This window comes from Halospina sp. K52047b, from assembly GCF_008709855.1.
GTDB lineage: Bacteria > Pseudomonadota > Gammaproteobacteria > Pseudomonadales > Oleiphilaceae > Halospina > Halospina utahensis_B.
Window position 1 is genome coordinate 1 of record NZ_VYJH01000016.1, and the last position, 56681, is coordinate 56681.

Genomic DNA, 56681 nt, shown 5'->3' on the forward strand with positions numbered 1-56681 from the left:
GCGCCTCGCGCGCGGTACGATCAAATGATCGCGAGCAGGGCTCGCTTCTACGGGTCATTCTTCTCTTGTCAAACCACCTGAAATCCACCATCTTTCATTGGAGAACCTCTTTTCAGGGAAGAGCTTCAATGCGTCGACTGCCACGTCTGGTTTCACTGCTCCTGCTTTTCGCCGGTGCCCTGCTGTTGAGTGTTCAGGCTCAGGAGGCAGGGGATGATGGCCGTGCGCCGGCGGATGTCCGGGTTATGACGATCCAGGAGGCGATTGGGCCGGCGGTGTCGGATTGGTTCCTGCGCACGTTGGCGGATGCGGAGGCGCAGGGAGCGGATCTTCTCGTGGTGGAGCTGGATACGCCGGGGGGGCTGAGTAAGTCCATGCGGGACATGATCCAGGGCATCCTCTCCTCAAAGGTGCCGGTGGCAACCTACGTGACGCCCCGTGGCGCGCGGGCGGCGAGCGCCGGAACCTATCTTCTCTATGCGTCCCATGTGGCGGCCATGGCGCCGGCGACCAATCTGGGCTCGGCGACGCCGGTGCAGATCGGTGGCGGGGGTGGTCAGGATGAGGGGGGTGGTTCCCCGTTCAGCCTCCAGGCCGACGATGGCGCCGCGGCTGGTGAGACCAGCAAAGACGGTACTGCCGAGGGGGCGTCAGAGGAGGGAGATGGAGCATCAGCCGGGCAGAGTGGCGATGCCGGTAACGCCAGTGCCATAGAGAAGAAGGTGATCAATGATGCCGTGGCCTACATTCGTGGCCTGGCGGAGCTGCGTGGGCGCAATGCGGACTGGGCGGAGCAGGCAGTGCGCGAGGCGGTGAACCTCTCCTCGAGTGCGGCGCTTGAGAAGAATGTGATCGATATCCGTGCCGACAGTCTTGAGGACATGCTTGCCCAGGCGGACGCCATGGAAGTGGATGTGGATGGCGTGATGCAGACGCTGACCCTGGCCGATCACCGCATCAGTCGTATCCAGAAGGACTGGCGCACCGAGTTCCTGACGGTGATCACGGATCCGAGTGTGGCGTACATTCTGATGCTGGTGGGCATCTATGGCCTGATCCTGGAGTTCTACAACCCGGGCATGGGTGTGCCCGGCGTCGTGGGCGCCATCTGTCTGCTGGTGGGGCTGTACGCATTGCAGATGCTGCCCATCAGCTATGTGGGGCTGGCACTGATGCTGCTGGGGATCGGGCTGATGGTGGTTGAGGCGGTTTCCCCGAGTTTCGGGATCCTGGGGGTCGGTGGGGCCGTGGCCTTTGTGATCGGCTCCGTCATGCTGATGGACACGGACCTGCCGGGCTACCAGATCGCCATGCCTGTGATCGCGGCATTTTCGGTGTCGACCTTCCTGATCATGGTGCTGGTGCTGCGCATGGCACTGCAGTCAACGCGCAAAGCGGTGGTCAGCGGCTCTGAGGGTATGCAGGGCACTACGGCCGTGGCAATACGGGACTTTGACGGGGGGGTAGGTTGGGTGCGTGTGCTTGGCGAGATCTGGCAGGCGCACTCGGCGGATCCGGTTCGTGAAGGAGATGTTGTGGTTATCCAGAACGTGGAAGGACTCAAACTGACAGTCAGGTCGGAGGGCCAGTCGAATGATTGAATATTTCACCATAGCCATTGTACTGATCGTCATCAGTCTGCTGGTGAGCATGTTCCGGATCCTGCGGGAGTACGAGCGGGGTGTGATCTTCCTGCTGGGCCGGTTCCAGAAAGTGAAGGGGCCGGGGCTGATCATCGTGATCCCGTTCATTCAGCAGATGGTGCGCACGGATCTGCGGACGATTGTTCTGGATGTGCCTTCTCAGGACGTGATCTCGCGGGATAACGTCTCGGTGAAGGTCAATGCGGTGCTGTATTTCCGGGTGATGGATCCACAGAATGCGGTCATCAACGTGGAGAATTTCTATGCGGCCACCAGCCAGCTGGCTCAGACCACGCTGCGTTCGGTGCTGGGCAAGCATGAGCTGGACGACATGCTGGCCTCCCGGGACCAGCTTAATGAGGACATCCAGGAGATTCTGGATGCCCAGACCGACGCCTGGGGCATCAAGGTCGCAAACGTTGAGATCAAGCACGTGGATCTGGACGAGTCCATGATCCGCGTGATTGCGCGCCAGGCGGAGGCTGAGCGTACACGGCGGGCCAAGATCATCCATGCCGAGGGTGAGCAGCAAGCCTCCGAGCGGCTGCTGGAGGCGGCGCGGACGCTGTCGAAGCGTTCCGAGGCGTTGCAGCTGCGGTATCTGCAGACTCTCACCGATATCGCCAATGATAAGACCAATACCATTGTCTTCCCGGTGGACCTGCTGCGGGACCTGAAAAAGACCGTGGCCGGGATGGAAACGCCGGACCCGGATGATGGGGGTGAGGAGCCGGCTCATTCGTCTTCGGAGTTTCCGGATACCAGTGCGGTTCTCGGCGGAGAAGAGAGTGGTAAAGCATGACGGAAACACCAGAGAAACCCTTTGCGCCGGCCTGTGAGCGCAATCAGGAACCGATCCGGGAGGTTCTGGCAGAGGTCCTGACCCAGCCCGCGAAGGTGCTGGAGCTGGGCAGCGGGACCGGCCAGCATGCGGTCTATATGGCGCGCCACCTGCCGCACCTGGAGTGGCAGCCCACGGACATCGCCGAGAATCTTGATGGCATCCGGCAATGGCGGCGTGAGGCGAAGCTGCGCAATGTGCGTGACCCACTGGAGGTGGACGCGCTTGATGCTGGGGTCCGTCTGGGGGAAACCTTTGATGCGGTGTTCACTGCCAACACCGTGCATTTCGTGTCCTGGCGCATCGTTAACGGTCTGCTGGCAATCAGCGCTGCCCACCTGCGCCAGGGCGGTGATCTGCTGATCTATGGGCCCTTCAATGAGGATGGTGGCTACACCAGTGAGGGCAACGCGGAGCTGGATGCCTGGCTCCAGGAGCGGGATCCGTCCAGCGGCATCAAGGACCGGGCGGTCTTCAATGCGCTGGCGGCGGATTATGGTTTCGAGGCCGTGGAACGTTTCCGCATGCCGGCCAACAACCAGCTCCTGAGGTTTGTGCGCGGCAGCGCCTAGCAGCAGCTGCCGCCCGCCCCCTCCGTTCCGGACTCGGGGTCATCAAAGGGCAGTGCCGTGCCGCAGCCCTCGAAGATCCCGAAATGGGTGCTGAAATCGCCGATGAACCTGAAATGCTCGGCAAAGCGGGTATCCGCCAGCATCATCCAGGTGTTGCCGCAGACCGGGAAGACGCGGCCGCGCTCAATGTGGTGGTGTTTGTCCAGCCGGCATACCGCATCCTCACCGGGAATCGTCCCCTGATAGATCACCGCCTGGCCGTAATCCTCGCAGTGGGGCTCCAGTCCGGGCAGCTTGAACAGGCGATAGGTGGCGGAGAAGAAGCGCGCCGGGGCGAGGCGTGCCTCAATGGCTTCGTTCTCGATGGTCAGCGGCCGGTCTTCCACTAGGCGCGGGTCGGTAAAGCCGGTCTTTCGGGCCAGGTTCTCGAAATCATTCCAGTAGAAGGCGCCCGAAAGGCACTCGCCGTACAGCACCGGATCCTCTTTCAGGTGTGCCGGTATGCGACGGTCGGCGTACACATCCGAGAAGTAGAATTCACCGCCGGGCTTGAGCACGCGCTGTACTTCCGACAGCACTTTCTCCTTGTCCGGGCTCAGGTTGATCACGCAGTTGGAGATGACGATGTCGAAGTAGTCGTCCTCAAGGTCCAGCTCGTCCAGCTGCTCAATGTAGCCCTCAAGAAAGCGCACGTTGGAACGGGCGTGGCCGAAGGCCTCCCTGTGGTACTCCTGGTGGCGGCGGGCGATGGCCAGCTGTTCCGGGGTCATGTCCACACCCACGACCTCACCCTGTTCACCGACCAGCTTCGACAGCACGTAACAGTCCCGGCCGCTGCCGCTGCCCAGATCCAGAATGCGCGCGCCCTCGAGAAGCTGGGGGGCGACCAGGCCACAGCCGTAATAGTGGGACAGCACTTCGTCGTGCAGGCTGGCGAGGATGGGCTTGAGCCATTCCGGTGGCGCCTGGTCGCAACAGGCATTGGTCTGCAGGTCCTGGGTGCCCTGGAGCTGGCGGCCGTAGTAATCCTGAACGTCTTCTCTCATAATTCGCGTCGCTGTTCCGTTCTGTGACTGATCATCCGGGAGACCCATTGCAGGCGCCCATGTTACACAACGCCATACCCGATTGCCCGGTGTGTGAAAGCGGTACGACCGCGGCGTTCATGACGATTGGTGAGCGCGACTACTGGCGCTGCCATCAGTGCGAGGCCACCTTTCTTGAGCCTTCCCAGCGGCCCGAGCCGGCGGCGGAAAAAGCCGAGTATGACCAGCATGACAACGACGAAAGGGACCCGGGCTACCGGCGTTTCCTGGCGCGGCTCGCGGACGAACTGATGCCGCGCCTGACGCGGGGAGATCGGGTGCTGGATTTCGGCTGTGGCCCCGGACCCGCACTGGTGACCATGCTGCGCGAGGCGGGGTTCGCCGCCGACGGCTATGATCCCTTCTACGCGCCGGACGAGGCGCTTCTAGGGCGCTCGTACCAGGCGATCACCTGCACCGAGGTGGTTGAGCATCTGCATGACCCGGCAGCTACCTTCCGGCTGTTGGACCGGCTGCTGCTGCCTGGGGGCTGGCTGGGCGTGATGACCTGTTTCCAGACGGACGACGACCGGTTCGCCGGCTGGCACTACCGGCGGGATCCGACCCATGTGGTGTTCTACAGGGAAGCCACGCTGCACCGGGTCGCGGCGCGGTTCGGCTGGCACTGTGAGGTGCCACGCAAGGACGTGGCTCTTATGCGGAAACCGGTCTAGGCGCCGTCGCGCTCCAGGTACTGTTTCTTGCCCTTGACGCCATCCCATTGCTCGGCGTCTTCCGGCGGATCCTTCTTCTCTGTGATGTTCGGCCATTTGGCCGCCAGATCCGCGTTGATCTCCAGGAACTCCTCCTGGTCATCGGGCAGTTCGTCCTCGGAATAGATGGCCTCGGCCGGACACTCCGGTTCACAGAGAGCACAGTCAATGCACTCGTCCGGGTCGATGGCGAGGAAGTTCGGCCCCTCGTAGAAACAGTCCACGGGGCAGACTTCCACGCAGTCGGTGTACTTGCACTTGATGCAGTTTTCAGTAACGACAAACGTCATGGTTACATCCTGGCGATGGTTCAGGCGGCTATTCTAGGGTCGGGCGACGGGGTCTGCAATGACCCGGCTCAATCGCCGCCAAGGCGTTCCCGCAGACGGGCCCGCAGCTCATACAGGGTGTTGAGCGCTTCACGCGGGCTCATGCCGTCCGGGTCGATTCCTAGGATATCACGTTCCTCCGGCGAGGGTTCCAGGCTGGCGAACATGTCCGCCTGCATGGCCGAGGCCGGAGCCGGTTCGGCGCGTGTTGCGCCGGCGCTGCCCTCGAGTTCGTCCAGTTTGCGCCGGGCATTGTCGATGACGTCCACCGGTACCCCTGCAAGCCGCGCCACCTGCAGCCCGTAGCTGCGGCTGGCGGCGCCCTCATGGACACTGTGCAGAAAGACGATGCTGTCCTCGTGCTCCGTGGCGGTAAGGTGGACGTTACGGGCGCTACCGGCCTGCTCCGGCAGGCTGGTGAGCTCAAAGTAGTGGGTGGCGAACAGGGTGTAGCTGCCGACATCCCGGGCCAGACGCTCGGCCGCTGCCCAGGCCAGCGACAGGCCGTCGAAGGTGCTGGTGCCGCGACCCACCTCGTCCATCAGTACCAGGCTCTCGGGCGTGGCGTTGTGCAGGATGTTGGCGGTTTCGGTCATTTCCACCATAAAGGTGGAGCGGCCGCTGGCGATGTCGTCCGAGGCGCCCATGCGGGTGAAGATGCGGTCCACCGGGCCCAGGGTGGCGCTTTCGGCCGGTACATGGCTGCCGCAGTAGGCGAGCAGGGTGATCAGCGCGGTCTGGCGCATGTAGGTGGATTTACCGCCCATGTTGGGGCCTGTGATCACCAGCATGCGGTTGCGGTCGTCCAGGTGCAGGTCGTTGGGCACGAAGGGGGCATCCTGGAGGTATTCCACCACCGGGTGACGGCCTTGGCTGATGGCGATGCCGGGTTCGTCACTGAATGCCGGGGCATTGAAGCGCAGGCTCTGGGCCCTTTCGGCGAAATTGGTCAGCACATCCAGCTCGCAGAGGGCACCTGCGGTTTCCTGGAGGTCCGAGAGATGTTCGCCCAGATGCTTCACGAGCTCGTCATAGAGATACTTCTCCCGCGCCAGGGCGCGGCTCTTCGCACTCAGGGCGCGGTCCTCGAACTCCTTGAGTTCGGGGGTGATGAACCGTTCGGCGTTCTTCAGCGTCTGCCGGCGGATGTATTCCGTGGGCGCATTGTGGGACTGGGTCCGGCTGATCTCGATGTAGTAGCCGTGAACCCGGTTGTAGCCCACCTTGAGAGTATTGATTCCGGTGCGCTCCCGTTCGCGCTCTTCTACCTGCATCAGGTAGTCGCCGGCGTTCTCGCTGAGGCTGGTGAGTTCGTCCAGTTCCCCGTCGTAGCCGGCACGCAGCACGCCACCGTCGCGTACTACCACCGGTGGGTTGTCCACAATCGCCCGTTCCAGCGTTTCCGCCAACACCGGGTAGGTTGCTATGCGTTCGGCGATTGCCTGCAGGTGGGGCAGCTCCAGGCGCGCCATGTCCTGTTGGAGTTCGGGCAGGGTGATCAGGGCATCGCGCAGCCGCGCCAGGTCCCTGGGCCGGGCGGAACCCAGACCGACCCGGGAGAGAATGCGCTCAATATCACCGATCCCGCGCAGGCGTTCGTGGATGGCCTCATGCTGATGATCGGTCAGCAGGGCGCTGACGCTGTCGCGGCGCTGGCGCACAGTCCCGGCATCGCGCAGGGGGCGATTGAGCCAGCGCCGCAGCAGCCGCCCGCCCATGGCGGTGGCAGTGCGGTCCATGACCGAGGCCAGCGTGTTCTGCTGGCCGCCGGCAAGGTTGGTGTCGATTTCCAGGTTGCGGCGGCTGGCCGCGTCCATGGAGACGCTCTCCTCACGCCGTTCGCGGCTGAGCCTGCGGATGTGCGGCAGGTTGTTGCGCTGGGTGTCACGAGCGTACTGCAGCAGGCAGCCGGCGGCCTGTATGGCCAGGGTCAGATCCTCGCAGCCGAAACCACGCAGGTCACGCACCTGCAGCTGGCGCGTCAGCAGCCGGTGAGCGGATTCCATCTCGAACAGCCAGGGACCCTGGCGGCGGATACCGCTGAAGCCTTCCAGCAGTTCCGGGCTGGGGAAGTCCTCGCTGATCAGGATCTCGGCGGGCTGCAGACGTTCCAGTTCGGCGCTCAGGGCCTCTTCCGAATCCAGCTCCTCAACGACGAACTGGCCGGAGGAGATCTCAAGGGTGGCGATGCCGAAGGCCCCCTTGTGGGAATGTATCGCCATGAGCAGGTTGTCCCGGCGTTCCTCCAGCAGCGCCTCGTCGCTCAGGGTGCCCGGGGTGACGATGCGCACCACCTCGCGGTCCACCGGCCCCTTGCTGGTTTCCGGGTCACCGGTCTGTTCACAGATGGCGATGGCGTGGCCGCCGCGGACCAGGCGCGCGATGTAGTTTTCCGCCGAATGGTAGGGCACACCGGCCATGGGCACCGGCTGACCGGCGGACTGGCCGCGTGCGGTCAGGGTGATGTCCAGCATCTCGGCGGCGCGGCGTGCGTCCTCGTAGAACAGTTCGTAGAAGTCGCCCATGCGGTAGAACAGCAGCTCATTCGGGTGCTGGGCCTTGAGCTGCAGGTACTGGCGCATCATCGGCGTGTGGCTGTTGAGATCGGGTTCCGCTGCGGACATGCTGTTATTGAGCCTGCTGATCTGGTGGAATGCACGATTCTAGTCCCATGAACCCGCGAACGAAACGGAGAGCCGTATGGGAGAGCCATCGGACGCCACCCTGGCGCGCAAGGCCGCCTCACTGGGCGAATGCCTGCGTGGCCAGGGGCGCGTGATCGCGACCGCCGAATCCTGCACCGGCGGCTGGGTCGCCAAATGCCTGACGGATACATCGGGCAGTTCCGATTACTTTGAGACCGGGCTGGTCACCTACAGCAACGAGGCCAAGGAAAAGCTTCTGGGCGTGCCCGCGGGCATTCTTGCCGGGCACGGAGCGGTGTCCTCCGCCGTGGCCTCGGCCATGGTCTCCGGCACACTCGAGAAAACCGGGGCGGATGTGGCTTTGGCCGTCAGCGGTATTGCCGGGCCTGGCGGCGGCAGCGCGGAAAAACCCGTGGGCACTGTCTGGTTCGGCTGGGGGGTGGCGGGCAGCACCCCCGTTACCACCTGCAAACAGTTTGAAGGAGACCGTGATCAGGTCCGGCGCGAGGCGGTTGAGTTCGCCCTGAAGCGCCTCAAGCGCTGGCTGCAGGGATGACCGTTGAATCACTGATCAGGTCTGTGCATAATACTGTCCATACATACAGTTCAGGGTTCCTGGACAACGTCGTGACTACGGCAGGCACCAACCGACCAGAAGGCAGAAACAATGGATGACAACCGCAAAAAGGCACTGAATTCCGCGCTTTCCCAGATTGAACGCCAGTTCGGCAAGGGGGCGGTCATGAAGATGGGCGACCAGCCGCGGGAGGCCATGCCGGCGGTGTCCACCGGCTCCCTGGGGCTGGATGTCGCCCTGGGGATCGGTGGCCTGCCCCTGGGGCGGGTGGTCGAGATCTTTGGGCCGGAGTCCTCCGGCAAGACTACGCTTACGCTCCAGGTGATTGCGGAAGCCCAGCGCGAGGGCAAGACCTGCGCCTTTGTGGATGCCGAGCATGCCCTGGACCCGATCTATGCTGAAAAACTGGGCGTGGATATCAATGAGTTGCTGGTGTCCCAGCCGGATACAGGTGAGCAGGCGCTTGAGATCTGCGACATGCTGGTGCGCTCCGGCGCAGTCGATGCGGTTGTGGTGGACTCTGTGGCGGCTCTGACACCCAAGGCCGAAATTGAGGGCGAGATGGGCGACTCCCACGTCGGTCTGCAGGCGCGGCTGATGTCCCAGGCGCTGCGTAAGCTCACCGCCAGCGTGAAGACGTCAGGCACCATGCTGGTGTTCATCAACCAGATCCGGATGAAAATCGGCGTGATGTTCGGCTCGCCCGAGACCACAACGGGCGGTAACGCCCTCAAGTTCTACTCCTCGGTCCGCCTGGACATCCGGCGCACGGGATCGGTCAAGGAAGGCGAGGAAGTGGTCGGTAATGAGACCCGGGTGAAGGTCGTCAAGAACAAGGTGGCGCCTCCCTTCCGACAGGCCGAGTTCCAGATCATGTACGGCACCGGCATCAACCGCATGGCCGAAATCGTTGATATGGGGGTCAAGGAAGGCCTGGTTGAGAAGTCCGGTGCCTGGTACAGCTACAAAGGCGACAAGATCGGCCAGGGTAAGGCGAACGCCAGCAAGTTCCTGAGTGACAATCCCGGAATCGCCAACGAGATCGAAACCCAGATCCGCGAGCGGCTGATGCCCAAACCCAATGAAGCCGATGGCAAGAAAGACGAGGCATCCGGAGACGATGCGCTGGCCGAGGACGCCAGTGAGGATCTGCTCTGAGACATGGTGATCCCATCGGATCAGCTTTCAGGTGAGGCGCTCGAGGCATTGATCGAGGAGTATTGCCTCCGGGAAGCCGGGGGAGCGGATGTCGAGGATCCTCTTTCTGACTGCCGCGAGCAGGTGGCGCGGGCCGTGGCCCGTGGCCAGCTGGTCGTTCTGTATACCCCCTATAACCCCAACCAGGTAGCCACGCTGGTGCCGGCTGATCAACTGGACGACAATGAGGTTCCGGACGAACAGCAGGGGGAATCGGCACCGTGAATAAGTGGTCCACACTCGGGATAGAGCAGACCCATGATCCAGAGGCCATTGAGGCCGCTTTCGAGCATCAACTGAGGTTCGTGGATCCGGATTCCACTCCGGAGCGCTATCAGACACTGGTGCAGGCCTACGAGGCGGCCATGCGGGAGGCGGGAGCAGCACCGCAGGCCCGGGATTTCGGAGTTGATGTCGGGAATGACGGGGCGGCTTCGGGGAAGGGCGTTGAATCTGTCCAGATGCCGGAGCCCGCGAGTCAGGAGGCTGAGATCCAGGCGGGCCGGGTGATGACGGAGTTGGAAACCGTGTTCTCAAATCCCGGCTGGCGGGACGATCTGCGCCGCTGGCGGGCCCAGCTTGAGAGCGAACGGGCCCACAAGCCCGGTGTGACTGAGGTACTGCGCTTCAGCCTGTTTGACTTCCTGTCCCGTCAGGCCAGGCCGGGTGAGCCACCTGTGACCGAGGAGGTCCTGGCCTATCTGGATGAGCGCCTTGGCTGGCACCAGCATCGGGCCCAGCTGGAACAAGCCTTTCCGCAGGAGCGGGTCAGGCTGCTTCTCGGTGGTGGCCCTCACAGCGCCGAGTCCCCCCTGGATATGGAAGGGCCTTTTCCCGAAGCGGGGGAGACGGAGGGCACCGGGAATCCCATGCCGAACGGCTTCGGGTTTGCGCTGATCGGCTGGATCATTGTGATGATCGTACTGACCATGCTGTTCAGCGGAATGCGCTGAACCGCCAATTCAGCGCCGGTAACGGGCCATCTGGCGGCGGCAGAACGCCTCGATCTGGGAGAGGGCGTTGTCGATGGCGCGGGAGTAATGGCCCCGCATTGAGCAGTAGGTGAACTGGATGCCGAGTCGGTAATGCCCATCCGCTTCCCGGACACAGCTCTTGACCCGGCCGTTCACATCCGACTGCGTGATGTACTCGCCGCGGAAATCCATGCGCATGGAAGTGCCTTCCCGGAAGGCCTCCTCCGCCATAATGGCGACGCCGTAGCGGTTGATGTCCAGGCATTCCACGGGCCGGCTCTGGCGTTCCCAGTGCAGCAGGCGCCGTGCCCGCACGCGCACGCTGAGCCCGGGGGCGGCAAACCGGGGCTGGATCCGCTGCTCGCTTGCACTGCACTGACCGGACCAGGAGGTGGTCAGTGATGGGTCACCGCGACCCTGATTACGGCGTTTGTGATCCCTGCGCAGTGCAAGGGGCACGTCCGCGAGATGCATTGTGATCCCGGAGGAGTCACTCTGGGTACTCATGGGCGGTTGCTGCCTCTTGAATCGGATCGAGGTTTCTGCTTATTGCTAACATTGGATTGTCGCTCAATCGGTAACCGAGTCAAACCGGGGTCCGGGTGGCCTGTGACGCAGGTCACATTACAGGAGGTGCTTTGTGAATCCTGTTGAGGCCTGTAAAGTGCGATCTCTGACCGTTCCCCACAGATGACGGATTGATTGAGTTGAAGCCACTTCCCCAGAAACAGCTGTACAGGACCTGTGTCCTGAAGGATCTGCCGTTCCGTAACACGGATGCGCTGGATCCCCTGAATGAGATCGTTGGTCAGGACCGTGCCCGGGAGGCGGTCCGATTCGCCCTCGCCATGCCCCACAACGGCTACAACGTCTACGCGCTGGGCCGATCCGGACTGGGTAAGCGCACCATGATGCTGCGTTACCTGGCGCATCGGGATGAGACCCACGCACCGGCCAGCGACTGGTGCTACGTGGCGAATTATGACGACCCGCGCAATCCCAGGGTCCTGAAGCTGCCGGCCGGCGTCGGTGAACGGCTGCGCCATGATGTGGATCGGCTGGTTTCGCGCCTGGTCAAGGTCATCCCCCAGGCCTTCGACAGCGATACCTTCCAGAGCCGCTACGAGGATCTCAAGCAGAGCTATGCCGCGCGCCAGGAAGAGGCACTGAATGCCCTGGCACGCGAGGCGCGTGAGCAGGGCGTGGACCTGTCCATGACGACGCCCGGGGGATACCGGCTGACGGCACTCAACGGCAGTGAGCCGCATACCAACGAGTCCTTCAATGCGCTTTCCGAGGAGGAGAGGCGGGCGTTCGAGGAAATCATCCGTGAGCTTGAGAAGAAGCTGCGGCGTGTCATGCGCCAGATCGCGGAATGGGAAGAGGAACACGCCGAGCAGCAGCAGAAGCTGAACGAGGAAACGGTCGAGCATGTCGGGGCCCATCTGATTGATGAGCTGTCCGAGCGCTACAGTGACTATGAAGGGGTGCCCGACCACTTCCGGGCCATGAAGAAGGATATCGCGAATAATCTCGACATCTTTCTGGAGGATAGCGAAGATAAGGCCGCCTTTGCCTATGCCTCCATGGAGCAGCGCCTGCCCCGGCGCTATCGCATCAACCTGCTTGTATCCCGCCAGGATGAGTCCGTGCCGGTGGTTGTGGAGGACAATCCCACCTACCACAACCTGTTCGGGTTCATCGAGACCGTGACCTACAAGGGCACGGTCTACACGGATTTCTCGCTGATCCGGCCGGGCAGCCTGCACCGGGCCAATGGCGGCTACCTGCTCATGGACGCCACCAAGGTGCTTGAGCACGGCTTCGTGTGGGACGCGCTCAAGCGCGCCATCCGTTCCCGGGAAATCAGCATCCACTCCCTGGAACGTGAGCTGACCCTGTCCGGAACCATTTCGCTGGAGCCGGAGGCGGTACCGCTGGACGTCAAGCTGGTGCTCTTCGGGGATCGCGAAACCTGGCTGCTGCTCCAGGAATATGATCCTGAGTTCGCGGAGCTGTTCCGGGTGACGGCGGATTTCGAGAATGAGATGCCGCGCACCACCGAGAGCCAGATGCTCTACGCCAAGTTCATAGCCAGTCTGTGCCAGGACAAGGGCCTGCTGCCGTGCAGCAAACAGGCTGTGGCACGGGTGATCGAATACAGCTCACGGCTGGCGGAGCACCAGAACCGGCTGTCGCTGCATGCTGTGGATATCGCCAATGTGCTGCGCGAGGCGGACTTCCACGCCCGGAGCGGAGGCGAGGACGGCATTGATCCCGAGCATGTGGACCAGGCCCTGGTCAGCGCGGACTACCGCAGCGGGCGTATCCGGGACGAGTTCCTGCAGGGCTTTGCCGACGGTTCCATGCTGCTGTCGTTCAGTGGCCGTGCCGTGGGACAGGTCAACGGGCTTTCCGTACTCTCCACTGGCGGCTACGAATTCGGGCTGCCCAACCGGATCAGCGGGACCTGCCAGTACGGGGACGGGGATGTCATCCACATTGAGCGGGATGTGAAGCTCAGTGGCTCCATCCATTCCAAGGGTGTGATGATCCTTTCCGCATGGCTGTCGGCGCATTTTGCCCGTGAACAGCCCATGCCGCTTACCGCGACGCTCACCTTCGAGCAGTCCTACGCTGAGATCGATGGGGACAGTGCGTCCCTCGGCGAGCTCTGCGCCATTGTTTCGGCTCTTGCCGAGCAGCCGGTACGCCAGGACATGGCGGTTACGGGCTCGGTCAACCAGCATGGGGATGTGCAGCCGGTCGGGGGGCTCAACGAGAAAGTCGAAGGCTTCCTGGATGCCTGTGTGGCTCGGGGGGATGCGCAGGACAAGGCGGTCATCCTGCCCGCTTCGAACGTGCAGAACCTGATGCTGGCCAGGCGCGTGCGGGACGCTGTGAAGACGAGCGGCTTCCGGGTTTACGCCGTGTCGCGGGTGGAGGAAGTGCTGGCGCTGATGCTGGAGCTGCCGGTCGGTGAGCCGGATCGCAATGGCCATTATCCGGCTGACAGCCTCTATGGGCGCATTGAGCAGCGTCTGGCCGATCTCAGGCGTCGACAAGACGACGAAAAGTCAGATTGATCCGCGGAGACACCGGTTTCCGGGTCTTCGGCAGGGCGTGGTGCCAGTGGGACTGGACGCCTGCCGGCATTACCAGGAGGCTGTTGTGGGGCAGGTCGATGCCCAGAGTATGGCCATGATCCTCTCGGTGCCGGAAACGGAAGCGCCGGGTGCCGCCCAGGCTGAGTGAAGCGATTACCGGGGCGGGTCCCAGTTCGGGTTCGTCGTCACTGTGCCAGCCCATGCTGTCATTGCCATCGCGATAATGGTTGGCCAGCACACTGTTGAAATGCTCTCCGGCGATGTCACCCACCTGGCGCGCGAGCGGCCTGAGCCAGTCCGGCCACTGGGCTGGCTCCAGTGTCTGGCCCGAGTAGCGGTAGGTCAGGCCGTCCTCGGCGATCCAGCACTGCTCTCTCGGGATCAGGTGTTCGCGGCCGAAAAGGGTGATGCGGTCCTGCTTCCAGGGAATGCGCTCAAGCAGCAGCGCCAGCAGTTCATCCGCCTCTTCCGGCGCCAGGAAGGGGTGATGGAAGGGCAGCTGGAAGGGGGGCAGTTCGTACACCGGCACGGCTCCGCGGTTGCAGTTGTTCATCAGGTTCGCTAACAATAACGGGCGTCTGCCCGCTCTCAAACCCGGAGGTTCCGCGTGTCGCGCCACCGGTTGATGGGGCACGACCATGCCCGGTGCGGGCGACAGTAATCAGTAAAGGAGTATGCCAATGGCGGAGACCGAGCAGACGGTCTATATCGTAGAGGATGACGAGGCGGTCCGGGATTCCCTGTCCATGCTGCTGCGCTCGGAAGGGCTGGCGGTTGCGGGATACGAGCGCGCCACCCGCTTTCTGGAAGACTGGCATGGCGGTATGCAGGGCTGCATTGTGCTGGATATCCGCATGCCCGAGATGGATGGCATGGAGCTGCAGGAGGAACTCATTGAGCGGGGCTCCCACCTGCCGATCATCTTCGTAACCGGCCACGGTGACGTGCCCCTGGCCGTGGAGGCGATGCGCAAGGGCGCCGTTGACTTCATCGAGAAGCCCTACCGTGAAGACCAGCTTCTGGAGAAGATCCGGGCTGCCCTGGCCACGGATGCGGAGCAGCATCAGGGCCGGGAGGAGAAACGGCTGATCGAGGAGCAGCTGGCCCAGCTCACGCCGCGTGAGCGTGAGATCATGGATCGCATGGTCGCCGGCCAGGCCAACAAGGTCATCGCCATTGAGCTCGACATCAGCCAGCGCACCGTCGAAATCCACCGCTCCCGGGTGATGCACAAGATGGGAACCCATTCACTCGCCCAGCTGGTGCGCATGGTCATGAGCGTGCGGGACGGGGACCCGGAATGAGCACGGTCAGCGAAACGCCCACCGACCCGGAGCAGGCCTGTGTCCTGCTGGTGGACGACAATCCCCAGAACCTCAAGGTGCTCTACGAAACCCTGAGGGACAAGGGCTACCAGCTTCTGATCGCCAACGACGGCGAAAAGGCACTGCAGCTGGCGCGCCGGCATCACCCTGAGGTGATCCTGCTCGACATCATGATGCCGGGCATGGATGGTTTCGAGGTCTGCAAGCATCTGCGCGCGGACACTGACACGGCCCTGAGTGCCATCATCTTCCTGTCCGCCCTCAACGACATTGATGCCAAGGTCCGGGGCTTCAACATGGGCGGTGCGGACTACATCGCCAAGCCCTTCCAGGCCCAGGAGGTCATGGCGCGGGTGGATACCCAGATCCGGGTGATCCAGCTGGAGCGCGTCATGCAGGCGCGCAATCGCCAGCTTGAAAGCGAACAGGCCAGCCTGCTCAACGCCATCTTCGAGGGCATCTATGGGCTCGACCCCCAGGGTGTGATCACCTTCGCCAACCCGGCGGCGGCGGAAATCGCAGGGGCGGAACAGGACGCGCTGGTGGGGCGTCGTATCGGGGATCTGCATTTCACCCATGACTCCGGCGAGGAGGCTTCCCACGCCGGGCGGGTACTGTGCCAGGACGGCGCAGCGGTACTGCGGCGGGGCGTGACCATGACCCGTGCGGATGGCACCAGCTTCCAGGCAGAGTACCGGGCGGCGCCCCGCTTCGAGAACGGTGAACTGACCGGGAGCGTCCTGGTGTTCCGGGACATTACCGAGGAACTGGCCCAGGAGCGGGCGCTGGAGGAGACACGGGACCTGGTTGCGGAACAGCGTGAACAGCTGGCGCATGCCTCGCGTCTGTCAGTGATGGGCGAGATGGCAGCCGGCGTGGCCCATGAGGTGAACCAGCCGCTGACCGCCATCGCCAATTACGTCAGCCTGGTCTCTCGAATGATGGAGAAGGATACCCTGGACCAGGACGCGCTCGCGGAGGTGCTGGAGAAGATCACGGCCCAGTCCCACCGCGCCAGTGAGGTTATCCGCCGCATCCGGCAGTTCGTGCACCAGCCCGCTACCGGCAAGGAGACCGTGGATGTGGCCCGACTGCTTGTGGAGAGCCGCGAGTTCGCCGAGGTGGATTCGCGCAACAACGCGATCGAGGTCAGTCTGTCGATCCCGCAGCACCTGCCCTATGCGGTCGCGGACCCCGTGCAGGTGCAGCAGGTGGTACTCAACCTGATCCGCAACGCGCTTGAAGCCTCACGCAACTGCGGCAGCGAGGAGCCCGTTGAAGTCAGTGCGGAGGCGCTGGAGGATGCGGTGTGCGTGCGCGTGGCGGACCGCGGCTGCGGGCTGCCGGAAGACGCGGAGGAGCGCCTTTTTCAGCCGTTCTATTCCAACAAGGATGAGGGCATGGGGATCGGGCTGTCGCTTTGCCGCAGCCTGATCACTGGCCAGAACGGTGAGATCGGGTTTGAGCGCCGCGAGGGCGGGGGCACCGTGTTCTGGTTCTCCCTGCCGCTGGCGGACGGCACCGTGCCCGATCCCGAATGACCCTCAACCGCGGCTGAGGCTTCCCTCCAGATGGGGCGCGGAGGCGTCCTTGTTCAGAAGACGGAAGGCTGTTTCGGTGCTGTTGCGCTCCCAGGTGAGGATGCCGGTTCCGGGAATGAAGAACGGCTTCTTGAACTGGGTGTCCACCGTTACCGCCTCCAGTGGCCCCTCGGCCTTCTCCATCAGCGCCAGGCAGTGTGCCTTGCTCCACATGCCATGGGCGATATTACGCGGGAAGCCGAAGGCCTTGGCCGATAGCGGGTGCAGGTGGATCGGGTTCATATCCCCGGAGACCCGGCCGTAGCGGTAACCAATGTTGCCGGGGGCCTGGACCGTGGCCTGGCCGGAGAGCATCTGTGGCGCTTCAGGGGGCTGCTTTTTCCCGTCTTTTCCGTTGTTCCCGGTAGGCTGACGGTAGAGCAGGGTGCTGTATTCCTTCCAGATGACATGCCCCGAGGAGCTTGCCTCGGTCAGGATGTCGAATTCCAGTCCGCGATCGGTGTCCCTGGCGTTGGCGATCCGCGCCCGGAGCTCGAGAATCTCCCCCTGGCGTATCGCCCGCTGCTGTTCGATCCGGTTGCCGATGTGCACCAGCCCCATCAGAGGCAGGGGGAAAGCGGCATCAGTCATCAGGCGGATGTGCAGCGGAAAGGCCAGGATATGCGGCCAGGTGACCGGGCACAGGCTGCTGGTCATGAAGCCGCAGACCTCCCGGTAACGGCGCAGCTCAGCGGTGTCGGTGCGTACGCCTTCAATGTCGGCGCTGAGTTCGGGCATGTCCGCTGCGGCGTGGCGGCCGCCCTTGCTGCTGGCGAGCAGGGCTTTGCCGTACATGGGCAGCAGCGCGGGGCCACTGAAACGGTAATGGGCTGTCTGGTTCATAAGCGTCCGGTTTGTGTCTAGACTGAGAGATGTGTCACAGGTGGATGTCATTTGGGCCAACCGCCCTGTATGATGCCACGAAGAATGCACACGGGCTGTGACAGCGTCAATTGCGCAAGTTCCGGCGCTGCACGGCACTCAGGTCAAAACAACAACAGGCCGGGAAACGACAGTATGCAGGAACAGAGGGATTCAGGGGTCCTGTTTCGTCTGGTCTACCAGGCGATGCAGCGGGCCGGAGTCGACACCGACGCCATATTCCGGCGGCTGGGGGTGGACGAGAATTACCTTCAGCGGGAAAACCTGAGGACGCCGCACGCGGCTCAGGTACTGTTCTGGCAGGTGGTGGAGGATGTCACCGGGGATCCGGATATCGGCCTGCACCTGGGTCTGCATGTGCCCACCTACAAGGGGCAGGTTCTGGAATACCTGTTCCTGTCCAGCCCAAATTTCGGCGATGGGCTGAGGCGGGCCAAGAACTACCAGCGCCTGCTTACCGACGCCGCGGACCTGGAACTCCATGAAGACGGAAGCGAGGAGTGCTACCTGGTGCTCAACGCCGCCGCCGAAGAGATCCGGCGGATCGGGCATTTCTCGGAATGCTTCGTCCAGGGTGTGCTGACCTTCTTTGATTCCGTTACGGACGGGGAGTTCCGGCCCACAGCGGTTCATTTCGAGCACGAACGGGCCCAGGGCCAGGACAGGGTTGCCGAGATTCTGGGCTGTCCGGTGAGTTTCGGGCAGGAGGATACCCGGCTGTACTTTCCGGCGAGTCTTCTCGAGCACCCCTCGCCGCACCACGAGCCGGGACTCCTGGCGCTGCACGAGCGCTTTGCCAGTGAGCAGGTCGCCGAGCTTGAGAAGCAGGATATTGTCGGGGATGTGGAACGGCTGGTAGCCGAGCAGCTGGATTCCGGCGAGGTCACCCTGGACGCGGTGGCGACGCGCCTCAACATGAAGCCACGCACCCTGCGCACACGCCTGACCGAGGCCAACACCTCCTTCAACCAGGTGGTCTCCCAGTTCCGTTACCGGCTGGCGTGCCGGCTTCTCGCCGCCACGGACGAGTCCATTGACGAGATCGTCTATCTCACCGGCTTTTCCGAGCCCAGCACCTTCTACCGGGCGTTCAAGCGCTGGTCCGGCATGACGCCTATTGAGTACCGGCGGCGTTCCGCGGAACACGATGAGGAAATGGCCAGCTGATCCGCGCGCTCATGGGAGGTGTCACAATGCTGTCACCTCCCGCTGGCACGCTGACCGGGAAACTGAACGGTAACCGGGAGGTTGTCATGCGCGAATACGAAGAAGAACTGCTGGAGCTGGGCCTTCAGGACGATGACGCGGAGGACGCCGAATGCGACGACGGCATCGACCTCTGACTCAGCGCGCCATTCCATACCGGCGCCGGTACCGCCCGGGGCTGCACCCGTACCACCGCCGGAATGCTCCGTGGAAGGCACTGGGGTTTGCAAACCCGACCAGTGACGCGATATCCGAGAACGACAGCGGCGTGCCACGCACGTAGTCCTCGGCCAGTTCCCGCCGGGTACGATCGAGCAGGGAACGGTAGGTCATGCCTTCCTGCTCCAGAGCCCGCCTCAGTCCCCATTCCGTGGTCCCCAGAGCGAGTGCCACAGCGTGCATGCTGGGCGGCGTTGAGCCCATGCGCCGGGCAATGGCCTCACGCACCCTTTCGGTGGTGCTCTGCCCCCAGATCAGCCTCTGACGTTCCGTTTCGCAGTGCTGGCACAGCTCCTGGAACAGGGCGTTCTGGGCCAGCCGGTTACGTTGTGCGGCTGTTTCCGGGTGCAGCTCAATACGGTTCTGTGGCGCATCAAACTGAACCGGGCATTGGAACCACTCGGCATGAGGCTCGCTGTTGGCTGGCCCGGCGTATTCAATGGTGACCGCGGAAGGCTGTGTTGCCGGCCCGCCGAGCTCCCGCAGCAGCGCCACCCAGCCGGCCAGGATCGAATCCACCACAAAGCAGTTGTAGCGGTTATAGGGGCTGATGGAGTAGAACACGGCATGGAGCCCGCCATCGGCCGTGTGCGTGGTGTGTGACTGGCCGCGGCTGTTGGTGCTCATCAGCCGCTCATAGCGCACCAGGGTTTCCAGGGCCTCTCCCAGCGAGGGCGCACTCGCGGCCGCCATGCCGGCCAGTCCCAGGTCCGTCATGCGGGTATGGCGCCCGAAGTCGATCCCCAGTGCCGGGTCCTCCGTCATCTGGATGGCGGCATGGCCCATACGCATGAACCGGGGGATGCTGATACGGGCTCCGGGGGTATTCAACAGGCGTCGGGAAACCCGGTAACGGGCCAGCCATGGTCCGGGGTCGTGGCCGCGACTGCGCAGGGTGCGGGCCATGACCGCCACATGGTTGACGCTGATATCGCCCAGCCGATTGGGGCGGCTACTGACCATAAAACCAACCTGAAAATAATCCAAACCAATGTGGCCGTATTGTAGCATCCGGGCCAGGCGGGTAATTTGACCGCATTCAGAACAAGGAGATCGCCATGACCCGCACCCCATCCGACAGCAACGCCTACCCCCATCTCATGGAGCCGCTGGATCTGGGCTTCACCCAGCTGCGCAACCGCGCGCTGATGGGCTCCATGCATACCGGTCTGGAGGAAGCGCCCAATGGCTTCGAGCGCCTGGGGGCGTTCTACGCGGAACGGGCGCGTAGTGTAGGGCTCATCGTCACCGGTGGTATCGGGCCCAACCCGGAAGGGGCGGTGATGAAGGGGGCTGCCAAGATGGATACCGATGAGGAAGCCCGTGAGCATCGCGTCGTGACTGATCACGTCCACCGGGCCGGCGGCAAGATCTGCATGCAGATTCTGCACACGGGCCGCTACGCTTACTCGCCGGACCTTGTGGCGCCCTCGGCCATCCAGGCACCGATCAACCCATTTACGCCCAGGGCACTGGAAACCGACGAGGTCGAGAAGCAGATCGACGATTACGCCAACTGCGCACGCCTCGCCCGCGAGGCCGGCTACGATGGCGTGGAGATCATGGGCTCCGAGGGCTACTTCATCAACCAGTTCATCGCCCGGCGCACCAACCACCGCACTGACAAGTGGGGCGGCTCCTTCGAGAACCGTATCCGGCTGCCTCTGGAGATTATCCGCCGTGTGCGTGAAGTCGTGGGCGAGGACTTCATCATCATCTACCGGCTCTCGATGATCGATCTGGTGGACGAGGGCAGCACCTGGGAAGAGGTGGTGCATCTGGCGAAGGAAGTTGAAAAGGCCGGTGCCAACATCATTAATTCCGGCATTGGCTGGCACGAATCGCGGGTGCCCACCATCGCGACCATGGTGCCGCGTGGCGCCTTCAGCAAGGTGACGGCGCGTCTCAAGGGCGAGGTCAGTATCCCGCTGGTGACCACCAACCGGATCAACATGCCGGATCTGGCCGAGAAAGTGATCGCCGAGGGAGATGCCGACATGGTTTCCATGGCGCGGCCCTTCCTGGCGGACGCGGACCTGATCGCCAAAGCGGCGGAGGACCGGGCGGACGAGATCAACACCTGCATCGCCTGCAACCAGGCCTGCCTGGACCACACCTTCCAGGGCAAGCTCACTTCCTGCCTGGTGAACCCGCGGGCCTGCCATGAGACGGAGCTGGTCTATGAGCCGGTCACCCAGGCAAGGCGCATCGCGGTTGTCGGCGCCGGTCCCGCGGGCCTGGCGGCTGCCACCGTGGCGGCCGAGCGCGGCCACCAGGTGGACCTGTTCGATTCCGCCAGCGAGATCGGTGGGCAGTTCAACATGGCCAAGAAGATCCCCGGCAAGGAGGAATTCCACGAGACGCTGCGCTACTACCGGCGAATGATTGAGAAGTACGGGGTAAACCTGCACCTGAACACCAGGGCGACGAAGGAAACGCTGGCCGGTCAGGGCTATGACGAGATCCTGATGGCGACGGGCGTCTATCCGCGCACGCCGGAGATTCCGGGCATCGATCATCCCTCCGTGCTGGGTTACATCGATGTGCTGAAAAAGGAAGCCCCTGTGGGGCGCCGTGTGGCGGTCATGGGCGCTGGCGGCATCGGCTTCGATGTGTCCGAGTTCCTGACCCATGAAGGGCCGTCGCCCTCGCTGGACCCGGACCACTTCATGAAGGAGTGGGGCGTTGACGTCAGCGTCGAGACCCCGGGTGGTGTGGAAGGCCTGCAGCCGAATCCGCCGCAGCCGCCGCGTGAGGTGGCGCTGCTCCAGCGCAAGACGTCCAAGCCCGGCAAGGGCCTGGGCAAGACCACGGGCTGGATCCATCGCAGCTCGCTGAAAATGCGCAACGTGCGCATGGTGCCCGGGGTGGAATACCACCACATCGATGACGAGGGGCTGCATGTGAGCATCAACGGGGAGCCACAGGTGCTGGCCGTGGACAACATCATCGTGTGCACCGGTCAGGAACCGCTGCGCGAACTGCAGGCGGATCTTGAGAACGCTGGCGAGACAGTGACCCTGATCGGCGGTGCCGATGTGGCCGCCGAGCTCGATGCCAAGCGAGCCATTGACCAGGGCAGCCGTGTGGCCGCCGCGCTGTAATCGGTGATTCCCGTGGTCGGGCGTGATCCGGTAGACTGTGGGTCTGTTACCCACGGGCTACCGGCGGATTAAGGCGGTTCATGGAGACCTTCAAGAACATCGGCGTGATCGGGCGCATGGGCAGTGTCAAGGTTGTCGAGACACTGCGCCGGCTCAAAACCTACCTCATCGAGAACGACTACCAGGTGGTGCTTGAGGCCGATACCGCCTCCATGCTGCCCGGGCACGGTCTGCAGGTGGCCAGCAAGAAGCTGATCGGTGAGATCTGTGATCTGGCCATCGTCGTGGGCGGAGACGGCAGCCTTCTGGGCGCTGTGCGGGACCTCGCCAAGTCGAGCATTCCCATCCTGGGGGTCAACCGGGGGCGTCTCGGCTTTCTCACCGATATCTCTCCGGATGAACTCGAAACCCGGCTGAATGCCGTCCTGGAAGGGGACTACATCCAGGAGCGGCGCTTCATGCTCGACACCGAGATCAAGCGCAACGGTGAGCCTACCGGCTTCGGCACGGCGCTCAACGATGTGGTGCTGCATCCGGGCCGTTCCACCCGCATGATCGGCTTCGATCTCTATATCGAGGGTCAGTTCGTCTACAGTCAGCGTTCCGATGGGCTCATCGTCTCAACGCCCACGGGATCCACGGCCTACGCGCTGTCCGGAGGCGGGCCTATCATGCATCCGAAGCTGGATGCCATCGTGCTGGTGCCGATGTTCCCGCATACCCTGAGCAGCCGGCCGATCGTCGTGGATGGCAACAGCGAGATCAAGCTGATCATCGACGAGGCCAACGAGTCCTGGCCCCAGGTCAGCTGTGATGGCCAGAAGGAACTCTCCTGCGGTCCCGGTGATGCGATCTCCATCGCCAAACGCCCCTTCCGCCTGAACCTGATCCACCCCAGCGACCACAACTTCTACGCGACCTGCCGCGAGAAGCTGGGCTGGGCAAGCACCATCGCGGCAAGCTGAATGGGGCAGTCATGAAGCGCTCGCAGGGCTACGACATCATCGGCGATATCCATGGCTGTGCGCTGACGCTGGAGCGGCTTCTGGAGCAGATGGGCTACCGCCAGCGTCAGGGCGTTTACGAGCATCCCTCGCGCATGGCGATCTTCCTGGGCGATATCATCGACCGAGGCCCGCGCATACGGGAGGCGCTGCACCTGGTGCGGGACATGGTGGATCGTGGGTCCGCACTGATCGTGATGGGGAACCATGAGTACAACGCCCTGGGTTATTGCACCCTGGCGCGTCCGGGCAGTGGTCGCCGGCACGTGCGTGAGCACAACGAGCGGCACAACCGCCTGATCCGCGCAACACTGGAACAGTTCGAGCACTACGATAACGAGTGGCATGATTTCCTGAACTGGTTCTACGAGCTGCCCCTGTTCCTGGAGCGGGACGGCTTCCGGGTGGTGCACGCCTGCTGGGATGAACACCTGATCCGCCAGTTTGAGCGGATGCACCCGGATGCCTGCATCAACGAGGAGTTCCTGCATGCCTCGATGGCGCCGCATTCCTTCGCCGGCAGGGTGATGGACCGGCTGCTGCGGGGGACTGCCATGAAGCTGCCGGATGACCGTGTCATGACCGGTCGCGACGGCTTCCAGCGCCAGTTCTTCCGCACCAAGTTCTGGGCGGAGCAGGCCGAGACCTATGGCGACATCGTCTTCCAGCCCGATCCGCTGCCGGAGGACGTGGCCAATCGGCCACTGCATCCTGAAGACCGGGAACGGCTGCTCACCTACGACCGTAACGAACCGCCGGTCTTCGTGGGCCACTACTGGCTGGAGGGCGTGCCCGAACCGATCACGCCCAACGTTGCCTGCCTGGACTACAGCGCGGTGAAATACGGCCGCATGGTGGCCTACCGGCTGGATGATGAGCATACCCTGGACCCGGACCATTTTGTCTGGGTTGAGGTGAACCGTTCGGAGCAGGGCGCATGATTCGCATCGCAGCGATTCCGGAACGGGTGGATCTGGCGCCTTTCAGCCGCTGGCTGGATTCCCAGGGTGTGACCCATGTAATCGAGCATGACGAGGGGCACCAGGTGCTGTTCATCGAGGGCGAACAGCTGCGCCAGCCGGTTACCGAGGCGCTTACGCGCTACCTTGAGGATCCCCGCCACTCCGGCGCGCCCGAGGGGTTCACGAGGCCACGCACGCGCCGTGTCGTGGCTGGGCACTGGCAGGCCGGCCCCAGGGATGCTCCCTTTACCTTCGCGTTGATCGTGGCCGCTGCCCTGATCGCCTGGATGACCGCCTTCGGGGCCCGAGAGCAGCTGATGGTGCTGCTGACCATCGTGAATCCCTACGAGTGGCCTGTCTCCAGTTTTGAATACCGCCTGGAGGCTCTGACCCAGACGGTGGCGAGCCTGCAGCTCTGGCGGCTGGTAACGCCGGATCTGCTGCATTTCAGCCTGATGCACCTGATCTTCAACGGCGTCATGCTCTGGTTCCTTGGCAGCCAGATCGAGGCCATCGATGGCCGGGGCCACATGGTGGCACTGGTGCTCGTAACCTCACTGGGCGGCAATATCCCCCAGTTCCTGTTTTCCGGACCACTGTTCGGTGGTCTTTCCGGGGTGGTGTACGGCGTGCTCGGGTACGTCTGGCTCTGTAACCAGGGGCGTCCGCGCTTCCAGTTCCCCCCGGCACTGATGACAGTGGCGGTGGTATGGTTGCTGATCGGTTTCACACCGCTGACCGAAGCCCTTCTGGGGGCCAGCATGGCGAACGCGGCCCATCTGGGCGGACTGCTCAGCGGGCTCGCCTATGCCATGGTGCGGTCGGCCAATGACATGAGGAGAGGGCAATGACCTACGAGGAGCTGATCCGACAGCTTGATCCGCGCATCTATCAGCGTCTGCGCGAATCCCTGCAGCTGGGCAAGTGGCCGGACGGCACGTCCCTGAGCGAGGAGCAGAAGCGCATCTGCATGGAAGCCATCATCTGGTATGAGAACGAGCACGGCATTCCCCAGGAGGAACGGACCGGCACCATCGAGCGGCCGGAATCCGGCAATGGCAATGGTGGCGTGCAGGTGCACGATACCCGCCACTGATCCGCGCTGCAGCGACAGAACCCACCAACAACAAGAGTGTCCGTCATGAGAGCAGAGCAACCCCAGGCCGTTCACCTGGCGGATTACCGGGTGCCCGCCTTCCTCATTGATCATGTTGATCTGCGTATCGAGCTGTTTGAGGACTGTGCCCTGGTGCATTCGCGCCTGAATATCCGCCGCAATCCGGCGGACGAGTCGCAGGCGCGGGATCTGGTCCTGAACGGCGAGGAACTCGGGCTGGAATCGCTGATGCTCGACGGCCGCCCGGTTGAGAACCATCGTGTGGACGAGGGCTTCCTGACGGTGCCCAGTGTGCCGGAGCATTTCCATCTGGATGTGACCACACGCATCCATCCCCGGGACAATACGCGGCTGGAAGGTCTCTATCAGTCCTCCGGGATGTTCTGCACCCAATGTGAAGCGGAGGGATTCCGCCGCATCACGTACTTCCTGGACCGGCCGGACGTCATGGCCTGCTACCGCACCCGCATTGAGGCGGATCGGGAGGCCTATCCGGTCCTGCTCGCCAACGGCAATCCGGTTGACTGGGGGGAGCTGGAAGACGGCAGGCACCAGGTGACCTGGGAGGACCCCTATCCCAAGCCGAGCTATCTGTTCGCCATGGTGGCCGGCGATCTGGTGGAGAAACGCGACGAATTCGTGACCGGCTCCGGGCGTACCATTGATCTTCGCATGTACGTGGAGGCACGCAACGAGGCCAAGTGCGAACACGCCCTGGCGTCGCTGAAGAAGGCCATGGCCTGGGACGAGGAGGTCTATGGCCGGGAATACGACCTGGACATCTTCATGGTCGTGGCCGTGGATGATTTCAACATGGGCGCCATGGAGAACAAAGGGCTCAACATCTTCAATTCCTCCTGCGTGCTGGCCAGCCCCGAGACGGCGACCGATGCGGCCTATGACCGCATTGAGAGCATCGTTGCCCATGAGTACTTCCACAACTGGTCGGGCAACCGGGTGACCTGCCGCGACTGGTTCCAGCTCAGCCTCAAGGAAGGCTTCACCGTCTTCCGGGACAACCAGTTCTCCGCGGACATGGGGTCGCCCACGGTCCAGCGCATCGATCATGTGAACATGCTGCGCACGGCTCAGTTCGCCGAGGATGCCGGGCCCATGGCGCATCCGGTACGCCCGGATTCCTACATTGAGATCGCCAACTTCTACACTCTGACGGTGTACGAGAAGGGGGCCGAAGTGGTGCGGATGATCCATACCCTGCTGGGGCCGGACATGTTCCGCGAGGGCAGTGACCTCTACTTTGCTCGCCATGACGGCCAGGCCGTCACCACCGATGATTTCGTCAGCGCCATGGAGGATGCCAGCAGCCGTGACCTCACCCAGTTCCGGCGCTGGTATGGGCAGGCGGGGACGCCTGAGCTGCGCGTTACGGATACGTTCGACGCCGAATCCGGAACCTACACGCTGACTATCCGCCAGTCATGCCCTGCAACCCCTGGGCAGAGCCACAAGGAACCGTTCCACATCCCGGTGCGCATGGGGCTTATCGCCAGTGACGGGGAAGCCCTGCCACTGGATGCTGAGCAGAATACGGAAACAGTGCTCGAGCTGACTGGTGATGAGCACAGCTTCCAGTTCAGCGGGCTGGCAGAGCGCCCTGTGCCCTCGCTGTTGCGCGGGTTCTCGGCGCCGGTGAAGCTTGACTACCCCTGGACGCGGGATCAGCTCATGTTCCTGATGAGCCGTGATCCGGACGGATTCAATCGCTGGGATGCCGGGCAGAAGCTGGCGGTGGATGTGATCCTGTCAATCCAGCAGGGGCGTGACACGGAAGTGGATCCGCGACCGGTCGAGGCCTACCGGACACTGCTGACCACACCGGGGCTGGATCGCGCCATGGTGGCCCGCATGCTGGCGCTGCCTTCAACGGCCTGGCTCATTGAGCTGACCGACGAGGCGGATGTGGCAGCCATTGATGGGGCCCGCCACCAGGTGGAGCAGACCGTTGCCAGAGCCTTGCGGGATGAGCTGGTGCAGGTGAGGGCGGACCATCATCCGGGCGGCAGCTATGCATTTGAGCCCGGGCAGGTGGCCGCCCGCTCCCTGAGCAACAGCGCGCTGACGCTGCTGACCCGTATCGGTGATGAGCAGGGCCGCGAGCAGGCGCTTGCCCAGTTTGAGCAGGCCACCAACATGACGGACCGTCTGGCGGCCCTCAAGGCGCTGGTTGACTCGCCCTTCAGTCAGGAGCGCGAGGACGCGCTTGCGCGGTTCCATGCGGACTGGCACCACGACCCCCAGGTGGTCGAGCAGTGGTTTGCGGTCCAGTCCGGAAGCCCCTGGATAGGGAATGTGAACTGTGTCACAGAACTGCTGGCGCATCCCGCCTTCGATTGGAAAAACCCCAACAAGGTTCGTATGGTTATCGGCGTCTTCGCGGGCCGCAATCTGACGCACTTCCACAGCCCGGATGGCAGTGGGCACCGCTTCCTGGGTGAGCAGATCCGCAGACTGGATGCCTTCAATCCACAGATCTCGGCACAGCTGGCTCAGCCACTGACACGGTGGCGCCAGTACGCACCGCACCTGCGTGATTCCATGGCAGGCATCCTGCGGGAGCTGCGGGATCTGCCGGACCTTTCCCGGGATCTCTACGAGGTTGTTACCAAGAGCCTGGGGGAATCCGGCTGATGCGCCGGTGAATGGACAAAGCGGTGCAATCGTCTACGCTTTCGGAGAGTCGTGTCTGCAACCAGCGCCGTTTCCACGGTCGGGTGCACAACAACAACAGGATCCCAACGATGCGAATGAAAGCACCACGCCTGAACATTACCCTGATTGCCGCTGTTACCGGTGGTTTGATGCTGGGCTCGGGCAGCCTGACAGCGGAAGTTTCCCAGTCCGAGGCGCAGCGACTGGGTGGCGGAGAGATCACCCGTTTCGGTGCCCTGCGAGCGGGCAGCGATGATGGCGTGATTCCGGCCTATGACGGCGGGCTGCCGGAGCCGCCGGACAACGTGGATTACGGCGAATCGGGGGACTTCCACCCCAACCCCTTCCCGGACGATGAGATCCGTCACACGGTCACGGCGGATAACATGGAGCAGTACGATGAGTATCTGACCAAGGGGACCAAGGCCCTCCTGCAGGCCTATCCGGATACCTACGAGATCAATGTCTACCCCTCACGCCGGACCATGGCCTGGCCGGAGTGGATTCTGGACAACATCGAGGATAACGCCACGGACGCGGAGCTTGTGGGGGGTGGCAACGGGATTGACGGCGCCTACGGGGGCATTCCGTTCCCGATTCTGCATGGCAGCAACGAGGAGCAGGCGCAGCAGGCCATGTGGAACCACCTCACAAGCTGGCGTGGCATCTACGTCGAGCGCCGTTCCGGTGAAGTGGCGGTTGAGACGGATGGCGACTACAGCATGACCATGTCCGAGCAGGAGCTGTTCTACAACTTCTACAACCCGGAAGGCGATGAGAGCACGCTGGACAATACGCTGTTCTACTATCTGTCGCGGACCACATCCCCCGCCCGTCTGGCCGGAGGGGCGGTTCTGATCCACGAGACCCTGAACCAGGTCAAGGAGCCGCGCCGCGCCTGGGGTTACAACGCCGGCCAGCGGCGGGTGCGCCGTGCGCCGAACCTGGCTTACGACTCTCCGATTGCGGCGGCAGACAATCTCCGAACCGCGGACGAAACTGACCTGTTCAATGGCGCGCTGGACAAATACAACTGGGAATATCGGGGCGTTCAGCAGTATTACATCCCGTATAACAACTATGAGATTGCACAGGACGGACTTGAGTACGAAAAGATCCTCGGTACCAAGCATCTGAATCCGGATCTCCAGCGCTGGGAGCGGCACCGCGTGCATGTTGTTGAGGCGAATCTCAAGGACGATGAGCGTCATATCTTCTCGCGCCGCGTGTTCTACATCGATGCGGACAGCTGGAAGGTGGTGAGTGTCGACCAGTATGACGGTCGGGGCGAGCTCTGGCGTGTAAGCCAGGCCATGGAAAAGAGCTATTACGAGGTTCCGACGGTCTGGACGGCGCTTGACATGTTCCATGATCTCCAGTCCAAGCGTTACCACGTGCAGGGGCTTGATACTGAAGAGGGGGAAACCCTGGTGTTCACGGATCGCGTCCCGAACAAGCGCTATTTCTCACCCCAGGCGCTCCGGCGCAGGGGACGTCGCTGACCCGATGCGAACAGACCCGGCACAGTCCGGGTCTGTTGGTGTCAGGGTTCCTGTTAAATCAGTTCAATCAGAAAGGCAGTCTGAATGTTCTCTCGAACCAGGAAACGTATTATCGGCATTGGTGTGACAGTGGCCATTGCTGTCGGGGGTGCCGGATCGGCGCATGGTGTGGGCGACGTCCTTGAGGTCCCTGCACTGGAGACTGATCTTGCGGCCGAGTCCCTGTTGCTGGATGTGGAGTACGCCGGTGAGCGGCTGGTGGCCGTGGGTGAGCGTGGCCATATCGTCTACTCCGATAATGGCGGCGAAAGCTGGACCCAAGCCGAGGTGCCTGTTTCAACAACTCTGACTGGCGTTGATTTTCCGGAGGGGAACACCGAAGAGGGTTGGGCCGTTGGTCACAGTGGTGTGATCCTGCACACCAGTGACGGTGGCGAGACCTGGAATCACCAGTTTGACGGGCGTGATGGCATCCCGATGCTGGTGTCCCAGTATGAGGAGCGGATCGAGTCCAAGGAGGCGGAGATTAAGGCCGCCGAGGATGAGGACCGGATCTCGGATCTGGAGTGGGAGCTGGATGACCTGGTCTATACGCGCGACATCCTCCAGGAGGATCTGGACCGGTTCGGTCCCTGGCAGCCGATGCTGGACGTCTGGTTCCGGGACGCTGAGTATGGTATCGCCATTGGCGCCTATAACCTCATCTATCGGACCCAGGACGGCGGTGAGACCTGGCAGCCCCTTTCCGGGCGTATTGATAACCCAAGCCGCTTCCACCTCAACGAGATTACACAGGTTGAGGGCGATGACCTCTATATTGCCGGCGAATCCGGCTTTGTCTATCGATCAACCGATGATGGCAGCAGCTGGGAAACCATTGAACCCGGTTATCCCGGCTCCTTCTTCGGTGTTGTCGGCACCGGTGATGGTGGCGTGCTCGCCTATGGCCTCCGCGGCAACATCTACCGTTCCGAGAACGGCGAGGAGTGGACGTCCGTGGATTCAGACAGTGACCGCACGCTCAATGCCGGTGATGTGAATGACAGTGGCGAAGTGGTCATTGTGGCCAACGACGGCGCTGTCGTTTACAGCGATGACGGGGGGAAGAGCTTTTCCGAGTACGTCCGTCCGGCCCGGCACTCCTATGTGGGCGTGACACTGATTCCCGATGACGGCCTGGTGCTGGTGGGTGAGCGCGGCGCGGTCCGTACGGACCGCCGCGGCAAGGGTCAGGAAACGGACCCGCCGACGCCCGAACGCAACTGAACCGCAGCAGTACCCCAGCAAAACGGTTTGAGGATTTACTGAATGTCTAACTGGAACTCCGACGGCGAGCGACGCGCTCCGTCCGCGGGCGCTGAGCCCATGATTGAGCGGCTGATTTTCAATAGCAGGCCGATCATCCTGATCGTCTTTCTCGCGCTGACCCTGTTTCTCGGCTACAACGCGGTGAAGATCCAGCCCGATGCCAGCTTCGAGCGGCTCATACCGCTGGAGCATCCCTACATCGTCAATATGATGGAGCACCGGGAGGATCTCTCGAATCTCGGTAACTTCGTGCGGATTGCCGTTGAGAACGAGGATGGCACCATTTTCGAAAAGGAGTACATGGAGACCCTGGAGAAGATCACGGACGAGGTCTTCTATCTCAATGGCGTCAATCGCTCCGGCCTGAAATCGCTCTGGACGCCCAACGTCCGGTGGCAGGAGGTGACCGAGGAGGGGTTCCAGGGCGGTACCGTCATACCGGACGACTATAACGGCTCCGAGGAGTCGCTGGACCAACTGCGGGACAACGTCCTGCGCTCCAGCACCATCGGGTCACTGGTAGCGGATGATTTCGAGTCCTCGATCATCTACGCGCCACTGCTTGAGCGCAACCCGGAAACGGGCGAACCCATCGATTACCGGAATTTCTCACGCCAGCTGGAGGAGAAGATCCGCCAGCAGTTTGAGGAACAGAACCCCAGCGTCGACATCCACATTGTCGGCTTCGCCAAACTGGTTGGCGACCTGATTGAGGGTATCGAGTCCGTCGCGCTGTTCGCGCTGATCACCATTGTGCTGACGACGGTGTTCCTGTTCTGGTATTCGCGCTGCATCGCCGGAACCGTGGTGCCGGTGATCGTCTCCATCATCGCGGTTTTCTGGCAGATGGGCATTCTGCGCCTGCTCGGCTATGGCCTGGATCCCTACTCGGTCCTGGTGCCATTCCTGGTGTTTGCCATCGGGATCAGTCACGGGGTGCAGGTGGTCAATGCCATGGCGCTGGAGGCGGCCAAGGGTTTTGACCCGCTGACCAGCGCCCGTCTGGCATTCCGATCCCTTTACATCCCGGGGATCGTGGCACTGGTGAGCGACGCCTTCGGTTTCCTGACGCTGCTGTTCATCGAGATCGACGTGATCCGGGATCTGGCTGTGGCGGCCGGCATTGGGGTGGCGGTGATCATCATCACCAACCTGGTCCTGCATCCGGTGATCATGTCCTACATCGGGATCACCAAGGGTGGCGTCAAGCATGTGCAGAACCACGAGGGTGGGGCGGACCGCAAGTGGCGTCTCATGTCCTACTTCGCCCATCCGGGCGTGGCGCCGGTTTCACTGCTGATCGCAGTGGTGGGCTTTGGAGTCGCCATGTACTACAAGCAGGATCTCAAGGTCGGGGACCTGGACCAGGGCGCCCCCGAACTGCGGCCTGACAGCCAGTACAACCAGGACAACCGCTTCATTGTGGACAATTACAGCCAGTCCGCGGACGTGCTGGTGGTCATGGTTGAGACACCCAGCGAGACCTGTACCGAGTATCCGGTGCTACGTTCCCTGGACCGGCTCCAGTGGCGGCTGGCGAACACCGAAGGGGTGGAGTCGACCGGCTCGCTGGCGGATGTTTCCAAGATCGTGACCCGGGCGCTCAATGAGGGCAACTGGAACTGGTACGAGATATCCCGGAACCAGACCATCATCAATGCCTCCATCCGGCAGGCGCCGAGTGGCATGATCAACACCGATTGCAGCCTGACGCCGCTGGTGGCCTATCTCGACGATCACAAGGCGGAGACCCTGCGCCGCGTGACCGACGAGGTGGAGGACTTTGCGGATGAGTACAACAACGAACGGCACCGTTTCCTGCTGGGTGCGGGCAATGCTGGTGTTGAGGCTGCCACCAACGAGGTGATTGCCAGTGCCAAGAACAAGATGCTTCTGGCCGTCTACGGTGTGGTCTCGCTGCTTTGCCTGATCAGCTTCCGCTCCGTGCGGGCCGTGCTCTGTGTCATCCTGCCGCTGGGCCTGACCTCGATCATCGCCGAAGCCCTCATGGCCCAGGCCGGCATTGGCATCAAGGTCGCCACGCTGCCGGTCATCGCGCTGGGCGTGGGCATTGGTGTGGACTACGGTATCTATATGTTCAGCAAGCTGGAGCGCTTCCTGAAAGCAGGCTATCCGCTGCAGGAGGCCTACTTCGAGACGCTGCGCAGCACCGGCAAGGCCGTAGCCTTCACGGGCATCACACTGGCGCTGGGCGTGTTCACCTGGATGCTGTCGCCGATCAAGTTCCAGGCGGACATGGGCCTGCTGCTGACCTTCATGTTCCTCTGGAATATGGTCGGCGCCATCTGGCTGATGCCGGCTCTGGCGCGGTTCCTGCTCAAGCCGGAAAAGATTGCGGCGAAAGCAGGCAACGGCCCGCAATAGAACGGTTCTACGCAGGCAAGGGCCGCACGTGCCGCCGGATTCGTGGTGAATCCGGATGGCCGTGCGGCTTTTCCGTTGTTAGAATTCTCCGTTTACCAACATTCATGTGATCTTTCGTGGGGATCACCACTGACAGGAGCCTGTTTATGCCCGTGATTACCCTGCCGGACGGCAGTCAGCGCACTTTCGACCACCCCGTTACCGTCGAGGAAGTGGCCCGCAGCATCGGTACTGGTCTGGCCAAAGCCGCCGTGGTAGGCAAGGTTGATGGCCGGCTGGTGGATACCGGCTATACCATCGACGATGATGCGGAAGTGGCGATTGTGACGGACCGTGACCAGGAGGGCATTGAGGTGATCCGCCACTCCACGGCTCACCTGATGGCGCAGGCGGTTAAGGAACTCTTCCCGGACGCCCAGGTAACCATCGGTCCCGTGGTGGAAAACGGCTTCTACTACGACTTCAGGTATGACCGCCCCTTCACGCCGGACGATCTCGAAAAGATCGAAAAGCGGATGGAGGAGCTCGCGAAGCAGGACTTCCCCATTGAGCTGTCGTTCATGGACCGGGAAAGCGCGAAGGAGCTCTTTGACCGCATGGGAGAGGAGTACAAGGTCCGGATCATCGACGACATTCCGGGCGAGGAGCAGCTCTCCTTCTACAAGCAGGGCGAGTTCATCGACCTGTGCCGTGGTCCGCACGTGCCCAGCACAGGCCGTCTCGGAGCGTTCAAGCTGACCCGGGTTGCCGGAGCCTACTGGCGGGGTGATACTGACAATGAGCAGTTGCAGCGGATCTACGGCACCGCCTGGCCGGACAAGAAGCAGCTCAAGGCCTACCTCAAGCGTGTGGAGGAAGCGGAAAAGCGCGATCACCGCAAGGTGGGCAAGAAGCTGTCCCTCTTCCATATGCAGGAAGAGGCACCTGGTATGGTGTTCTGGCACCCCAAGGGGTGGACGGTCTATCAGCAGATTGAGCAGTACCTTCGGGCCAAGCTGCGGAAGCACGGTTACCAGGAAATCCGTACGCCGCAGATCGTATCGCGCACGCTCTGGGAGCAGTCCGGTCACTGGGAGAAGTTCCAGGACGACATGTTCACCACCGAGTCCGAGAAGTACGACTACGCGATCAAGCCCATGAACTGCCCCTGCCATGTGCAGGTGTTCAATCAGGGCCTGAAGAGCTACAAGGACCTGCCGCTTCGGCTGTCCGAGTTCGGGTCCTGTCACCGCAACGAGGCATCCGGCGCGCTTCATGGCCTGATGCGGGTGCGTGGTTTCACCCAGGATGACGCCCACATCTTCTGTGAGGAATCCCAGATCCAGGGCGAGGTGGCCGCGTTCATGGACCTGCTGCACGAGGTCTATAAGGACTTCGGTTTCCAGGAGATTCAGTATAAGCTCTCCACCCGCCCGGAAAAGCGGGTCGGTTCGGATGAAATCTGGGACAAGTCCGAGAAAGCGCTGGAGGAAGCGCTCAACAATGAAGGCGTTGAGTGGGAGCTGCTCCCCGGCGAGGGCGCCTTCTACGGGCCCAAGATCGAATTCTCACTGAAGGACTGTCTGGAGCGCGTCTGGCAGTGCGGCACCATTCAGGTGGACTTTGCCATGCCGGGCCGTCTGGGTGCCGAGTACGTGCCCAGGGACCAGGAGCAGGGGCGTCAGACGCCGGTGATGCTCCATCGAGCCATCCTCGGGTCATTCGAGCGTTTCATCGGGATCCTGATCGAGGAATATGAGGGGGCATTCCCGCTCTGGCTGGCTCCGCTGCAGGTGGCGGTTCTGAATATCACGGACAATCAGGCCGATTACGCCAGCAATCTGGCGCTGAAGCTTGAGGAATCGGGCTTTCGCGCCCATGCTGACTTGAGAAACGAGAAAATCGGCTTTAAAATTCGCGAGCACACGATTGACAAGGTACCCTACCTGGTCGTGGTTGGCGATCAGGAAGTCGAGAAAGGCGAGGTGGCTGTCCGGACCCGCACTGGCGAGGATCTGGGTACCATGACTCTGGAGGAGCTCCAGGGCCGTCTGGAGACGGAATCCAAACGCAAGGGCAGAGTCGAAACGGAGACCTAACTATCAAAAAGTCGAACCCGCGTGGTGGGCGCAACCAGCGTCCACCGATCAACGAGAACATCGATGCATCCGAAGTTCGCCTGATCGATTCAGAAGGCAATCAAGTGGGTATCGTGCCTCTTGAAGAGGCGCTCGAAAAAGCCGCGGAGGTGGAGCTGGATCTGGTCCAGATGGCCTCAGACGCGGACCCCGTGGTCTGCAGGATCATGGATTATGGCAAGAAGCTGTTCGAGGAGAAGAAAGCCCGGGCAGCCGCCAAGAAGAAGCAGAAACAGATCCAGATCAAGGAAGTCAAATTCCGGCCTGGAACTGAAGAAGGGGATTATCAGGTCAAACTGCGCAACCTGATACGTTTCCTTGAGCAGGGGGACAAAGGCAAGGTCACCATCCGCTTCCGCGGACGTGAGATGGCCCACCAGGAAATCGGCATGCAGCTTATGCAGCGTGTGGAATCCGACATCGAGGAGCTGGCTCAGGTTGAGCAGCGGCCCAAGATGGAAGGTCGTCAGATGACCATGGTGGTTGCCCCCCGGAAGAAGAAATGACGGCCTCTCTGCGAGCCGTCATCCATCATTATCTGATACCGAATGCGGAGTAGTTGAAATGCCCAAGATGAAAACCAACAGCGGGGCGGCCAAGCGCTTCAAGAAGACGGCCAACGGCTTCAAGCGCAAGCAGTCGCATACCAGTCATATCCTGACCAAGAAGAGTCCCAAGCGGAAGCGTCAGCTTCGTGGTACGACTCAGGTGAACAAGAGCGACGAGGTTCATATCCGTCGCATGCTTCGTCAGTAAACCGTTTCAGGTCAGTAGATAAAAGGATTGGATTATGCCTCGCGTTAAACGTGGTGTGGTGGCGCGCCGTCGTCACAAAAAGGTTATGAAGCAGGCTAAGGGCTACTACGGTGCCCGGAGCCGTGTCTATCGTGTTGCGAAACAGGCGGTCATCAAGGCGAAGCAGTACGCCTATCGCGACCGCAAACAGCGCAAGCGTCAGTTCCGTGCGCTGTGGATCGCCCGTATCAATGCCGGCGCGCGCGCCAACGGTCTGTCCTACAGCCGCCTGATCGCGGGCCTCAAGAAGGCCAACGTCGAGATTGATCGCAAGGTTCTGGCGGATCTGGCGATGAATGAAAAGCAGGCGTTTTCGGCAGTGGTGGAAAAGGCCAAGACCGCACTGGCGGCCTGAGCTCTTCATCGTCCGCTGAAAACCGGCCCGTCAGGGCCCAACCTGGATCAGTAGGGGAAGAGCACGCTCTTCCCCTATTTTTTTGGAGTCCGTTGCATGGAGAACCTGGAATCCCTGCTCAAGCAGGGGCTGAACGCGGTTGAGGCGAGTACGGACCTGAAGCAGCTTGAACAGGTCCGCGTTGACTACCTGGGCAAGAAGGGGCATCTCACGGCCCTGCTCAAGACACTGGGCCAGCTCAGCGCCGAGGAGCGCCCGGCGGCGGGTCAGCGCATCAACCAGGCCAAGGAGCAGGTCCAGAACGCTATTGCCGAAAAGAAGGAACGGCTCGAAGCGGAGGCCATGGAGGCCCGGCTTGCTTCCGAATCCATCGACGTGACCCTGCCGGGGCGCGGGCGTGATGCGGGTGGTCTGCATCCGGTGACGCGCACGCTGCGCCGTATAGAGGCCATTTTCGGTGGTGCCGGTTATGAGGTGGCGGAAGGTCCTGAGATCGAGGACGACCACCATAACTTCGAGGCTCTGAACATTCCCGAGCACCACCCGGCCAGAGCCATGCACGACACCTTCTACTTCAATCCGGGCACGGTGCTGAGAACCCATACGTCGCCGGTACAGATCCGTACCATGGAGAATGGCGAGCCGCCGTTCCGTATGATCTGCCCGGGGCGTGTCTACCGCTGTGACTCGGATCTCACCCACACGCCCATGTTCCATCAGGTGGAAGGGCTTCTGGTGGATCGCCACGCCAGTTTCGCGGATCTCAAGAGCACCATCGAGGCGTTCCTGCGGGCGTTCTTTGAAGAGGACCTGGCGGTGCGTTTCCGTCCCTCCTATTTCCCCTTCACGGAACCTTCCGCCGAGGTGGACATTGAATGGGGCCGGGAAGCGGACGGCAGCACCAAGTGGCTGGAGGTCATGGGCTGCGGTGTGGTGCATCCCAGGGTATTCGAGAACTGTGGCGTGGACCCGGAACAGTGGGCCGGATTTGCCTTTGGCCTGGGCGTGGAGCGCCTGGCGATGCTGCGCTATGGCGTGACCGATCTGCGCCAGTTCTTTGAGAACGATCTGCGCTTCCTGCGCCAGTTCCGTTGAAGCCCGATTGGAATAAACAGGATTCAGACCGATGAAGTTCAGCGAACAGTGGTTGCGGGAATGGGTCAATCCCCGCATGAGCAGCAACGAACTGGTTGAGGCCATCACCATGGCCGGCCTGGAAGTGGATGAGGTTGAGCCGGTTGCCGGCGCCTTCGAGGGGGTCGTTGTCGGGGAAGTGACGGCGGTTGAACCCCATCCAGAGGCGGACAAGCTGAGCCTCTGCCGGGTCTGGGATGGCCGGGAAACCCTGGATGTGGTCTGCGGGGCGCCCAACGTCCGGGGCGGCCTCAGGGTGCCGCTGGCGCGGCCAGGTGCCAGCCTGCCCGGGGGCATGTCGATCCAGCGTACCGAGGTGCGCGGGCAGACGTCCAACGGCATGCTCTGCGCCGAATCGGAGCTGGCGCTGTCTGATGCAGCAGAGGGCCTGATGGAGCTGCCCTCTGAAGCCGAACCCGGTGCGGATCTTCGCCAATGGCTGCAGTTGGACGATCAGAGCCTGGATGTGGATCTTACCCCGAACCGCAGCGACTGCCTTTCCATTCGTGGTGTGGCACGGGATCTCGGGGCATTGACCGAAGAGCCCTTTGAGGATCTGGTGCCCGACCCGGTTCCGGCCACGCATTCCGAGATTCCCTCCATCCGGGTGGACGCCGCCGCGGCCTGCCCGCGTTATGTCGGGCGCATCATCCGCAACGTGAATGTTGCCGTGGAAACGCCGGTCTGGATGAAGGAACGCCTGCGCCGCTCGGGGATCCGCAGCATCGACCCGGTTGTGGACGTTACCAATTACGTGATGCTTGAGCTGGGCCAGCCCATGCACGCGTTCGACCGCGCTCATGTGCAGGGTGGCATCGTCGTGCGCATGGCCTCGGAAGGGGAGAAGCTGACCCTCCTGGATGGCCAGGAACTGACCCTGGGAACGGATAACCTGGTGATCGCGGATCACAGCAGGCCCGTAGCGCTGGCCGGTATCATGGGCGGTGAAGGCTCCGGTGTATCGGAACACACCCGGGACATTGTGCTTGAAAGCGCGTTCTTCGATCCGGTCAGGCTGGCGGGCAAGGCGCGCGCGCACGGTCTGCACACGGATTCCTCGCACCGCTTTGAGCGTGGCGTGGACTGGCGCCTGCAGCGGGCCGCTACCGAAAGGGCCACAGCGCTGCTGCTTTCCATCGTCGGTGGTGAACCGGGAGAAGTCATTGAGGTGGTGAGCGAGCAGCACCTGCCTGCCCAGCAGACCGTCCATCTGCGGGAAGAGCGGGTCAACGCGGTGCTGGGCATGACCATCGACCGCACCACCGCCGAGGAAATCCTGGCCCGGCTGGGGCTGCGGGTGGTGCATCTTTACCGCGATGGCTGGGAGGTGGAAGTCCCCAGCTTCCGTTTCGATATTGCTCTGGAAGTGGACCTGATCGAGGAGATCGGGCGCATCTATGGCTACAACCGCATGCCGGTCACCGAGCCCGAAGGACGCCTGCGTCTGCGCGCTGAGCCGGAATCCCGCCGGCCACTGGACCGGGTCCGTGATCATCTGGTGGCCCTGGGGTATCAGGAGGCCATTACCTACAGCTTCATCTCGCCGGAGCGGCAGAAGCAGGTTACCCCGAACGCGGAAGGCATTGAGCTGGCCAACCCCATTTCCGCCGACATGGCGGTCATGCGCTCCAGCCTCTGGCCCGGGCTGCTGGAGACTCTGGCGTACAACCAGAAACGCCAGCAGCACCGGGTGCGGCTGTTTGAGACCGGGCTCCGGTTTGAGCGCCAGGGGCAGGCCATTGAACAGGAGGGGATGCTGAGCGCATTGCTCAGCGGGCCAGTCGCCAGTGAGAACTGGGTCAACGGCAACCGGGAAGTGGACTTCTATGATGCCAAGGGTGATCTGGAATCCCTGGGGGCGATGCTGGGGCAGAACTTCCGTTTCGCCCGTGAGCGCCATCCAGCGCTGCATCCGGGCCAGTCGGCGCGGGTCTACAGCGAGGGTCAGCCGGTGGGCTGGATCGGCACACTGCATCCGGGAATCCAGAAATCATTGGATCTGAATGGCAACGTCTGTCTTTATGAACTAAGCTTGGAAACAGTTCTCAACGGGCATGTCCCTCATTTCAAAGCTTTTTCAAAATTTCCTGAAGTTCGCCGTGATTTGGCTATGCTTGTGGATGAGGAAACGGAATGGGCCGCCGTTGAGAATGTAGCCCGGGAAGCGGCCGGGGAGCTGCTGACCGGGCTCAGGGTGTTCGACGTTTATCAGGGCGAACACGTGAAGGAGGGCTGCCGGAGCCTGGCACTGAGCCTGTTCTGGCAGCATCCGGAACGCACCCTGGGTGACGCTGAAGTCCAGGAACTGCTGGATGGCGTGACCAACGCACTGAGCACAAGGCTGGGCGCGCAGTTGAGGAGTTAGCGAATGGCAGCACTGACCAAGGCCGACATGGCAGAACGGCTCTATGAAGAGCTGGGACTGAATAAGCGTGAAGCCAAGGAAATGGTGGAGGCGTTCTTCGGCGAAATCAGCGAGGCGCTGGGCCATAATGAGCAGGTCAAGCTCAGTGGCTTTGGCAACTTTGATTTACGGGACAAGCGTCAGCGCCCCGGCCGGAACCCCAAGACCGGGGAAGAGATCCCGATCAGCGCCCGGCGTGTCGTGACCTTCCGGCCCGGCCAGAAGCTCAAGCAGAAAGTGGAAGCTTATGCTGGAACCCAGCCACAATAACGAACTGCCGGCCATCCCGGGCAAACGCTACTTCACCATTGGTGAAGTGGCGGAGCTGTGCTATGTGAAACCGCATGTGCTGCGCTACTGGGAACAGGAGTTCCCGCAGCTCAACCCGGTCAAGCGGCGTGGCAACCGGCGCTACTATCAGCGCGCGGACGTCCTCCTCATCCGCCAGATCCGGAGCCTTCTGTACGATCAGGGGTTCACCATCGGTGGTGCCAAGCAGAAGTTGAGCAGTGAAGACACCAAGGAAGAAGATACCCAGTACAAGCAGCTCATCCGCCAGATGATCACCGAACTGGAAGACGTGCTGAACGTTCTCAACACCTGAGATCAGCTCACCGGCTTGAATTCGCTATCCGCCTTCCCTAATATGATTCATGCAAAATGAATCATATAGTGGTTGATCCCATGGAACGTTTTCTTCTCATCGCCAACAGTGCCCTGGCTCTTTGCCTCGTCGCCATCGGCGTCTGTGTGCTCGTCGCCTATCCCTTCGCTGACTACATCAGCATGGTGGGCCAGATCGCTGCTCACGTTTCCATGCTTATCTTCGCGCTGGGCGTGAAGGTCTCCTACATTGCGCGGCTTGTGGCGCTGAAGGAATTGGGCAGAGCCCTGAACTGACCCCTTTTATTTACCGGTTCCATCCGGTATTATTTGCACCGCTGTTCTGCAGCACTATATGGGTCGGGGCGTGGCGCAGTTTGGTAGCGCGCTGCTCTGGGGGAGCAGAGGCCGCAGGTTCAAATCCTGCCGTCCCGACCAATTTCCTTCCTGAATCGTTTATTCCCCTAGTCAGAACAGATGGGGCTTCCCGTCTTCCTCCACGAAGGGATTATTGAAAGCCGATGTCTCTCTCTGGAGACGTGCTTCCGGATGCCTCTGGGTCATGAGTTCCTTCATGCGCTCCTCATCCTTTTTCCTCACATCGACCATGACCAGGTGCTGGCCATTCTCAATGGCGTCGTGGAACCGGCGTACCCGGTAATTCTCTGCACCGATGCCGCCGAAACCCGCAAGAAAGGCGCCGGCCGCCACCATGAACAGGAACAGGGCGATCCAGGCGGCTGCGGGCATGGTGAATGCCTGGGTCCACTGTGCCGTCGCAATGAAAGCCAGGGCGAACAGGCCGCCGACTATCGCGCCGCGTTCCGTGTAACGGGCCAGGTCAGTGCGGTCAAAAAGGCTGGCACTGTGCAGTTTACGGGTGAAAAGGCCTGCTTCGTCCCGGCTGAGGATATGGAACCGCCAGTCCGTTATGCCTTCCTGGTGCAGATCCTCGGAAATGGCTTCCACGCTGTCCATCTGGTCGACAAGATAGAAAAGGCGTTTCATAGGGCACCTCCTGTTCATTCAGGGTTGAACAGGCTCCGAGACCGCTGTGCTTCGGGGTCTGTTCTTACAAGGTACGACCTGATCAGAAAGTGTTCAAGCAGTATGATTGGCTGCTGTGCCAGAATGAACCCATGACAATGACTCCGCGCTTACCTGTGAACGCTCCGGCAGAGCGGTCCCGTCTCATTGGGCACGCGGCCATGCTGCTGTTGTGGGTCGCCGCGCTCTGGCTGTTCATGCTTCAGGGGCGGGTTCTGGCAACCGGCTGGGTGGTTGCGATCTGGGTGGTTGTTTCGCTCGTCATGCTCCGGGGCCTGTTCCGACGGGCACGGATCAGGCGAAGGGCCTGGCGCAGTGCCTATCTCTACCCGGAAAGCCCATGGAACCGGCGTCTGCGCGGCGGTTTGTGTCTGTTCGTCATCCAGCTGGGCAAAGCGGGCGTACTGGCCGCGATTCTGCTTCTGACAGCGGTCCGGATCGGGGAGGAGCCGGAGATCTGGCGGTTGATGCTGGTGGCGGTATTGCTGTTCGTGCTGGTGCGCGCCATCGCGGATCGGGTGTTCTGGCGAGATGCCTCACCGGTTTACCGCCCGGAGCTGTTAACGCGGGTGGGTCAGTGGGGTACTGGCGTTGTCATGGTTCTGTGTCTGATGCTATGGGCGCTGGTGCAGCCCCAGCCGGATTTCCGGGAGGCGACCCTGGAGCAGGCACTCTGGCACGTTACCGACCGTGAAGCGGCCGCGAGCGTGGTCGTGGAGAAAGGCACGCAGTGGGTTGCGGCCTGGCAGGGCGCGGAGCAGTGGGTGGCGCAGCAGGTTACGGCCCTGGATCAGCCGTACTGGTTCAGGGCAGGGGTATGGGTTTCCGTGCTGGTACGCCAGAGCCTGTTCGTAATGGCTCTGCTGGTGCTGTTCAACGGTGTCCTGGCGGGGAGGCTGCGCGATGGCGGGGCGTGAGCGCTTGAAAGGGTTGGGGCTGGTTCTCGTCGGTGCGTTGCTGGTGGCCGGCTGGTACGGCGCCGGCGCATTCCATCAGCGGGAAGCGCCCAGGGAGGCACGTCTGCATCTGGTGCTTGATGGCAGTCACTATCGGGTGCCGCAATCCCGCCTGCCGGCACTTCAGGCGCGTTCGGGGATCTGGTTCCGCCTTGGGGGTGCCCTCGCACGGGAGGGGCTGGAGGCGCGTCTCGAACGGGGTATGGTCCGGCTCTTCGAACCTGTCGAGAAGCAGGTCCCGGCGTTTCTGGACTGGTACTACAGCCTCGGGGGTGAATACACCCGCCTGAGTGGATGGGCGCTGGAGAAAATGGGCTTTGAAGGCAGGGCGCTGGTGGTCGGCAGAACCGAGGAACTGTTGTTTGAGGAGGCGGATTTCCGTTCGCGTCTGGTGGTGCTGGAGCGTGGGCTTGCAACGGATGCGGGCCGCTATGCGGAGCGGACCCGGACGGGGTGGCGCCGTATGATGAAGGCCGCCCTGTCGGACTATGAGGTGCCCCCGCCCCTCAACCACGCCAGGGAGAATGATCCCCGTGCACTGGATCTGGATGGGCTGTCGTCAGGGGTCATGGCGGATGAGCGCAGCAGGCTGGAGAACCGCCTGGCCCTGAGCGGTGCAGGGGGGATTGCGACGGGGGCGCTGGTGTGGCGGGCGGCAACACGCGCGGCGGTGGCCTCCGGAGGCCGCGCTGCAGCAGCCCGGGGTGCGGGCAGGGTCGCCTCAAGGGCCGGATCAGCGGCGCTGGCGGGACTGGGTATCTGCGGAGCGACAGGGCCGCTGGCGGTAGGCTGTGGCCTTGTTGCGGGTACCGCTGCCTGGATCAGTATCGATTGGGCCATGATCGAGGCGGACGAGTGGGCGAATCGGGACAGGCTGGAACAGCGTTTAAGGGAAGGGCTTAATGGCGTGCGTGATGATCTGAGGCGCCAGCTCTCCCGGGCGCTGTCTGAACGGTTGGAGCAGCTGAATGGCCGCCACAGGCTCCGTATCCGCAGGATGCTGACCCCACTGGATACCATTAAAAAGGCCGCCACACAGGGTGGCGGCCAAACGGAGCACGGATGATGATCCGCAGGATAACGGGTCCGGATCAGAACCCGAGCTTGGCGGTGAACTGCAGCCTGTGCAGCTCACCGTTGCTGCCACTTTCCATCTCCTTGTCCCCCCAGATTACTTCGCCACCGAGATCCAGGTTGGAGATTGGCGAATAGATGAGGTTGGCATGTGCGCTGCTGGCGCTCTTCATCACGTTGCCCATCTCATCATCGTTATCCGAGGAAACGTGTGAAACTGTAAAATTGGAGCGCCACTGGGAGGTCCAGATGTGACGATAGGAGACAAAGCCGCCCATCTGGTTGATAAGCTCGATATCACCGTTGCTTTCGACATAGCCAGGGTTAAAGGCGCCAAGAGCGATGTAGCGTCCAAGGTTGCCAGCGTTAAGCTGGGCCCGGATATCGCTGCCTTGATCACCTACTGGCATTTTGCCAGAGAGGGAAACACCATACCCATAAGCTTTTTCGCGGGTATCCTGATCCGTGGCGAAGTCACCTTCATAGGAGACTTCACGTCCCAGAACAGCGACACTCGCATGTCCTGAATCCATGGGAACGTTGTAACGGGCGACCAGGTCTGGAACGCTTGAGTTGTCAAAGTTAGTTGCTACGCCCACGTCGTCCTGAAGGTTGGATTGAGGGTTTTCGATTGCGAAATCCCAGTTACCCGGGCTGTAACGGATCTGAGCCTGACGATTGAAAATGGTGCCTACCGGGCCGACGAAATCCAGATTCTCCGGCAGAACGCTTACGTCGTGAAAGGTGGACCAGGTCTGACCAATGGTGAAGTCCTGAAACGTCATGAAGGCATGACGGAGGCGGGTCCCATAGCTGTTTGAGACATTCTCATTACCGCCAGCACCGCGGAAGTCCACTTCAATATAGGTACCTACTTCACCGATATCAGTGTCTGTTGTTGTCTTGAAGAAGATCCTGCTTTGCTTTGCGTTTGTGTTGTAGTTTGTGCTGCTGTTATCGCCCCCTGTGGGAATTGCGGAAGGAACGAGGAATTCCTCGGACGCCGAGGAGTCGCCATCTGTCGCCTGGGTAAGGTGGGAATCCAGCTTGATAAACCCACCAACATCAAAATTCGTATTCGCCAGCGGCGTGTTCTCCAGTGCGGAAACCCGCTCCTCGAGATCCTGAGCCTGGACACCGCTGGAGGCGGCGCCGATGGCAATCGCGAGGGCAGTCACTGAGAGTTTTTTGTTCATTGTGATTTCTCCTTTTAGACAGAGCTTGAGCACGGCTCATTCCGGAACGACTGCTGTCTTCCGTTAAGAATGAGCCTGCGTGGCGTACGGGGTTGCCGCAATTAGACGTTGGTCGAAATCCATTGATCCGTGGCCGCACGCCCTGCGTAGTGAATCGGTACACCCGTCTCAACGCAGGAAGCACCCATGATCACACTGCACCACCTCAACAACTCGAGGTCCCAGCGCATTCTCTGGATGCTGGAGGAGCTGGGTATGGACTACCGCATCCAGCATCACCAGCGGGACCCGAAATCCAGCCTGGCACCGGAAAGTCTCAAACGGGTCCATTCCCTTGGAAAGTCCCCGGTCATTGAGGACGAAGGGCGGGTGATTGCCGAATCCGGCGCCATCGTGGATTACCTGGCCCGCAAGGACCCGGAGCGGCGTCTGCTGGTGGAAGAAGGGGATGAGGGATTTCTGGACTGGACCTTCTGGATGCATTACGCGGAAGGGTCACTCATGCCGCCACTGGTCATGCGGCTGGTGTTCGAGAAGGTCCGCACCGGGCCCATGCCGTTCTTCGCGCGGCCCGTAGCCAAAGGCATTGCCGACAAGACCCATAAGATGTTCCTGGGTCCGCTCATCGCCTCCCACCTGGATTTTGTGGAGGACCATCTGGCGCGCGAGGACTGGTTTGTGGATGGGCGCCTTACAGCGGCGGACATCCAGATGAGCTTCCCGCTGGAAGCGGTGGTGGCTTCCGGGATGGCGGGGCGGCGTTACCCCAACATTGCCCGTTACGTGCAGAACTACCAGCAGCGCCCGGCCTACCGGCGCGCCCTGGAGGCCGGCGGCGAGTACGCCTACGCCTCCTGAACCGGCCTGCCGCCCTGTTTCAGATCCCGGGCCATGTACAGGGCGGCGATCACCCGGGCCTCGTTCATGTCCTCCCGGGCCACCAGATCGTCCAGTTGTGAGAGCTTCCAGGTGAAGACCTCCAGCGGTTCCGGTTCGTCGCCCGGGAGGCGGGACTCGCTCAGCCCCTCGGCGAGGATCACCCGGATGTGATGGCCCATGTAGCCCGGTGACAGGGTCATGTCCTTCATCCAGGCAAGGTGTTCCGCCCGGTATCCGGCTTCCTCCTGGAGCTCCCGGTTGGCGGTCTCGCGCCAGTCCTCGCCATGTTCGGTACCGCCCTTGGGCAGGGTGATGTGGTATTCCTCGGTTCCCACTCCGTATTCACGGATCAGCACCACGGTGTCGTCGTCCAGAAGCGGTACGCACATGATGCCGGCGATCGGCGGGGTGCGCAGGCGTTCGAACTCGCATTCGGTGCCGTTGGTGAAACGCAGATGCACTTCCTCGATCCCGAACAGTCGGCTGCGGGCGACCAGTCGTGTGTCCAGTATCTCGGGCTTGTTTTCCATGGTTTCAGGGCCTGTTCTGTGAGACGGTAAGGCCAACAGTCTGGCTGGAATGGCAGCAGGGCGCAAAACTATGAATGGCAACCGGTATACTCCAGAGTGGCACCTGTTCAGCGACAGGGAAGCTCAGGCCCAGGCGCTGGCGGGTCATGTGGCCAGTGCCCTGCGCCGGGTACTGGCCCGGAGCGAGGCGGTCACCCTCCTGGTCTCGGGAGGGCGTTCACCGGTCCAGTTCTTTGAATGCCTGGCTGACTGTGCCCTGGATTGGGAGCGGGTGTGGGTGATGCCGGTGGACGAACGGGTCAGTCCGCCGGAGCCGGAATCCCGCAATGAATGGCTGATCCGCCGAAGTCTCCTGACCGGCCAGGCCGCCGGTGCCCGCTTTGTGCCCCTGGATCAGCCCCTGGAGGCCCGGGCCCTGATGGACCGTGTGCCATGGCCACCGGTTGTGGCGGTTCTGGGCATGGGCGAGGATGGGCACAGTGCCTCCTGGTTCCCAGGGGATGCGGCATCACTTGAGGCCCTCCGGAACACGGCCGGGCCCGCGGTGGTGGCGACCCATGCCGCGAGCGGGCCGGTTGAACGGCTCACCCTGAACTGGCCGGCCCTGGCACAGGCCACGGAGCGGATGCTGCTGATTTCCGGGGATGCCAAGCGGGCGCTGCTGGAACGGATTGAGGCAAGCGACCTGGATTGGCAGGCATACCCTGTGGCCCGTCTGCTTTCGGCCCCTCTGAGCGTTTACTGGAGCCCCTGATATGCACAGCGACTTTGGCTGCCATCACCAGCACGATCTTGAGCACTGGCTGCGCCGTGCCCGGGTGGTGCCAATACTGACCCTGGACGAGGAAACCGACGCGGAACCGGTAGCCGACGCGCTGATCAGCGGTGGCATCCGCGTTCTGGAAGTCACACTGCGGACATCCGCCGGCCTGCCGGCGCTCCAGCGCCTGCGCAGGCGCTTCCCGAAACTGGTGCTGGCGGCTGGGACGGTGCGCTCCATCGAGGATTATCACAGCGCCATTGATGCGGGGGCCGATTTTGCCGTCTCCCCCGGAGCCTCGCACACCCTCCTGCGGTATGGTGTTACGGCCAGCATTCCGTTGCTGCCGGGTGTCGCAACCCCGACGGAACTGCTGAAAGGGTTTGAGTTCGGCTATCGCGGGTTCAAGTTCTTTCCGGCGGCGGCCAGTGGTGGTCTACCCATGGTACGCTCCCTTCTGGGGCCTTTTGCTGAGGCCTGGCTGGTGCCAACCGGCGGTATCAGCGGGGAGGATGCCAGGATCTGGTTGCGGGAGCCGAATGTGGCCGCGGTTGGCGGTACCTGGCTGGTGCCGGAGGAACGGATCAGGGCCCGGGACTGGCCCGGGCTCGAACAGCTTGCGGCGGATACCCTCAGGGATCTGGACTGATCACCAGGTGCCGGTGTTCTCCATCGAGGCCCAGGGTTCCTGGGGCTCCAGTGCGTCCCCTTTCTGCAGCAGTTCAATGGAGATGCCGTCCGGCGAGCGCACGAATGCCATGCGACCATCCCGGGGTGGGCGGTTAATGGTGACACCGTTGTCCTGCAGGTACTGGCACAGCTCGTAGATGTTTTCCACGCGGTAGGCCAGATGCCCGAAGTTGCGGCCGCCAGTGTATTCTTCCGGATCCCAGTTCCAGGTCAGCTCCAGCATGGGCGATTTATTGGCGTGTGCGGAATCACGGTCGCCCGGTGCGCACAGGAACACCAGTGTGAACCGGCCTTTCTCGCTGTCCCGGCGGCTGACCTCTTCCATGCCGAGCAGGTTGCAGTAGAAGTGCAGGGACTGCTCAAGGTCACTGACTCGGACCATGGTGTGCAGGTATTCCATGGGGTGCCTCCTGTTGTGGAACGTGACAGGCGGGGTCAGTCGGAACCGTCCCCGTTGCGGTTGGGATTGTGGATGTAATGGGAGGCATCGACAATGCCGCCGCTGCGTAGATACTCCTGAACGGCAGGGGAGCAGTTCAGATAGAACAGCAGCAGCTCGCGCTGGATATCCTGATCCTGAACCCGGGAGGCGAAATGGATCATGTCCCGGATACTGTCGTCACTGTTCCAGGGGAATTTCCGCTGGTAGCGCAGTTCCAGCAGTTTGCTCAGGCGCTCCAGGTGGTAGTCACCGGTGTAGGTCAGATGATCACGCAGCCGGAACCCGTTGTTGCCGGATTTTTCCGATTGCCGTCTGCTTCGTCGCCAGAGAGATCTGAGCAGCACCCTGTATCGCCTCCCCTGTGCCTGCCGGCTTGCGCGGTTAGGATCAACCGCCATTATGCCTTTGCGGCCGCAGCATCCAATACATCATGTTACGTCTGTTTACAAACTCTAGTTCATTTTGTGCCCGACGTGTGAAGGGGCGCACGCATTTGCCTTAAAGGACTGTGCACTCAGTCAAGGTCGCTGGTCGGAGTGGCGGTGCAGCGGCTTGTGCATCAGGGTGCGCATCAGGGTAACGCCCCTGGTGCCGCGGATCTGCTCACGCCGTACCGGCTCGAAGCCAAGGCTGCGAAAGAGGGGCTGGGAGACGTCGCTTGCCCGCGTGCTCAGGGTGGCAATGCCGCTCTGGCGGGCAACGGTCTCGAGTTGGGTAACAAGGGTTCTTCCTATTCCCTGCCTCTGCCAGCTGTCGTCCACATACAGCATGTTCACCAGGTGCGCCGGGCAGAGCTGGGCAAACCCCACGGAGCTGCCGTCGGCCAGCGCCACCACGGTCAGCCCCTGCCGCAGCTGTGCATCCGCGCCCGCCGCATCCACCGCCCACTGGGTCCAGGCATGGCGCTGTGCCGCTGAATAGAAACCGTCATCCACCGAGGCGATGCTGCGTCTGTAGAGGCTCAGAAGCGGGGCGGTGTCCGCTTCCGGAAGCAGGCGCTGGTAGTGGATCGCGTTCATGGTGCTGACCTCAGTGCTGTCTCCGGCAACGTACCAAAACACATCTGGATTAAACACACTTTTACAAAGTTGGCGGGTAGCCTTGGCACTGAAATGTCAACAAACCGGTGCAAAAAGATGTCATATCCCGCCAGAAAATTGGTTATCCGTGCGGCCAGCAGCCTGATCCTTGGTCTGGTTCTGGCCGGTTGCCAGGGAGGTGGCGGTTCCGACTCCGGATCGGAGGGCAGTGAAGCTGATCGCAGCAGTAATCAGGATAGCACCCAGGAAACGGCTAGTGTGAAGCCGGACAGTGCGGTGCTGAGCTGGACAAACCCTGAGAATCGGATAGACGGAAGTGACTTTGACTATTATGACGTAGGTCACTATGTCGTGTACTGGGGGAAAGACCCTGATAATCTGAGCAATCAGAAGAAGGTGGAATGTGCCAACTGTGTCGATATGCAATATGAGATCAGTGACCTCAACGACGGGACTTGGTATTTCTCTGTAACGACGGTCGATAAGTCTGGAAGAGAAAGTCCCAAGGCGGATCTGGTCGACAAGACGATCTGAACGATTCAGTCCACCAGGGGCAGATACAGCCGGAAGGTGGCCCCGCGCCCCAGGGTGCTGACCAGATCCACAGTGCCGCCATGACGCTCGGCCACGGTCTGGACAAAGGCCAGGCCCAGGCCCGCCCCGTGCGGGCCGCCCATCTCCTGGTCCTGCTGGCGACGGAACCGCTGGAACACCAGGGGCTGGTCCTCGGGGGCAATGCCTGGCCCCTGATCCGCCACCGCCACAATGCCATAGCCTCCGGCTTTCTCCACTGTGACCGCGACTTCCGTGGATTCAGGGCTGTACTGCAGGGCATTGGTCAGCAGGTTGATCACGGCCCGCTCCAGCAGTTCCGCATTGCCCTGCAGCCACAGATCCTCTTCCCCTTCCAGTTCGATCCGGATTCCCCGGCTGCGGGCCTGCTGCTGGACGGCATCCACCGCGTTCTCGGCAATGGTCAGCAGTTCGCATTCATAGAAGCGTTTCTCTGTGAGGTCCTCGGCCCGGGCCAGCTGAACAAATTCTTCCGCGAGTTCATAGCTGCGCCGGGCCAGGCGAGCAATCTGGCCCAATGTCTCCGGGTCCGCATGACGGTTCTCGCGCTGGAGCTGATCCAGCAGCGCCAGCTGCGAGACCAGGGGGGAGCGCATGTCGTGGGAGATGAAATCAATCGCTTCGCGATACTGGCGCTGGCGCTCACGCAGATCGGTGATGTCCGAGAAGTTGGCAATCAGGCCGGGCTGGCGCCAGGGGCTCCGGCCGAAGGGCGTCAGGTGAAACAGCAGGGTCTGCTGCCCGAGTGGCAGTTCCGCCGTGAGGGGAGTGCCGCCAGTGAGTACCGACAGGACGGCGTCGCGCCAGTCCCGGGTTCCGGGTGGCGGGGTCGTGTAGGGTACCGAACCCGCCAGAAGCCGGGCCAGTGGCATGCCCTGCAGGCTCTCGCGGGGGGTGCCGAACCACACCGCAATGTGCCCGTTAACGAACTCGATCACACCCAGGGCGTCGGTCACAATGACCCCATCCGGCATACGCTCGAATCCTGTGCCGATGAACCGGCGCATGCCGGCCAGGTTGAGCGCTGCGGAATGAACGCGCTGGATACGGCGTGACAGTCGTTCACGGCTGGTTTTGATGGCGGCGGACGCGGTTCCGGCGTGCAGGGGCAGGCGGTTCAGATAGGCGCGCCGTGCATCGTCCGTACCGCTCGTGGGCCAGACCAGGCCCAGCTCATGCCAGGCACCGTTGCGGTGGAAGCGGACACGGCTGGTGGTGGCCTCGTGCTGCCACTTACCGGGTTGCTGGAACTGGTGGGTGGTCACGGGAGGCTGCCCCCGTACTGCTTGCCCCTCGGTAACAAGCCAGCCATCCCGTGCGCCCAGCAGTTCCTCCAGATGTTCCAGAAGGCGTGCTGGTGCTGTATCCGCAAGCTCGCTGGTGGGCACATCGCGCTCATGGCCGAGTGCGTCCAGCTGGCGGTTGAGGAAATGGGTGAGCAGCGCCAGGCGCTCCGCCGTCCAGAGGGGAAAGGCGAGTGCCGCCACCACTGCCGGCGCCGCAGGGGGCATCCAGAGCTGGAGCCAGCGCATGGCGAGGGCACTGAGCAGCAGGGGCAGAGCGGTCAGGCCGAGGCTGAGCAGCAGTGTGCGCGTTGGCCGCATGCGCGGAAACGCCAGTGTGATCAGCAGGATGATAGCGATGCCGGTAGCGGCCACAGGCCACAGCGATCCCGGATGGATCAGCCGGTCCCTGGCCATGGCGGCATAGGCGTTGGCGTGGAACTCCACCCCGGTCAGGGGGTTGCCGCGCCCGGACAGGGGCGTGGGCAGCACATCGCCAAAGCCGGCGGCGGTGTGGCCTACAAAAAGCGTGCGGCCGGCAAGCCGGGAATCCGGTACCCGGCCTTTCAGTACGTCAATATAGGAAAAGCGCGGAATCGCTCCGGTCCGGGTGAAGGGAACATGGACACGGTGGCTGCGTACGTTCACGTAGGGCGCCGCCTGTTCCGTCGCCGCAGGTGCCCGGCGCTGGATTCCGGCCTGCATGGCCACGGCATCGGCGAGGCTGGGCCAGGTGGCCTCTCCCAGTCCCTGGCGCCGGAACAGAGTGCGGGCGATGCCATCGTCGTCCAGTTCCGCATGCACATGGCCCAGGGCCGTTGCTGCCCGGGTCAGCCGGGCAGTCGGCAGGAATTCCCGCAACGGCGTTTCACTGTCTCCCGGGAAGATATGCAGAGGCAGAATCACGTTGCCGTGGCGTTCCATGGCCTCGGCCAGGAGCCGGTCGTCGTGACCATTTTGCGAGGGCTCGGTAAACAGTATATCCAGTGCGATGGGTCCGGCACCCGCCTCATCCAACCGATTGATCAGGCTGGCATGGCGGTGGCGGGGCCAGGGCCAGCGGCCCAGGGCTTCGAGGCTCTTCTCATCAATGGCGACAATGGCCAGGTCGTCCGGTGGTGTGACCGGCATCAGGCGGATGAAGGTGTCGTGCAGCCAGAAGTCCAGCCGCTGGGTGGTGGAGGTACTGAGCAGCAGAACCAGCACGGCGAGCAGGGGCAGGGCGAGATGCCAGCGTGCCAGACGGCGGGAGGGCAGCAGCTCGGCGGTTTCCATAATACGGAAGATCCCTTCCGGTTCGTGGTTCATTCCACGGCGATTTCGCGAACCTCTCCCCAGTCACTGTGCATGGGTGGTGGAGCCAGGCCCTTTACGCGCACATGATAGCGCTCTCCGGGGTCCAGGCGCATCCGGATTTCGGGTTCACTGACCTCCCGGTCCTGCACGATGCGCTCAAAATCACGGTCTTCGGCGATCTGAATGCGGTAGCCATCGGCACTGTCAACGCTCTGCCAGTACAGGTTGACGCGGTCGTCGATGGTATTGGCACTGATGACACGGGTAGCGTCCAGGCTGCCGGCAAGCCTGAAACAGTTCACCGGGCTGGTCGCCGTGCTATCGCCGCCGGCGCGTGTTGCCACCCGCCAGCAATACTGGCCCGGTTCCAGTGGTTCATTCACGCGTGCGCTGTCACCGGTTTCCCAGGCACTGGTGGCGATGGTTTCCTCGAATGCGGCCGAGCGTGCCACTTCGACACGGGCCTGCTCGGAGTCGCCCTGGAGAGACCACTCGAATTCCGGTTGCCCCTGTTTCACGGTGGCGTCCTGGGCGGGGGTCTGCAGCGTTGCCGGCCGAGCCTGCAGGGGGACCTCGGATTCAAGGCCGTCCGCGTTCGAGGCGAGCTGTGATGTGGGTGGCAGGGGCCGGATCACCGGCTCTGAGCCGGGGCCGGGCGAAAGGAAGGCGGAATAGCCTTCGCGGATCGGTTGCATGTCCTGGCGGGTGCCGAACCAGACTTCGCCCTCCCGCACTTCCAGGAGGGTGCCGTCCTCGCGGGCTTCGAGGCCGAAACGGGTGCCACGCACGGCGGCCACGGCGGAAGGCGTATGGATCTCGAACCGCGAACCGTTCTCTTCCGTGGGTTCCACATGCGTTTCGATGCGGCCCTGCTTCAGGTTCATGCGGGTATCGGCCATGGCACCACGGCCATACTGGGTCAGGCGGTTGAACTGCAGGCGGGAGTCCGGCTCGATGGCCAGCGTGGAGCCGTCCGCCAGCCTGATGCGGGCATAGCCATCACTGGCGGTGCGTACGCCATCACCGACGTTCAGGCGGTCGCCTTCGTCCAGCAGATCCCGGGTGCCTTCCGGGTGACTGGTCCGCCAGGCCTGGCCACGCACGGCAATTGCCCTGGCCGGTCTGGGGCGGCGTTCCAGCCACTGAACGGGCACCTGGAGCGTGTTGCCGGGCTCCAGCGCTGCATCCCGTGCCCGGCTGTTGTAACCCATGAGCTGGCCGGCACTGCGGTTTTCAGAGAGGAGGCGGTCGGCGATGGCCGCTGGGGTGTCATCGGGTTTGATGGTGTAGGTCCAGTCGCCATCGGAATCCGCGGGGGCCGGTGCCAGGGTGAGCTCCGCGTTGGCGGAACCGCGCGCGACATCGCCGCTGGCTGGCATGGCGCAGAGCACCATTGCGGCCATCACGAAGGGCCACAGACGGATTGGTCCGCGTGCTACTGAACTGGTTGCGACTGCCTGCTGCCCCATGGAACTCCAACCCGCCTTCAGGCGCTTTCGGCCTCCTGGTCCACCGCTTCCAGCCGGTAACCGCGCTGGTAGATGGTCTTGATGCGGTAGCCATTCTCCGGCTTGATGCCCAGCCGCCGTCTCAGGCGGCTCATGTGTGTGTCCACGGTCCGTGTATTGATGTCGCTGGATACGCCCCAGACCCGCTCAAGGAGCATTTCCCGGGTGAGCAGCCGGCCCTGGTTCTGGAACAGGAACAGGGTCAGGTCGAAATCCTTGTCCGTCAGTTCGATCAGTTCACCGTGGCAGTGGATGGTGCGTTTGGTGGTGTTGATCACGAAGGGCCCGAAGACCAGCTCCTCCTTCTCCACTTCCGGATGAACCCGGCGCAGCAGCGCCCGAACCCGTGCCAGCAGCTCGCCCGGGCGCAGCGGTTTGGCCAGGTAGTCATCGGCACCGGCGTCCAGGGCCTGGATGATGTCCTGTTCGCTGTCGCGCTGGGTCACGAACAGTACCGGTATGGGCCAATCCAGGTTGAGCCGGACCTGGCGCAGGACCTCGATCCCGTCGATGTCGGGAATCTGCCAGTCGAGAATCAGCAGGTCGTAACTTTTGTGGGTGACGGCACTGAGAAACGCCTGACCGGTCGGGAAGCAGTCGCACTGTTTCCCGTCTTTCTCAAGCAGCTCCGCGATGCGGTCCGCCTGTTCCTGCTCATCCTCCAGAAGTGCAATGCGCATTGGGCCCTCCGGGTTCCTTCATACAGCATTCCACAGGCCGATCCTGTGGTGCAGTTGTTGAAATGTTGTAAAGGGTAACATGGATCAGTGCCACTGCTTTCTCAAGGCGTTGGCGGTATTCCCTGAAATCATGTCAAACGGCACGGGTGTCGGGTCTCCCGTCACGGTCCGGTACCGTGGTGCGGCAGCCAGGGTATCGGCTGCAGCCCCAGAAGGGGCCGTTACGTCCATTGCGGCGGACCAGTGGCGCATAGCAATAGGGGCAGGGCACCGGCGCCTGGTCCATGCCATCCGATGTCCCCTCAGCCTGCGCCTGCGGTTCATCCTGGGGGTCCGGCTGCTCTGTGATGCGGCGCGTTCCCTTGCATCCGGGAAAGCGCGAACAGGACCAGAATTCCCCATAAGGGCCACTGCGCCGGCGCATCGGGGCCCGGCAGCGTGGGCAGTGGACACCGGTCTGTTCCGGTTCCGGTGGGGCGAAGTTGCTGCGGGCGGGTTCGATCAGGGTGCGGATGTCGCTGGCGAGCTGGGTCAGGAAGGCGTCCGTGTCCGCCTCGCCCTGGCGGATGGCTTCCAGCCGGGATTCCCAGATGGCGGTGCGGTCCGGGGTGGTCGCGTCTTCCGGCAGGCCATCGATCAGGGCACGACCCTTGGCTGTGGCATGGATGGAGCGGCCTTCACGGTACAGGAAGTCCCGGTTGAAAAGAGTCTGGATAATGGCCGCGCGGGTGGCTTCCGTGCCCAGGCCGTCGGTCTCGCGAAGGGTGCGGCGCAGGGCCTCGTCTTTTACAAAGCGGGCGATGCCGGTCATGGCCGAGAGCAGGGAGGCGTCCGTGAACGGCAGAGGGGGCCGGGTGGTTTTCTCCAGGCAGCGGGCCTCGTGGCAATGGACTGGTGTGCCGGGATCCAGCCGCGGCAGGGGGGCTTTGGGCGTTTCCGCTTCCTGGCGGCGCTGAACGGGTTCCAGCCGTTTCCAGCCCGCGTACAGCAGGCCGGTCTCCCGAGCCCGGAAATGCTCGCCGGCAATGGTCGCGCTCAGGTGCCCCTCGCGGTGGATGGCGTCGTGCTCGAACTGCATCAGGTAGAAACGGGCCACCAGGTCGTAGACGGCCCGCTCGTTGGTGCTGAGCTTCTGCAGGTCCATCACCCGGCGGGTGGGAACGATGGCATGGTGGGCGCTTACTTTCCCGTCGTCCCAGGCACGGCTGCGGCGGCCGGGATCGTCCGGCACGCCCTCGGGGGCCAGATCCGGGAGGTTGCGCTGGATGGCTTCGAGCAGTTCCTGGCGGTCCTCCCAGTGCGCTTCGGGCAGGTAGCGGCAGTCCGAGCGCGGGTAGGTGATGAGGCGGTGTTTCTCGTAGAGGGACTGGGCGGCGCTGAGCACCTGTTCGGCACCCAGCCCGTAGCGCTTGGCGGCCGTGATCTGGAGCACGGAGAGTGAGAGCGGCAGCGGTGGTGCCTCGTTGCGTTCGCGGAAGCGGGCGTCCGTGATCTCGCCATCCTGCCCGGTGACCTTCGCTTTCACGTCCTCGGCGGGTTTGCGCCGGAGCAGGCGGCCTTCCTCGTCGATATGGGCGGAATGCGCTTCGCCGGGCTGCCAGCGGGCCCGGAACAGGGCGTCCGGCGTGTCCGGCGGGGCGAGGGCGGCATCCAGCTGGAACCAGGGCGTGGGCTCGAAGTCCTCGATGGCCCGGTCCCGTGCGACCACCAGCCCGAGAACGGGCGTCTGGACACGGCCCACTGAGAAGACTCCCTCCTTGCCCTGCTGCTGGTGGTGAAGGGTGTAGGCGCGGCTCAGGTTGATGCCGTAGAGCCAGTCCGCGCGCTGGCGTGCCTCCGCCGAGGCCTTGAGCGGGGCAAAGCGCTGGTTGCTGCTTTCTTCCTCAAGGGCGCGGCGCACGGCAGGAGGGTTGAGATCGTTGATCAGCACGCGGCGGACGGCGCCGCGCACACCACACCATTCCAGTACCTCATCCACCAGCAGCTGGCCTTCCCGGTCCGGGTCGCCGGCGTGGATGACCTCCTGCGCCTGAGCCGTCAGCCGTTCAAGCACCGTCAGCTGGTCGCGCACGTCCTCTTTGGGGCGGCGCTGCCAGTCCTCCGGGATCATGGGCAGCAGCTCCATGCGCCAGCGCCGCCATTCCGGGCGGTAATCCCCGGGTTCAATGGGCTCCAGCAGGTGACCCACGCACCAGCTCACGTATACCCCGCCGCCACAGTCCAGGTAGCCCTGCCGGCGCTGGGGGCTGTTGGTGATGGCGGTGGCAATGGCGCGGGCCAGTGAGGGCTTTTCCGCAATATAGAGGCGCATTCGGGCTCCTGCCGGACGCTGTGCTAGACTCGACTGCGCATTGTAACGAATCCGCGGACGC

At 62.6% G+C, this 56681-nt stretch carries 54 protein-coding genes and 1 tRNA gene; 38 read left to right on the forward strand and 17 right to left on the reverse strand.

All coding sequences use genetic code 11. The features are described 5' to 3' along the window. The first annotated feature begins 128 nt into the window (after positions 1–128). Genes F3089_RS14810 through F3089_RS14820 form a run of 3 tightly spaced genes read left to right on the forward strand, consistent with a single transcriptional unit; the run spans position 129 to position 3056 of the window. Positions 129–1601, forward strand: a complete 1473-nt coding sequence (locus F3089_RS14810) for an NfeD family protein (RefSeq protein WP_151441570.1) — start codon at positions 129–131, stop codon at positions 1599–1601. After that, positions 1594–2445 carry a slipin family protein gene (locus tag F3089_RS14815; protein WP_151441571.1) on the forward strand — a complete coding sequence of 284 codons (852 nt, stop codon included), beginning with the start codon at positions 1594–1596 and terminating at the stop codon, positions 2443–2445. The genes F3089_RS14810 and F3089_RS14815 overlap by 8 nt, the downstream gene beginning before the upstream one ends. Next, the gene (locus F3089_RS14820) at positions 2442–3056 is read left to right on the forward strand and encodes a DUF938 domain-containing protein (RefSeq protein ID WP_151441572.1); all 615 of its coding nucleotides are present in this window, start codon (positions 2442–2444) and stop codon (positions 3054–3056) included. Before F3089_RS14815 ends, F3089_RS14820 begins: the two co-directional genes overlap by 4 nt. Here F3089_RS14820 and F3089_RS14825 read toward each other — a convergent pair. Further along, entirely contained in the window at positions 3053–4102 is a 1050-nt protein-coding gene (locus F3089_RS14825) for a methyltransferase domain-containing protein (RefSeq protein ID WP_151441573.1), read from the reverse strand. The two genes, F3089_RS14820 and F3089_RS14825, sit on opposite strands and share 4 nt — an antisense overlap. 59 nt (positions 4103–4161) lie before the next feature. On the opposite strand from F3089_RS14825, the gene F3089_RS14830 reads away from it, so the two are divergent. Then, on the forward strand, positions 4162–4815 hold the full coding sequence (locus tag F3089_RS14830; protein WP_225741787.1) for a class I SAM-dependent methyltransferase: 654 nt from the start codon (positions 4162–4164) through the stop codon (positions 4813–4815). Here the strand turns inward: F3089_RS14830 and fdxA are convergent. Together fdxA and mutS are read right to left on the reverse strand one after the other, a co-directional pair. Beyond that, positions 4812–5144, reverse strand: coding sequence for a ferredoxin FdxA (fdxA, locus tag F3089_RS14835; RefSeq protein WP_151441574.1), 333 nt, complete (start codon positions 5142–5144; stop codon positions 4812–4814). The two genes, F3089_RS14830 and fdxA, sit on opposite strands and share 4 nt — an antisense overlap. A gap of 68 nt (positions 5145–5212) precedes the next feature. Beyond that, on the reverse strand, positions 5213–7807 hold the full coding sequence (gene mutS, locus F3089_RS14840) for a DNA mismatch repair protein MutS (RefSeq protein ID WP_151441575.1): 2595 nt from the start codon (positions 7805–7807) through the stop codon (positions 5213–5215). A gap of 76 nt (positions 7808–7883) precedes the next feature. On the opposite strand from mutS, the gene F3089_RS14845 reads away from it, so the two are divergent. The 4 genes from F3089_RS14845 (at position 7884) to F3089_RS14860 (ending at position 10555) form a co-directional block, all read left to right on the forward strand. Beyond that, entirely contained in the window at positions 7884–8384 is a 501-nt protein-coding gene (locus F3089_RS14845) for a CinA family protein (RefSeq protein WP_151441576.1), read from the forward strand. Between the two features lie 111 nt (positions 8385–8495). Continuing rightward, positions 8496–9563, forward strand: coding sequence for a recombinase RecA (recA, locus tag F3089_RS14850; protein WP_151441577.1), 1068 nt, complete (start codon positions 8496–8498; stop codon positions 9561–9563). Between the two features lie 3 nt (positions 9564–9566). Beyond that, positions 9567–9827, forward strand: coding sequence for a YheU family protein (locus tag F3089_RS14855; protein ID WP_151441578.1), 261 nt, complete (start codon positions 9567–9569; stop codon positions 9825–9827). Continuing rightward, positions 9824–10555: a hypothetical protein gene (locus F3089_RS14860; protein WP_151441579.1), complete on the forward strand. Its 732-nt coding sequence runs from the start codon at positions 9824–9826 to the stop codon at positions 10553–10555. Before F3089_RS14855 ends, F3089_RS14860 begins: the two co-directional genes overlap by 4 nt. A gap of 9 nt (positions 10556–10564) precedes the next feature. Here F3089_RS14860 and F3089_RS14865 read toward each other — a convergent pair whose 3' ends face one another. Then, positions 10565–11083, reverse strand: coding sequence for a hypothetical protein (locus F3089_RS14865; RefSeq protein ID WP_151441580.1), 519 nt, complete (start codon positions 11081–11083; stop codon positions 10565–10567). Positions 11084–11283: 200 nt separating this feature from the next. Here F3089_RS14865 and F3089_RS14870 point away from each other — a divergent pair, with 200 nt between their 5' ends. Beyond that, positions 11284–13662, forward strand: a complete 2379-nt coding sequence (locus F3089_RS14870) for a Lon protease family protein (protein ID WP_151441581.1) — start codon at positions 11284–11286, stop codon at positions 13660–13662. Here the strand turns inward: F3089_RS14870 and F3089_RS14875 are convergent. Continuing rightward, positions 13628–14206 (reverse strand): alpha-ketoglutarate-dependent dioxygenase AlkB family protein, encoded by a 579-nt coding sequence (locus tag F3089_RS14875; protein ID WP_225741788.1) that lies wholly within the window; start codon positions 14204–14206, stop codon positions 13628–13630. The two genes, F3089_RS14870 and F3089_RS14875, sit on opposite strands and share 35 nt — an antisense overlap. A gap of 157 nt (positions 14207–14363) precedes the next feature. Between F3089_RS14875 and fixJ the strand changes: the two genes are divergently transcribed. Both fixJ and F3089_RS14885 read left to right on the forward strand, forming a co-directional pair. Then, positions 14364–14987 carry a response regulator FixJ gene (gene fixJ, locus F3089_RS14880; RefSeq protein ID WP_151441582.1) on the forward strand — a complete coding sequence of 208 codons (624 nt, stop codon included), beginning with the start codon at positions 14364–14366 and terminating at the stop codon, positions 14985–14987. Continuing rightward, entirely contained in the window at positions 14984–16549 is a 1566-nt protein-coding gene (locus F3089_RS14885) for an ATP-binding response regulator (protein WP_151441583.1), read from the forward strand. Before fixJ ends, F3089_RS14885 begins: the two co-directional genes overlap by 4 nt. Positions 16550–16552: 3 nt before the next feature. Here the strand turns inward: F3089_RS14885 and F3089_RS14890 are convergent, their stop codons facing one another. Further along, positions 16553–17431 carry a MaoC family dehydratase gene (locus F3089_RS14890; protein ID WP_151441584.1) on the reverse strand — a complete coding sequence of 293 codons (879 nt, stop codon included), beginning with the start codon at positions 17429–17431 and terminating at the stop codon, positions 16553–16555. 174 nt (positions 17432–17605) lie between these two features. On the opposite strand from F3089_RS14890, the gene F3089_RS14895 reads away from it, so the two are divergent. Together F3089_RS14895 and F3089_RS15945 are read left to right on the forward strand one after the other, a co-directional pair. Next, the gene (locus F3089_RS14895) at positions 17606–18637 is read left to right on the forward strand and encodes an AraC family transcriptional regulator (protein WP_151441585.1); all 1032 of its coding nucleotides are present in this window, start codon (positions 17606–17608) and stop codon (positions 18635–18637) included. A gap of 26 nt (positions 18638–18663) precedes the next feature. After that, positions 18664–18813, forward strand: coding sequence for a hypothetical protein (locus F3089_RS15945; protein WP_160898515.1), 150 nt, complete (start codon positions 18664–18666; stop codon positions 18811–18813). Between the two features lies 1 nt (position 18814). Here F3089_RS15945 and F3089_RS14900 read toward each other — a convergent pair whose 3' ends face one another. Beyond that, positions 18815–19858 carry an AraC family transcriptional regulator gene (locus F3089_RS14900; protein WP_192497408.1) on the reverse strand — a complete coding sequence of 348 codons (1044 nt, stop codon included), beginning with the start codon at positions 19856–19858 and terminating at the stop codon, positions 18815–18817. 95 nt (positions 19859–19953) lie between these two features. Here F3089_RS14900 and F3089_RS14905 point away from each other — a divergent pair, with 95 nt between their 5' ends. The 19 genes from F3089_RS14905 to F3089_RS14995 all read left to right on the forward strand — a co-directional run bounded on the left by F3089_RS14905 (position 19954) and on the right by F3089_RS14995 (position 40793). Continuing rightward, complete coding sequence (locus F3089_RS14905; protein WP_095617763.1) at positions 19954–21999, forward strand: NADPH-dependent 2,4-dienoyl-CoA reductase; 2046 nt, start codon at positions 19954–19956, stop codon at positions 21997–21999. An 80-nt stretch (positions 22000–22079) separates the two neighbouring features. Next, positions 22080–22964, forward strand: coding sequence for an NAD(+) kinase (locus F3089_RS14910; RefSeq protein ID WP_095617764.1), 885 nt, complete (start codon positions 22080–22082; stop codon positions 22962–22964). An 11-nt stretch (positions 22965–22975) separates the two neighbouring features. After that, positions 22976–23944, forward strand: coding sequence for a metallophosphoesterase (locus F3089_RS14915; RefSeq protein WP_151441587.1), 969 nt, complete (start codon positions 22976–22978; stop codon positions 23942–23944). Then, on the forward strand, positions 23941–24816 hold the full coding sequence (locus tag F3089_RS14920) for a rhomboid family intramembrane serine protease (RefSeq protein WP_151441588.1): 876 nt from the start codon (positions 23941–23943) through the stop codon (positions 24814–24816). Before F3089_RS14915 ends, F3089_RS14920 begins: the two co-directional genes overlap by 4 nt. Next, positions 24813–25061 (forward strand): DUF1315 family protein, encoded by a 249-nt coding sequence (locus F3089_RS14925; protein WP_151441589.1) that lies wholly within the window; start codon positions 24813–24815, stop codon positions 25059–25061. The genes F3089_RS14920 and F3089_RS14925 overlap by 4 nt, the downstream gene beginning before the upstream one ends. Positions 25062–25106: 45 nt before the next feature. After that, complete coding sequence (gene pepN / locus F3089_RS14930) at positions 25107–27731, forward strand: aminopeptidase N (RefSeq protein ID WP_151441590.1); 2625 nt, start codon at positions 25107–25109, stop codon at positions 27729–27731. Positions 27732–27841: 110 nt separating this feature from the next. Then, the gene (locus tag F3089_RS14935) at positions 27842–29254 is read left to right on the forward strand and encodes a DUF1329 domain-containing protein (protein ID WP_502707352.1); all 1413 of its coding nucleotides are present in this window, start codon (positions 27842–27844) and stop codon (positions 29252–29254) included. A gap of 84 nt (positions 29255–29338) precedes the next feature. Further along, a complete protein-coding gene (locus F3089_RS14940) occupies positions 29339–30520 on the forward strand; it encodes a WD40/YVTN/BNR-like repeat-containing protein (RefSeq protein WP_151441591.1) in 1182 nt (393 codons plus the stop codon). Positions 30521–30562: 42 nt separating this feature from the next. Next, positions 30563–32947, forward strand: a complete 2385-nt coding sequence (locus F3089_RS14945) for an efflux RND transporter permease subunit (RefSeq protein WP_151441592.1) — start codon at positions 30563–30565, stop codon at positions 32945–32947. A gap of 146 nt (positions 32948–33093) precedes the next feature. Then, entirely contained in the window at positions 33094–35025 is a 1932-nt protein-coding gene (thrS, locus tag F3089_RS14950; protein WP_151441593.1) for a threonine--tRNA ligase, read from the forward strand. A gap of 2 nt (positions 35026–35027) precedes the next feature. Continuing rightward, complete coding sequence (infC, locus tag F3089_RS14955; RefSeq protein WP_077528960.1) at positions 35028–35570, forward strand: translation initiation factor IF-3; 543 nt, start codon at positions 35028–35030, stop codon at positions 35568–35570. Positions 35571–35628: 58 nt separating this feature from the next. Beyond that, on the forward strand, positions 35629–35820 hold the full coding sequence (rpmI, locus tag F3089_RS14960; protein ID WP_095617772.1) for a 50S ribosomal protein L35: 192 nt from the start codon (positions 35629–35631) through the stop codon (positions 35818–35820). A gap of 34 nt (positions 35821–35854) precedes the next feature. Next, complete coding sequence (rplT, locus tag F3089_RS14965) at positions 35855–36214, forward strand: 50S ribosomal protein L20 (RefSeq protein ID WP_077528962.1); 360 nt, start codon at positions 35855–35857, stop codon at positions 36212–36214. A 96-nt stretch (positions 36215–36310) separates the two neighbouring features. Beyond that, positions 36311–37309 carry a phenylalanine--tRNA ligase subunit alpha gene (pheS, locus tag F3089_RS14970; RefSeq protein ID WP_095617773.1) on the forward strand — a complete coding sequence of 333 codons (999 nt, stop codon included), beginning with the start codon at positions 36311–36313 and terminating at the stop codon, positions 37307–37309. Positions 37310–37340: 31 nt separating this feature from the next. Beyond that, entirely contained in the window at positions 37341–39713 is a 2373-nt protein-coding gene (gene pheT / locus F3089_RS14975; RefSeq protein WP_151441594.1) for a phenylalanine--tRNA ligase subunit beta, read from the forward strand. Positions 39714–39716: 3 nt separating this feature from the next. Beyond that, positions 39717–40022, forward strand: coding sequence for an integration host factor subunit alpha (ihfA, locus tag F3089_RS14980; protein WP_077528965.1), 306 nt, complete (start codon positions 39717–39719; stop codon positions 40020–40022). Continuing rightward, positions 40000–40356: a MerR family transcriptional regulator gene (locus F3089_RS14985; protein ID WP_095617775.1), complete on the forward strand. Its 357-nt coding sequence runs from the start codon at positions 40000–40002 to the stop codon at positions 40354–40356. Before ihfA ends, F3089_RS14985 begins: the two co-directional genes overlap by 23 nt. An 80-nt stretch (positions 40357–40436) precedes the next feature. Beyond that, positions 40437–40652 carry a hypothetical protein gene (locus F3089_RS14990; RefSeq protein ID WP_151441595.1) on the forward strand — a complete coding sequence of 72 codons (216 nt, stop codon included), beginning with the start codon at positions 40437–40439 and terminating at the stop codon, positions 40650–40652. Between the two features lie 64 nt (positions 40653–40716). Further along, positions 40717–40793 (forward strand) — tRNA-Pro (locus F3089_RS14995). Positions 40794–40823: 30 nt separating this feature from the next. Here the strand turns inward: F3089_RS14995 and F3089_RS15000 are convergent. Then, positions 40824–41363: a hypothetical protein gene (locus tag F3089_RS15000; protein WP_151441596.1), complete on the reverse strand. Its 540-nt coding sequence runs from the start codon at positions 41361–41363 to the stop codon at positions 40824–40826. A gap of 131 nt (positions 41364–41494) precedes the next feature. Here F3089_RS15000 and F3089_RS15005 point away from each other — a divergent pair, with 131 nt between their 5' ends. Further along, positions 41495–42319 carry a hypothetical protein gene (locus F3089_RS15005; protein ID WP_151441597.1) on the forward strand — a complete coding sequence of 275 codons (825 nt, stop codon included), beginning with the start codon at positions 41495–41497 and terminating at the stop codon, positions 42317–42319. Then, positions 42306–43424, forward strand: a complete 1119-nt coding sequence (locus F3089_RS15010) for a hypothetical protein (protein ID WP_151441598.1) — start codon at positions 42306–42308, stop codon at positions 43422–43424. The genes F3089_RS15005 and F3089_RS15010 overlap by 14 nt, the downstream gene beginning before the upstream one ends. Positions 43425–43449: 25 nt before the next feature. Here the strand turns inward: F3089_RS15010 and F3089_RS15015 are convergent, their stop codons facing one another. Then, positions 43450–44628: a DcaP family trimeric outer membrane transporter gene (locus F3089_RS15015; protein WP_143421422.1), complete on the reverse strand. Its 1179-nt coding sequence runs from the start codon at positions 44626–44628 to the stop codon at positions 43450–43452. 186 nt (positions 44629–44814) lie between these two features. Here F3089_RS15015 and F3089_RS15020 point away from each other — a divergent pair, with 186 nt between their 5' ends. Further along, positions 44815–45486 carry a glutathione S-transferase gene (locus tag F3089_RS15020; protein ID WP_151441599.1) on the forward strand — a complete coding sequence of 224 codons (672 nt, stop codon included), beginning with the start codon at positions 44815–44817 and terminating at the stop codon, positions 45484–45486. Here the strand turns inward: F3089_RS15020 and nudE are convergent. Next, entirely contained in the window at positions 45474–46037 is a 564-nt protein-coding gene (nudE, locus tag F3089_RS15025; protein WP_151441600.1) for an ADP compounds hydrolase NudE, read from the reverse strand. The genes F3089_RS15020 and nudE overlap by 13 nt on opposite strands. 70 nt (positions 46038–46107) lie before the next feature. On the opposite strand from nudE, the gene F3089_RS15030 reads away from it, so the two are divergent. Together F3089_RS15030 and eda are read left to right on the forward strand one after the other, a co-directional pair. Then, positions 46108–46791 (forward strand): 6-phosphogluconolactonase, encoded by a 684-nt coding sequence (locus F3089_RS15030; protein WP_192497409.1) that lies wholly within the window; start codon positions 46108–46110, stop codon positions 46789–46791. A gap of 1 nt (position 46792) precedes the next feature. After that, positions 46793–47446, forward strand: coding sequence for a bifunctional 4-hydroxy-2-oxoglutarate aldolase/2-dehydro-3-deoxy-phosphogluconate aldolase (gene eda / locus F3089_RS15035; RefSeq protein WP_151441602.1), 654 nt, complete (start codon positions 46793–46795; stop codon positions 47444–47446). Here eda and F3089_RS15040 read toward each other — a convergent pair whose 3' ends face one another. The 3 genes from F3089_RS15040 to F3089_RS15050 form a co-directional block, all read right to left on the reverse strand. Beyond that, on the reverse strand, positions 47447–47887 hold the full coding sequence (locus tag F3089_RS15040) for a VOC family protein (RefSeq protein ID WP_095617788.1): 441 nt from the start codon (positions 47885–47887) through the stop codon (positions 47447–47449). A gap of 35 nt (positions 47888–47922) precedes the next feature. After that, positions 47923–48273: a hypothetical protein gene (locus F3089_RS15045; RefSeq protein ID WP_095617789.1), complete on the reverse strand. Its 351-nt coding sequence runs from the start codon at positions 48271–48273 to the stop codon at positions 47923–47925. A 174-nt stretch (positions 48274–48447) separates the two neighbouring features. Further along, the gene (locus F3089_RS15050; RefSeq protein ID WP_151441604.1) at positions 48448–48948 is read right to left on the reverse strand and encodes a GNAT family N-acetyltransferase; all 501 of its coding nucleotides are present in this window, start codon (positions 48946–48948) and stop codon (positions 48448–48450) included. On the opposite strand from F3089_RS15050, the gene F3089_RS15055 reads away from it, so the two are divergent. After that, positions 48934–49503 carry a fibronectin type III domain-containing protein gene (locus F3089_RS15055; RefSeq protein WP_151441605.1) on the forward strand — a complete coding sequence of 190 codons (570 nt, stop codon included), beginning with the start codon at positions 48934–48936 and terminating at the stop codon, positions 49501–49503. The two genes, F3089_RS15050 and F3089_RS15055, sit on opposite strands and share 15 nt — an antisense overlap. A gap of 5 nt (positions 49504–49508) precedes the next feature. On the opposite strand, the gene F3089_RS15060 is transcribed toward F3089_RS15055, so the two are convergent. From F3089_RS15060 to F3089_RS15075, 4 genes are all read right to left on the reverse strand, one after another. Continuing rightward, positions 49509–52133, reverse strand: coding sequence for a CHASE2 domain-containing protein (locus tag F3089_RS15060; protein ID WP_225741789.1), 2625 nt, complete (start codon positions 52131–52133; stop codon positions 49509–49511). Then, positions 52130–53590 carry a FecR domain-containing protein gene (locus tag F3089_RS15065; protein ID WP_151441606.1) on the reverse strand — a complete coding sequence of 487 codons (1461 nt, stop codon included), beginning with the start codon at positions 53588–53590 and terminating at the stop codon, positions 52130–52132. Before F3089_RS15065 ends, F3089_RS15060 begins: the two co-directional genes overlap by 4 nt. Positions 53591–53607: 17 nt before the next feature. After that, entirely contained in the window at positions 53608–54309 is a 702-nt protein-coding gene (locus tag F3089_RS15070; protein ID WP_151441607.1) for a response regulator transcription factor, read from the reverse strand. 133 nt (positions 54310–54442) lie between these two features. Beyond that, positions 54443–56620, reverse strand: coding sequence for a DNA topoisomerase III (locus tag F3089_RS15075; protein WP_151441608.1), 2178 nt, complete (start codon positions 56618–56620; stop codon positions 54443–54445). Between the last annotated feature and the right edge of the window lie 61 nt (positions 56621–56681).

Bases quoted from the DNA above. Each gene is read 5' to 3' on its own strand.
- F3089_RS14920 (WP_151441588.1), top strand. From the start codon at position 23,941: ATGATTCGCATCGCAGCGATTCCGGAACGGGTGGATCTGGCGCCTTTC.
- recA (WP_151441577.1), top strand. From the start codon at position 8,496: ATGGATGACAACCGCAAAAAGGCACTGAATTCCGCGCTTTCCCAGATT.
- F3089_RS14910 (WP_095617764.1), top strand. From the start codon at position 22,080: ATGGAGACCTTCAAGAACATCGGCGTGATCGGGCGCATGGGCAGTGTC.
- F3089_RS15005 (WP_151441597.1), top strand. From the start codon at position 41,495: ATGACAATGACTCCGCGCTTACCTGTGAACGCTCCGGCAGAGCGGTCC.
- F3089_RS14830 (WP_225741787.1), top strand. From the start codon at position 4,162: ATGTTACACAACGCCATACCCGATTGCCCGGTGTGTGAAAGCGGTACG.
- F3089_RS14890 (WP_151441584.1), bottom strand. From the start codon at position 17,431: ATGAACCAGACAGCCCATTACCGTTTCAGTGGCCCCGCGCTGCTGCCC.
- F3089_RS14900 (WP_192497408.1), bottom strand. From the start codon at position 19,858: ATGGTCAGTAGCCGCCCCAATCGGCTGGGCGATATCAGCGTCAACCAT.
- ihfA (WP_077528965.1), top strand. From the start codon at position 39,717: ATGGCAGCACTGACCAAGGCCGACATGGCAGAACGGCTCTATGAAGAG.
- F3089_RS14825 (WP_151441573.1), bottom strand. From the start codon at position 4,102: ATGAGAGAAGACGTTCAGGATTACTACGGCCGCCAGCTCCAGGGCACC.
- pheT (WP_151441594.1), top strand. From the start codon at position 37,341: ATGAAGTTCAGCGAACAGTGGTTGCGGGAATGGGTCAATCCCCGCATG.
- F3089_RS14815 (WP_151441571.1), top strand. From the start codon at position 1,594: ATGATTGAATATTTCACCATAGCCATTGTACTGATCGTCATCAGTCTG.
- F3089_RS14945 (WP_151441592.1), top strand. From the start codon at position 30,563: ATGTCTAACTGGAACTCCGACGGCGAGCGACGCGCTCCGTCCGCGGGC.
- eda (WP_151441602.1), top strand. From the start codon at position 46,793: ATGCACAGCGACTTTGGCTGCCATCACCAGCACGATCTTGAGCACTGG.
- F3089_RS14855 (WP_151441578.1), top strand. From the start codon at position 9,567: ATGGTGATCCCATCGGATCAGCTTTCAGGTGAGGCGCTCGAGGCATTG.
- F3089_RS15030 (WP_192497409.1), top strand. From the start codon at position 46,108: ATGAATGGCAACCGGTATACTCCAGAGTGGCACCTGTTCAGCGACAGG.
- pheS (WP_095617773.1), top strand. From the start codon at position 36,311: ATGGAGAACCTGGAATCCCTGCTCAAGCAGGGGCTGAACGCGGTTGAG.
- F3089_RS15015 (WP_143421422.1), bottom strand. From the start codon at position 44,628: ATGAACAAAAAACTCTCAGTGACTGCCCTCGCGATTGCCATCGGCGCC.
- F3089_RS14820 (WP_151441572.1), top strand. From the start codon at position 2,442: ATGACGGAAACACCAGAGAAACCCTTTGCGCCGGCCTGTGAGCGCAAT.
- F3089_RS15945 (WP_160898515.1), top strand. From the start codon at position 18,664: ATGCTGTCACCTCCCGCTGGCACGCTGACCGGGAAACTGAACGGTAAC.
- fdxA (WP_151441574.1), bottom strand. From the start codon at position 5,144: ATGACGTTTGTCGTTACTGAAAACTGCATCAAGTGCAAGTACACCGAC.
- F3089_RS15060 (WP_225741789.1), bottom strand. From the start codon at position 52,133: ATGAACCACGAACCGGAAGGGATCTTCCGTATTATGGAAACCGCCGAG.
- fixJ (WP_151441582.1), top strand. From the start codon at position 14,364: ATGGCGGAGACCGAGCAGACGGTCTATATCGTAGAGGATGACGAGGCG.
- F3089_RS14895 (WP_151441585.1), top strand. From the start codon at position 17,606: ATGCAGGAACAGAGGGATTCAGGGGTCCTGTTTCGTCTGGTCTACCAG.
- F3089_RS14940 (WP_151441591.1), top strand. From the start codon at position 29,339: ATGTTCTCTCGAACCAGGAAACGTATTATCGGCATTGGTGTGACAGTG.
- thrS (WP_151441593.1), top strand. From the start codon at position 33,094: ATGCCCGTGATTACCCTGCCGGACGGCAGTCAGCGCACTTTCGACCAC.
- F3089_RS14905 (WP_095617763.1), top strand. From the start codon at position 19,954: ATGACCCGCACCCCATCCGACAGCAACGCCTACCCCCATCTCATGGAG.
- F3089_RS14865 (WP_151441580.1), bottom strand. From the start codon at position 11,083: ATGAGTACCCAGAGTGACTCCTCCGGGATCACAATGCATCTCGCGGAC.
- mutS (WP_151441575.1), bottom strand. From the start codon at position 7,807: ATGTCCGCAGCGGAACCCGATCTCAACAGCCACACGCCGATGATGCGC.
- F3089_RS15010 (WP_151441598.1), top strand. From the start codon at position 42,306: ATGGCGGGGCGTGAGCGCTTGAAAGGGTTGGGGCTGGTTCTCGTCGGT.
- rpmI (WP_095617772.1), top strand. From the start codon at position 35,629: ATGCCCAAGATGAAAACCAACAGCGGGGCGGCCAAGCGCTTCAAGAAG.
- F3089_RS15040 (WP_095617788.1), bottom strand. From the start codon at position 47,887: ATGGAATACCTGCACACCATGGTCCGAGTCAGTGACCTTGAGCAGTCC.
- rplT (WP_077528962.1), top strand. From the start codon at position 35,855: ATGCCTCGCGTTAAACGTGGTGTGGTGGCGCGCCGTCGTCACAAAAAG.
- F3089_RS15000 (WP_151441596.1), bottom strand. From the start codon at position 41,363: ATGAAACGCCTTTTCTATCTTGTCGACCAGATGGACAGCGTGGAAGCC.
- F3089_RS15020 (WP_151441599.1), top strand. From the start codon at position 44,815: ATGATCACACTGCACCACCTCAACAACTCGAGGTCCCAGCGCATTCTC.
- F3089_RS15075 (WP_151441608.1), bottom strand. From the start codon at position 56,620: ATGCGCCTCTATATTGCGGAAAAGCCCTCACTGGCCCGCGCCATTGCC.
- F3089_RS14985 (WP_095617775.1), top strand. From the start codon at position 40,000: ATGCTGGAACCCAGCCACAATAACGAACTGCCGGCCATCCCGGGCAAA.
- F3089_RS14810 (WP_151441570.1), top strand. From the start codon at position 129: ATGCGTCGACTGCCACGTCTGGTTTCACTGCTCCTGCTTTTCGCCGGT.
- pepN (WP_151441590.1), top strand. From the start codon at position 25,107: ATGAGAGCAGAGCAACCCCAGGCCGTTCACCTGGCGGATTACCGGGTG.
- F3089_RS15065 (WP_151441606.1), bottom strand. From the start codon at position 53,590: ATGGGGCAGCAGGCAGTCGCAACCAGTTCAGTAGCACGCGGACCAATC.
- F3089_RS14845 (WP_151441576.1), top strand. From the start codon at position 7,884: ATGGGAGAGCCATCGGACGCCACCCTGGCGCGCAAGGCCGCCTCACTG.
- F3089_RS14935 (WP_502707352.1), top strand. From the start codon at position 27,842: ATGCGAATGAAAGCACCACGCCTGAACATTACCCTGATTGCCGCTGTT.
- F3089_RS15070 (WP_151441607.1), bottom strand. From the start codon at position 54,309: ATGCGCATTGCACTTCTGGAGGATGAGCAGGAACAGGCGGACCGCATC.
- F3089_RS14885 (WP_151441583.1), top strand. From the start codon at position 14,984: ATGAGCACGGTCAGCGAAACGCCCACCGACCCGGAGCAGGCCTGTGTC.
- F3089_RS14990 (WP_151441595.1), top strand. From the start codon at position 40,437: ATGGAACGTTTTCTTCTCATCGCCAACAGTGCCCTGGCTCTTTGCCTC.
- F3089_RS14915 (WP_151441587.1), top strand. From the start codon at position 22,976: ATGAAGCGCTCGCAGGGCTACGACATCATCGGCGATATCCATGGCTGT.
- F3089_RS14925 (WP_151441589.1), top strand. From the start codon at position 24,813: ATGACCTACGAGGAGCTGATCCGACAGCTTGATCCGCGCATCTATCAG.
- F3089_RS15050 (WP_151441604.1), bottom strand. From the start codon at position 48,948: ATGAACGCGATCCACTACCAGCGCCTGCTTCCGGAAGCGGACACCGCC.
- nudE (WP_151441600.1), bottom strand. From the start codon at position 46,037: ATGGAAAACAAGCCCGAGATACTGGACACACGACTGGTCGCCCGCAGC.